At 44.3% G+C, this 57671-nt stretch carries 60 protein-coding genes, 1 other RNA gene, 1 pseudogene and 1 other annotated feature (2 of these 63 running past the window's edge); of the genes and pseudogenes, 11 read left to right on the forward strand and 51 right to left on the reverse strand.

The features are described 5' to 3' along the window. From fatR to MHH79_RS13835, 6 genes are all read right to left on the reverse strand, one after another. Positions 1–93, reverse strand: partial view of a transcriptional regulator FatR gene (fatR, locus tag MHH79_RS13810; protein ID WP_021480200.1) — the 5' portion only. The gene continues 492 nt to the left of window position 1, outside the view; the window shows 93 of its 585 coding nt (coding positions 1–93); its start codon is at positions 91–93; its stop codon lies beyond the left edge, outside the window. Positions 94–315: 222 nt separating this feature from the next. Continuing rightward, entirely contained in the window at positions 316–858 is a 543-nt protein-coding gene (locus MHH79_RS13815; RefSeq protein WP_063335508.1) for a methyltransferase domain-containing protein, read from the reverse strand. A 187-nt stretch (positions 859–1045) separates the two neighbouring features. Next, positions 1046–1204, reverse strand: a complete 159-nt coding sequence (locus tag MHH79_RS13820; RefSeq protein ID WP_003229817.1) for a hypothetical protein — start codon at positions 1202–1204, stop codon at positions 1046–1048. 156 nt (positions 1205–1360) lie between these two features. After that, entirely contained in the window at positions 1361–1510 is a 150-nt protein-coding gene (locus tag MHH79_RS13825) for a YrzI family small protein (RefSeq protein ID WP_004399102.1), read from the reverse strand. Positions 1511–1898: 388 nt separating this feature from the next. Continuing rightward, complete coding sequence (locus MHH79_RS13830; RefSeq protein WP_024572080.1) at positions 1899–2699, reverse strand: formate/nitrite transporter family protein; 801 nt, start codon at positions 2697–2699, stop codon at positions 1899–1901. 262 nt (positions 2700–2961) lie between these two features. Continuing rightward, positions 2962–3330, reverse strand: coding sequence for a DUF2294 domain-containing protein (locus MHH79_RS13835; protein WP_004398508.1), 369 nt, complete (start codon positions 3328–3330; stop codon positions 2962–2964). A gap of 315 nt (positions 3331–3645) precedes the next feature. Here MHH79_RS13835 and fdhF point away from each other — a divergent pair, with 315 nt between their 5' ends. Both fdhF and MHH79_RS13845 read left to right on the forward strand, forming a co-directional pair. Then, the gene (gene fdhF / locus MHH79_RS13840) at positions 3646–6588 is read left to right on the forward strand and encodes a formate dehydrogenase subunit alpha (RefSeq protein WP_100506543.1); all 2943 of its coding nucleotides are present in this window, start codon (positions 3646–3648) and stop codon (positions 6586–6588) included. 18 nt (positions 6589–6606) lie between these two features. Then, positions 6607–7089: a DUF1641 domain-containing protein gene (locus MHH79_RS13845; RefSeq protein WP_003246168.1), complete on the forward strand. Its 483-nt coding sequence runs from the start codon at positions 6607–6609 to the stop codon at positions 7087–7089. A gap of 35 nt (positions 7090–7124) precedes the next feature. Here MHH79_RS13845 and MHH79_RS13850 read toward each other — a convergent pair whose 3' ends face one another. From MHH79_RS13850 to MHH79_RS13870, 5 genes are all read right to left on the reverse strand, one after another. After that, a complete protein-coding gene (locus tag MHH79_RS13850; RefSeq protein WP_003237358.1) occupies positions 7125–7355 on the reverse strand; it encodes a YrhC family protein in 231 nt (76 codons plus the stop codon). A gap of 82 nt (positions 7356–7437) precedes the next feature. After that, on the reverse strand, positions 7438–8577 hold the full coding sequence (locus tag MHH79_RS13855) for a bifunctional cystathionine gamma-lyase/homocysteine desulfhydrase (protein WP_063335511.1): 1140 nt from the start codon (positions 8575–8577) through the stop codon (positions 7438–7440). A 1-nt stretch (position 8578) separates the two neighbouring features. Further along, entirely contained in the window at positions 8579–9502 is a 924-nt protein-coding gene (locus MHH79_RS13860) for an O-acetylserine dependent cystathionine beta-synthase (protein ID WP_063335512.1), read from the reverse strand. Between the two features lie 63 nt (positions 9503–9565). Continuing rightward, positions 9566–10261 (reverse strand): 5'-methylthioadenosine/S-adenosylhomocysteine nucleosidase, encoded by a 696-nt coding sequence (mtnN, locus tag MHH79_RS13865; protein ID WP_009967881.1) that lies wholly within the window; start codon positions 10259–10261, stop codon positions 9566–9568. Between the two features lie 20 nt (positions 10262–10281). Continuing rightward, on the reverse strand, positions 10282–10923 hold the full coding sequence (locus MHH79_RS13870; protein WP_015384223.1) for a class I SAM-dependent methyltransferase: 642 nt from the start codon (positions 10921–10923) through the stop codon (positions 10282–10284). A gap of 192 nt (positions 10924–11115) precedes the next feature. Between MHH79_RS13870 and MHH79_RS13875 the strand changes: the two genes are divergently transcribed. Next, on the forward strand, positions 11116–11319 hold the full coding sequence (locus MHH79_RS13875) for a YrzA family protein (RefSeq protein ID WP_014477495.1): 204 nt from the start codon (positions 11116–11118) through the stop codon (positions 11317–11319). A 36-nt stretch (positions 11320–11355) separates the two neighbouring features. On the opposite strand, the gene MHH79_RS13880 is transcribed toward MHH79_RS13875, so the two are convergent. The 13 genes from MHH79_RS13880 to MHH79_RS13940 form a co-directional block, all read right to left on the reverse strand. After that, entirely contained in the window at positions 11356–12057 is a 702-nt protein-coding gene (locus tag MHH79_RS13880) for a YrrS family protein (RefSeq protein WP_003246156.1), read from the reverse strand. A gap of 64 nt (positions 12058–12121) precedes the next feature. Further along, entirely contained in the window at positions 12122–13876 is a 1755-nt protein-coding gene (locus tag MHH79_RS13885) for a penicillin-binding protein 2 (RefSeq protein WP_100506509.1), read from the reverse strand. A 53-nt stretch (positions 13877–13929) separates the two neighbouring features. Next, positions 13930–14403, reverse strand: coding sequence for a transcription elongation factor GreA (greA, locus tag MHH79_RS13890; protein WP_004399078.1), 474 nt, complete (start codon positions 14401–14403; stop codon positions 13930–13932). A gap of 250 nt (positions 14404–14653) precedes the next feature. Further along, the gene (gene udk / locus MHH79_RS13895) at positions 14654–15289 is read right to left on the reverse strand and encodes a uridine kinase (protein WP_003225916.1); all 636 of its coding nucleotides are present in this window, start codon (positions 15287–15289) and stop codon (positions 14654–14656) included. A gap of 6 nt (positions 15290–15295) precedes the next feature. Further along, positions 15296–16564: a U32 family peptidase gene (locus MHH79_RS13900; protein ID WP_015384226.1), complete on the reverse strand. Its 1269-nt coding sequence runs from the start codon at positions 16562–16564 to the stop codon at positions 15296–15298. Between the two features lie 18 nt (positions 16565–16582). After that, positions 16583–17512 (reverse strand): peptidase U32 family protein, encoded by a 930-nt coding sequence (locus MHH79_RS13905; protein WP_100506508.1) that lies wholly within the window; start codon positions 17510–17512, stop codon positions 16583–16585. Between the two features lie 5 nt (positions 17513–17517). Beyond that, positions 17518–18171, reverse strand: a complete 654-nt coding sequence (locus tag MHH79_RS13910) for an O-methyltransferase (protein ID WP_014480416.1) — start codon at positions 18169–18171, stop codon at positions 17518–17520. A gap of 151 nt (positions 18172–18322) precedes the next feature. After that, positions 18323–19405 carry an endolytic transglycosylase MltG gene (mltG, locus tag MHH79_RS13915; RefSeq protein ID WP_047182954.1) on the reverse strand — a complete coding sequence of 361 codons (1083 nt, stop codon included), beginning with the start codon at positions 19403–19405 and terminating at the stop codon, positions 18323–18325. Between the two features lie 130 nt (positions 19406–19535). After that, complete coding sequence (locus MHH79_RS13920) at positions 19536–19817, reverse strand: DUF1292 domain-containing protein (protein ID WP_003246199.1); 282 nt, start codon at positions 19815–19817, stop codon at positions 19536–19538. 17 nt (positions 19818–19834) lie between these two features. Beyond that, positions 19835–20251, reverse strand: coding sequence for a Holliday junction resolvase RuvX (ruvX, locus tag MHH79_RS13925; protein ID WP_003229795.1), 417 nt, complete (start codon positions 20249–20251; stop codon positions 19835–19837). Positions 20252–20258: 7 nt separating this feature from the next. Beyond that, the gene (locus MHH79_RS13930) at positions 20259–20525 is read right to left on the reverse strand and encodes an IreB family regulatory phosphoprotein (protein WP_003225903.1); all 267 of its coding nucleotides are present in this window, start codon (positions 20523–20525) and stop codon (positions 20259–20261) included. An 84-nt stretch (positions 20526–20609) separates the two neighbouring features. After that, positions 20610–23246 (reverse strand): alanine--tRNA ligase, encoded by a 2637-nt coding sequence (gene alaS / locus MHH79_RS13935; protein WP_100506507.1) that lies wholly within the window; start codon positions 23244–23246, stop codon positions 20610–20612. A 330-nt stretch (positions 23247–23576) separates the two neighbouring features. Next, positions 23577–24638, reverse strand: coding sequence for an AI-2E family transporter (locus MHH79_RS13940; RefSeq protein WP_047182955.1), 1062 nt, complete (start codon positions 24636–24638; stop codon positions 23577–23579). A gap of 158 nt (positions 24639–24796) precedes the next feature. Here MHH79_RS13940 and MHH79_RS13945 point away from each other — a divergent pair, with 158 nt between their 5' ends. From MHH79_RS13945 to MHH79_RS13960, 4 genes are read left to right on the forward strand one after another with little or no spacing between them, the layout of a single operon-like run. After that, on the forward strand, positions 24797–25525 hold the full coding sequence (locus MHH79_RS13945) for an amino acid ABC transporter ATP-binding protein (RefSeq protein ID WP_015384232.1): 729 nt from the start codon (positions 24797–24799) through the stop codon (positions 25523–25525). A gap of 21 nt (positions 25526–25546) precedes the next feature. Then, on the forward strand, positions 25547–26368 hold the full coding sequence (glnH, locus tag MHH79_RS13950; protein ID WP_015384233.1) for a glutamine ABC transporter substrate-binding protein GlnH: 822 nt from the start codon (positions 25547–25549) through the stop codon (positions 26366–26368). A gap of 60 nt (positions 26369–26428) precedes the next feature. Next, the gene (locus MHH79_RS13955; RefSeq protein WP_100506506.1) at positions 26429–27079 is read left to right on the forward strand and encodes an amino acid ABC transporter permease; all 651 of its coding nucleotides are present in this window, start codon (positions 26429–26431) and stop codon (positions 27077–27079) included. A 16-nt stretch (positions 27080–27095) separates the two neighbouring features. Continuing rightward, the gene (locus tag MHH79_RS13960; protein WP_003229784.1) at positions 27096–27752 is read left to right on the forward strand and encodes an amino acid ABC transporter permease; all 657 of its coding nucleotides are present in this window, start codon (positions 27096–27098) and stop codon (positions 27750–27752) included. 34 nt (positions 27753–27786) lie between these two features. On the opposite strand, the gene MHH79_RS13965 is transcribed toward MHH79_RS13960, so the two are convergent. The 8 genes from MHH79_RS13965 to cymR form a co-directional block, all read right to left on the reverse strand. Continuing rightward, positions 27787–27918, reverse strand: coding sequence for a YrzQ family protein (locus MHH79_RS13965; RefSeq protein ID WP_003229780.1), 132 nt, complete (start codon positions 27916–27918; stop codon positions 27787–27789). A gap of 21 nt (positions 27919–27939) precedes the next feature. Next, positions 27940–28131, reverse strand: a complete 192-nt coding sequence (locus MHH79_RS13970; RefSeq protein WP_003225893.1) for a hypothetical protein — start codon at positions 28129–28131, stop codon at positions 27940–27942. 11 nt (positions 28132–28142) lie between these two features. Further along, a complete protein-coding gene (locus tag MHH79_RS13975; protein ID WP_080344218.1) occupies positions 28143–28667 on the reverse strand; it encodes a PRC-barrel domain-containing protein in 525 nt (174 codons plus the stop codon). Between the two features lie 55 nt (positions 28668–28722). Continuing rightward, positions 28723–31119, reverse strand: a complete 2397-nt coding sequence (locus MHH79_RS13980) for an ATP-dependent RecD-like DNA helicase (protein WP_340034659.1) — start codon at positions 31117–31119, stop codon at positions 28723–28725. A 24-nt stretch (positions 31120–31143) separates the two neighbouring features. Next, positions 31144–31764, reverse strand: a complete 621-nt coding sequence (locus tag MHH79_RS13985) for a tetratricopeptide repeat protein (RefSeq protein WP_206697897.1) — start codon at positions 31762–31764, stop codon at positions 31144–31146. Between the two features lie 85 nt (positions 31765–31849). Then, complete coding sequence (gene mnmA / locus MHH79_RS13990; RefSeq protein WP_015483502.1) at positions 31850–32965, reverse strand: tRNA 2-thiouridine(34) synthase MnmA; 1116 nt, start codon at positions 32963–32965, stop codon at positions 31850–31852. A gap of 27 nt (positions 32966–32992) precedes the next feature. Then, a complete protein-coding gene (locus tag MHH79_RS13995; RefSeq protein ID WP_340034661.1) occupies positions 32993–34135 on the reverse strand; it encodes a cysteine desulfurase family protein in 1143 nt (380 codons plus the stop codon). Between the two features lie 18 nt (positions 34136–34153). Further along, the gene (cymR, locus tag MHH79_RS14000; protein ID WP_003225879.1) at positions 34154–34570 is read right to left on the reverse strand and encodes a cysteine metabolism transcriptional regulator CymR; all 417 of its coding nucleotides are present in this window, start codon (positions 34568–34570) and stop codon (positions 34154–34156) included. A 202-nt stretch (positions 34571–34772) separates the two neighbouring features. On the opposite strand from cymR, the gene MHH79_RS14005 reads away from it, so the two are divergent. Further along, entirely contained in the window at positions 34773–36038 is a 1266-nt protein-coding gene (locus MHH79_RS14005; protein ID WP_015483504.1) for a replication-associated recombination protein A, read from the forward strand. 39 nt (positions 36039–36077) lie between these two features. On the opposite strand, the gene MHH79_RS14010 is transcribed toward MHH79_RS14005, so the two are convergent. The 5 genes from MHH79_RS14010 to MHH79_RS14030 form a co-directional block, all read right to left on the reverse strand. Next, positions 36078–36842, reverse strand: a complete 765-nt coding sequence (locus MHH79_RS14010) for a tRNA threonylcarbamoyladenosine dehydratase (protein ID WP_003229763.1) — start codon at positions 36840–36842, stop codon at positions 36078–36080. Between the two features lie 82 nt (positions 36843–36924). After that, positions 36925–37117: non-coding RNA, 6S RNA (gene ssrS / locus MHH79_RS14015), on the reverse strand. 60 nt (positions 37118–37177) lie between these two features. Further along, complete coding sequence (gene aspS / locus MHH79_RS14020; RefSeq protein WP_015384241.1) at positions 37178–38956, reverse strand: aspartate--tRNA ligase; 1779 nt, start codon at positions 38954–38956, stop codon at positions 37178–37180. Positions 38957–38969: 13 nt separating this feature from the next. Then, positions 38970–40244, reverse strand: coding sequence for a histidine--tRNA ligase (gene hisS / locus MHH79_RS14025; RefSeq protein WP_047182959.1), 1275 nt, complete (start codon positions 40242–40244; stop codon positions 38970–38972). Between the two features lie 88 nt (positions 40245–40332). After that, positions 40333–40565 (reverse strand) — a binding site (T-box leader). 59 nt (positions 40566–40624) lie between these two features. Beyond that, the gene (locus tag MHH79_RS14030) at positions 40625–40795 is read right to left on the reverse strand and encodes a YrzK family protein (RefSeq protein WP_004399157.1); all 171 of its coding nucleotides are present in this window, start codon (positions 40793–40795) and stop codon (positions 40625–40627) included. Between the two features lie 132 nt (positions 40796–40927). On the opposite strand from MHH79_RS14030, the gene MHH79_RS14035 reads away from it, so the two are divergent. Continuing rightward, on the forward strand, positions 40928–42484 hold the full coding sequence (locus tag MHH79_RS14035) for an SH3 domain-containing protein (RefSeq protein ID WP_340034662.1): 1557 nt from the start codon (positions 40928–40930) through the stop codon (positions 42482–42484). Between the two features lie 26 nt (positions 42485–42510). Here MHH79_RS14035 and dtd read toward each other — a convergent pair whose 3' ends face one another. The 8 genes from dtd to comN form a co-directional block, all read right to left on the reverse strand. Continuing rightward, the gene (gene dtd, locus MHH79_RS14040) at positions 42511–42951 is read right to left on the reverse strand and encodes a D-aminoacyl-tRNA deacylase (RefSeq protein ID WP_004398689.1); all 441 of its coding nucleotides are present in this window, start codon (positions 42949–42951) and stop codon (positions 42511–42513) included. Between the two features lie 12 nt (positions 42952–42963). Next, on the reverse strand, positions 42964–45168 hold the full coding sequence (relA, locus tag MHH79_RS14045; RefSeq protein WP_015483507.1) for a GTP diphosphokinase: 2205 nt from the start codon (positions 45166–45168) through the stop codon (positions 42964–42966). A 167-nt stretch (positions 45169–45335) separates the two neighbouring features. Next, positions 45336–45848 (reverse strand): adenine phosphoribosyltransferase, encoded by a 513-nt coding sequence (locus tag MHH79_RS14050; RefSeq protein WP_015384246.1) that lies wholly within the window; start codon positions 45846–45848, stop codon positions 45336–45338. A 5-nt stretch (positions 45849–45853) separates the two neighbouring features. Beyond that, entirely contained in the window at positions 45854–48214 is a 2361-nt protein-coding gene (gene recJ / locus MHH79_RS14055; RefSeq protein ID WP_181217296.1) for a single-stranded-DNA-specific exonuclease RecJ, read from the reverse strand. Positions 48215–48280: 66 nt separating this feature from the next. Next, positions 48281–48604 carry a lipopolysaccharide assembly LapA domain-containing protein gene (locus tag MHH79_RS14060; protein WP_015384248.1) on the reverse strand — a complete coding sequence of 108 codons (324 nt, stop codon included), beginning with the start codon at positions 48602–48604 and terminating at the stop codon, positions 48281–48283. 75 nt (positions 48605–48679) lie between these two features. Then, on the reverse strand, positions 48680–49177 hold the full coding sequence (locus tag MHH79_RS14065) for a cation:proton antiporter regulatory subunit (protein ID WP_015384249.1): 498 nt from the start codon (positions 49175–49177) through the stop codon (positions 48680–48682). 157 nt (positions 49178–49334) lie between these two features. Further along, a complete protein-coding gene (secDF, locus tag MHH79_RS14070) occupies positions 49335–51548 on the reverse strand; it encodes a protein translocase subunit SecDF (RefSeq protein ID WP_100506502.1) in 2214 nt (737 codons plus the stop codon). Positions 51549–51586: 38 nt separating this feature from the next. Then, positions 51587–51883: a post-transcriptional regulator ComN gene (comN, locus tag MHH79_RS14075; RefSeq protein ID WP_003229735.1), complete on the reverse strand. Its 297-nt coding sequence runs from the start codon at positions 51881–51883 to the stop codon at positions 51587–51589. Positions 51884–51998: 115 nt separating this feature from the next. On the opposite strand from comN, the gene spoVB reads away from it, so the two are divergent. Continuing rightward, positions 51999–53555, forward strand: coding sequence for a stage V sporulation protein B (gene spoVB / locus MHH79_RS14080; protein ID WP_003229733.1), 1557 nt, complete (start codon positions 51999–52001; stop codon positions 53553–53555). 3 nt (positions 53556–53558) lie between these two features. Here spoVB and MHH79_RS14085 read toward each other — a convergent pair whose 3' ends face one another. Continuing rightward, positions 53559–54215 carry a DUF421 domain-containing protein gene (locus tag MHH79_RS14085; RefSeq protein WP_100506501.1) on the reverse strand — a complete coding sequence of 219 codons (657 nt, stop codon included), beginning with the start codon at positions 54213–54215 and terminating at the stop codon, positions 53559–53561. A gap of 197 nt (positions 54216–54412) precedes the next feature. Between MHH79_RS14085 and MHH79_RS14090 the strand changes: the two genes are divergently transcribed. Next, positions 54413–54802 carry a TIGR04086 family membrane protein gene (locus tag MHH79_RS14090; protein WP_004398667.1) on the forward strand — a complete coding sequence of 130 codons (390 nt, stop codon included), beginning with the start codon at positions 54413–54415 and terminating at the stop codon, positions 54800–54802. Between the two features lie 56 nt (positions 54803–54858). Here MHH79_RS14090 and yajC read toward each other — a convergent pair whose 3' ends face one another. The 5 genes and pseudogenes from yajC to ruvB form a co-directional block, all read right to left on the reverse strand. After that, positions 54859–55125, reverse strand: coding sequence for a preprotein translocase subunit YajC (yajC, locus tag MHH79_RS14095; protein WP_004398708.1), 267 nt, complete (start codon positions 55123–55125; stop codon positions 54859–54861). A 37-nt stretch (positions 55126–55162) separates the two neighbouring features. After that, positions 55163–56308, reverse strand: coding sequence for a tRNA guanosine(34) transglycosylase Tgt (gene tgt, locus MHH79_RS14100; RefSeq protein ID WP_003229725.1), 1146 nt, complete (start codon positions 56306–56308; stop codon positions 55163–55165). A 26-nt stretch (positions 56309–56334) separates the two neighbouring features. Next, positions 56335–57363, reverse strand: a complete 1029-nt coding sequence (queA, locus tag MHH79_RS14105) for a tRNA preQ1(34) S-adenosylmethionine ribosyltransferase-isomerase QueA (protein ID WP_003229723.1) — start codon at positions 57361–57363, stop codon at positions 56335–56337. A gap of 29 nt (positions 57364–57392) precedes the next feature. Continuing rightward, a pseudogene (locus MHH79_RS14110) lies at positions 57393–57594 on the reverse strand (DUF2905 domain-containing protein). Next, on the reverse strand, positions 57587–57671 hold the 3' portion of the coding sequence (gene ruvB / locus MHH79_RS14115; protein ID WP_100506498.1) for a Holliday junction branch migration DNA helicase RuvB. It continues 920 nt past the right edge of the window; the window shows 85 of its 1005 coding nt (coding positions 921–1005); its start codon lies off the right edge, out of view; the stop codon is at positions 57587–57589. The pseudogene MHH79_RS14110 and the gene ruvB overlap by 8 nt, the downstream one beginning before the upstream one ends.

The following is a 57671-nucleotide window of genomic DNA, read 5'->3' on the forward strand; positions in this document are numbered from 1 at the left end:
AGGAATAGTGGTAGCGTCAAAACCCCTTTCCGTAAAAAGTGAGACCGACGCTTTCATAATCATGTCGTATTTACTGCTGGATGCGGATAACATGTAATCTGACAACCTCCGATTCGTTTGCGGAATGAATATTCATTCCTTTTGTTCACAAAGAATGTCTGCCCTGTCTGATATCACCTCTTTGTTCTTTCTTCTGTTATAAGTTTATATGAAAAAAACTTTTTTTAATATAAAGTATATGCAAAAAATAAAAAATTAAGAAAATATACCCAAATCCTAATGCGAGGATCTTGGATATATTTCCCGAGAAATTTTTTATTTAACAGCCACAATACATAGACAGGAATCACGCCTGATAACAGAAAGATCCCTGAAATGCTGGTCTTTCAGCAGTTGAATATACGTTTTCTCTTTTTCACCGGTATTTGTGTCAATACTGATATAAAACCGGCCGTCAATTTGAAGCACCCTGTAAATTTCTCTTAATGCAAGCCTAATATCGGTGCAGCTTTGAACCGTATGTAAAGAAAAGACTTTATTAAAGGTACGGTCATCAAAGGGAATGTCCTCTGGACAGCCATGACAAACCTCCCCGTTCCCCATGTTCTTTCGATTCGCACGTGATATCTGTCTTACCTTTCGTTTTGAAGGATCAATGCTTTTTAGGCTTCCCTTTTCTAGTTTCTTGGTTATGCTTTTAAAGACAGTGCCATTTCCAATTCCAATTTCTAAAATTCTGTCATTTCCTTGTATATCTATAGAGTCAATCATCATATGCTCAATTGTTTTGGTTAGCTTATATTTCCGAGAAAATAATTTCCAAAAATCCGATCGTTTATAGAGTCTATTTTCTAGCATTTTAAACACCTGCTTTTGGTTTCCTATGTTTATTTATTATATTCAAAAAATAAACATCATCTTCATTCTAAAAGTGAAGGAAGGTACCAACTAGACGGCAATGTATTGAAAAATGTTTCAATAGAACTAAACTTTTTCATTTTTTTCCGCAAAAAAAGCAGAAAACAAAATGTTTTCTGCCCTCTTTCTAATGCCAATGATAAGGGAATACATACAGCCTTTGCTGCTGCATTGCCATCAGCCTCTGCTGTCGGAATGGATTTCCATAACCATGTTTGAAGGAATGCGGCATGGACGCATAACCATGGCCAATCGACGGCAGCCTTTTTTGATAATCGTTCATCATGCCATCACCTGCCTCACAGTAACGTTGATTTATTGTATGCAGGCAGGCATTTTCTTGACAGCTGTTTCGCTAAACTTGGTCCTTCTCCATTGTATAATGCATCAATAATTCCATTCTAAGCATATGCCATTCCCCCTTCAGTTTTTTTCGTTGCTTTTAGCGCCAGTTTGTTAAATAAAGATGCTTTAACTGAGACTCTTTCATTTCATCATAAATCTGCTCAATCTGCTGTTCTCGTTCGAATTCTTCCAGGCTTTTAAACCGTTTTTTAATCGTTAACGTTAAAAAGAATAGGTTAATCGTCATATCGCTCACCCCCTTTCAAAGTCCGCACAAGCGAAATAACCCGCGGCACACCCCTTCTGCTGCGGGCAAATAAAAACCGCAGACAAAAGAAGACACCAATGCCTCTACTGCCTGCGGGGAGTTGCGTATGTCCGACTATTCCGAATTTAATGCGTGCGATAAGCATCGGTTAAGGAAGGACACGAACTCTTCCACAGGCTGAATAAACCATGAACTTTTACATGTGTATCACGTACAGGTTGACGTCGTTGTCTCATTGTCATTTTGGTTCAGCCTCCTTTGCTTTTTTCTTACTTTGTAAGTATATCCACCAAATTCCATTTTGTAAACATCTTTTTCTAAAAATGGACGGAAATTGTGCAAATCATCGAATGGATTTGCCCGTTGGTCATGACACCTGCTTCATTTCTTTTCTGGAGCGGTCTTTCTTATGATATGCAATAAAATAAATGAGACCCACAAATACAGCTCCGCCGATGACATTACCGATAAAAGCCGGAATGATGTTTCCGATGAACTGCCCCCACGTGAATGAGCCTGCAAAAATGGCAGCAGGAATCACAAACATGTTGGCGACAACGTGCTGAAATCCGATAGCCACAAAAGCCATGATTGGGAACCAGATGCCAAGGATTTTTCCTGCTGCGTCTTGGGCGCCGAAAGAAAGCCACACTGCAAGACATACAAGCCAGTTACAGCCGATGCCGGAAATGAGAACCTTGCCAAAGCTCATATCGAGCTTTCCTTGGGCAACGGCAATCGTTTTTTCTAAATAGGGACCTGTTTCAGTCAATCCAACCAAATGCCCGAAAAAGTACGCAACAAACAATGCGCCGATTAAGTTCATAATTGTGACGATTCCCCAGTTAATCGCCAACTCTTTTACTGATATTTTTCTCGAGAATAACGCCATCGCAACTGACATCATATTGCCTGTGATCAGTTCAGCGCCAGCGAGAACGACAAGGATCAGACCGACTGGAAATACTGCTGCACCAATCAAACTGGACAGGCTCCCCCATTCTTTCGGAAGATCGCCGATTACCCTGATATCAAGCAAATACCCAAGCGCGATAAATGCACCGCCTAAAAACCCCAGCACAAGCAGTGACGGCAGCGGGAGCTTTATTTTTTTCATCCCTGCTTCAATTGCTGCTTCCGCTATTTCATCCGGTTTTCGAAAAGCCATAATTAAACGCCTCCATTACTTCTTCTTTTCTCACAGTTATGCAAGAAAGGCAATAAAAAAGGCAGCACTCAAATAACCTGTGTCAAACCAGGCGTTTGAATGCTGCCTAACTTGTATGCATACCCATACAACAATATCAAGCAGTATGTAAGATATTGAAAGAGAATATATACAGTTCGTGCATACATTCCATTGCTTTAGCCTTCTATAACTGTAGCAACATCATATCAAATGTGACAAATTTGTGTCAATGACAAATATACTAGCTTTGCAGAGCTTCTTTTTGCTCATCTATTTTTCGGTCAAAAACAAATACAGATACAGCGATGTTTTCCTCAATTTTAATATCAGAAAACAAATGGACTAGCTTAGCTCCCATGAGTTCCTCCATTCCTTCCGGTGTTTGTTTGGAATAAAGGTCTTGAATTAGGCTTGTCCGGGCCGCATGTACCATTTCTCTTCCTTCAGGCGTACGGGCGATAAACTGCTCGCTTGCACTCAGATTTCCGTATAGTGTTGAAACTGCCATGTTTTCTACAAATACAGTATGAATTCTCTCAGGCCCTTTTCCGAACAATTCTTTGCGAAGTTTTCGAATGATATCATTGAATTCATGAATTTTTTTAGACATGCTGATTACCCCTTCCGATATTGCCTTATAAAGGCTTTTCCCGGTTCCCCTCAGGACATTTCACTTGGTTAAAATTTTCCTGCCATATTGTATTATAATAAATATCACATTATAATAAAAGCAGTGTTGATGGATTTGTAATAGGATCTTGTTATGAGTCTATCGTTTTATAAAAATCAAGGATTGGTCTGTTAGTAAGACTTGCTAGTGAACTATTCCGCCATGTGTGTTTACACCTTCTTAGAATTAAGGGCAGGTGTATCTATACATGGCTTTTTTTGACTTCTTGAAAGAAAGATGGAGGGGAATATGAATATGATGGACGTTAAGTCGATCAGTGTCCGTGTAGACGGAACAGAAATTCAAGCACGAGCAGGGGCCACAATTTTAGATATTTTAAATGAAAACGGAATTGAGTACCCGCAGATTTGCCACGTACCAGAGGTTGACCCGATTCAAACTTGTGATACTTGCATAGTAGAGGCAAACGGCAAGCTGGTTCGTTCATGCGCGACGGTTGCAGAAAACGGGATGTCTATTGATCTTTCAGGAAATCGAGTGAAAGAAGCGCAAACCGAAGCGATGGACCGCCTTCTTGAAAATCATTTGCTGTATTGTACAGTTTGCGATAACAACAATGGAAACTGTACGCTGCATAATACAGCGGAAATGATGGGGATCGAGCATCAAAAATACCCATATACGCCAAAAGAAGATCCTTCTTGCGCGGTTGATATGTCTCATCCTTTTTACCGCTATGATCCAAACCAATGTATTGCCTGCGGCCAGTGTGTTGAGGTCTGTCAAAACCTTCAGGTAAATGAAACACTCTCAATCGACTGGGAACGCGAACGCCCTCGCGTCATTTGGGATGAGGGAGTTTCGATCAATGAATCTTCCTGTGTCAGCTGCGGTCAGTGTGTAACAGTATGTCCATGTAATGCACTGATGGAAAAATCAATGCTAGGGCAGGCTGGTTTTATGACAGGCATTAAAGAGGACGTCATGGAACCGATGATTGATCTCGTGAAAAATGTTGAACCGGGGTATGGCAGCATTTTTGCCATTTCTGAAGTCGAAGCGGCAATGCGTGAAACAAGAACGAAAAAAACGAAAACTGTATGTACGTTCTGCGGTGTCGGGTGTTCATTTGAAGTATGGACAAAAGGACGGGATATTTTAAAGATCCAGCCTGTTTCTGATGCTCCGGTTAACGCGATTTCCACATGTGTCAAAGGGAAATTCGGCTGGGATTTCGTCAATTCTGAGGAGCGGATCACAAAGCCTTTAATCCGTAAAAACGGAGCCTTTGTGGAATCTTCTTGGGAAGAGGCCCTCGATCTTGTCGCAAGCAGATTAGGATCAATTAAAGAACAGTACGGTAAAGGCTCTGTCGGGTTTATTTCTTCTTCTAAAATTACAAATGAAGAAAACTACGTCATTCAAAAACTAGCGCGTCAGGTATTTGAAACAAACAACGTCGATAATTGCTCACGCTACTGCCAGTCTCCTGCTACAGACGGATTGTTCCGCACTGTCGGCATGGGCGGTGACGCCGGCACGATTAAAGATATCGCCAAAGCAGGCCTCGTCATCATTGTCGGTGCCAATCCGGCGGAAGGACACCCGGTGCTCGCAACACGCGTCAAACGGGCACACAAGCTCCACGGTCAAAAACTGATTGTGGCCGACCTGCGTAAAAATGAGATGGCTGAGCGATCTGATCTGTTCATCAGCCCTAAACAAGGCACAGACCAAGTTTGGCTGATGGCTGTTACGAAATATATGATCGACCAAGGCTGGCACGATCAGGCGTTTATTGAGGAGAACGTCAATTACTTTGAAGATTATAAAGAAACCCTTAAAACGTATACGCTTGATTATGCAGAACGCATCACAGGCCTTTCAAAAGAAAACATCATTCAAATTGCTGAAATGATTCGTGATGCTGACGGCACTTGTGTCCTTTGGGGAATGGGTGTCACACAAAATACAGGCGGATCTGATACATCAGCAGCCATTTCAAACCTGCTTCTCGCTACGGGCAACTATCGCCGTCCAGGTGCCGGCGCTTATCCTCTGCGCGGACACAATAACGTGCAAGGAGCATGTGATATGGGAACATTGCCTGGCTGGCTGCCGGGATATCAGCATATTACAGATGACAAAGCCCGCGCTAAATTTGAAGAGGCATATGGTGTCGAGATTGATGGAAAGCCTGGTTTAGATAATATTCAAATGCTTCATGCCATTGAAGAAGGAAAAATGAAAGCTATGTATCTTGTCGGTGAGGATATGGCACTGGTCGATTCAAACGCGAACCATGTGCATGATATTTTATCAAGCCTTGATTTCTTCGTGGTACAGGACATCTTCCTGTCAAGAACAGCTCAATATGCTGATGTCGTCTTGCCGGCCACTCCTTCACTTGAAAAAGACGGAACATTTACCAACACAGAACGCCGTGTCCAGCGATTGTATCAGGCGCTTCCGACGCTTGGTGACGCAAAACCGGACTGGTGGATTATTCAAGAGGTGGCAAACCGTTTAGGAGCGAATTGGACTTACAGCCATCCAAGTGACATTTTCTCTGAAATGGCAAGTCTTTCTCCTCTGTTTGCCAAAGCAAGCTATGAGGTGCTAGAAGGCTGGAACAGCTTCCTATGGGGCAGCTTCACAGGTGAAAGCACACCGCTTCTGTATGAAGACGGATTTAATTTCCCTGACAAAAAAGCCCGCTTTGCCCTTTCTGATTGGACCGAGCCAGCGGCATTTCCGGAGGAATACGACCTTCATATCAATAACGGCCGGATGCTGGAGCATTTCCACGAAGGAAACATGACAAATAAATCGAAAGGCATCCAAGCGAAAGTGCCGAATGTATTCGTTGAGATCTCACCTGAGCTTGCACAAGAGCGAGGTGTTTGTGACGGTTCGCTTGTACGGCTCGTTTCTCCGTTCGGAGCAGTCAAATTGAACGCGCTGATCACAGACCGGGTACGGAAAAATGAACTCTATCTGCCAATGAACTCGACAGACAAGGAGTCAGCGATTAACTTCTTGACGGGCCCTGCAGCTGATAAACGGACGAACACGCCTGCTTATAAACAGACAAAGGTCCGCATGGAAGTGCTTGGCGGCTGTGAAACAGCGCCGCTTCCAAAAACAAATCCGCGCAACAAAAAACGGCATCCGCAAAACGGAGTCGAAGCAGAAAGAAAATGGAACCGTCCTGGCTATGTCCATCTGACTGATTAAACGATAGGAGGAAAACGAATGGCCACTCCGATTACGACGATCAAAAAAGAAACAAAAACAGCTGAGCAAATTAAGCTTGAAAAAATAGAAGAACTGAAAGAGCTGCTGGCGGAAAATGAGGACGCCGTCTCTAAAACGATGACGTTAATGAATGAACTCAATGATCTTGGAATTTTTGATGCGGCAACAAGCATGCTCAGAGCGAAGGAAGACATTGCCAAGATTGCACTTGGCCAAGTTTCCCGGGAGCCTGTCACCAACCTCATCAACACGATGATGGCCGCCGGAGGCGCATTGACAAAAGCCGATCCTGAGTTTACAGCAAAGCTTTTAGAAAGTGTAATGGCTGGGACTGAACAGGCACAAAGCTTTTTAAAAGAAGACAAGAAAGTCGGGATTCTCGACCTGTTAAAAGCAATGAACGATCCTGACATCAACAGAGCCGTCGGCTTCGGCCTTCAGTTTTTAAAAGGCATGGGAAAAGAACTTCGAGAACAATAACAGAAAAACAGCCATCGCTGATGATGGCTGTTTTTTTATTCGTCGGCTTCTTCCAAACGCTTCTTGTAAATAAGTGAACGGTCAGCGCAAAAGAAGGCACCGGCTAAAAATACGCAATCCGCTAAAAACATCGTCGATTTCTGGCCTAATGTTAAGCCTTGATCAGGGAGAACTGCGCCTATATATAAAAAAGTGCTGACTGCAAGCAATGTAAAAGCAAAATGCTTGTAGTCTTCTTTTAAAGATTTCATTCTATTTTTGTTCAAAAGAATCACCTGCCAGATTCATAGTATACGACTATTATAATATAATCCGGCGGCTTACAGAGAAAGTAATTCTATCCATTTGTTATATATTTTCAAGCGCTTGGCCGATATCTTCCAACAAGTCTTCCGCATCTTCAATTCCTACAGAAATTCTGATCAAGCCGTCCGTAATGCCGAGCTCAAGCCGGCGTTCTCTCGGAATAGAGGCATGTGTCATTCTTGCAGGAACAGAAATTAAGCTTTCAACCGCCCCCAGGCTTTCAGCAATGGTAAACAGTTTCAGTTTTCCTAAAAACGCATCAACCCGTTCTTCACTGCCAATATCAAAGGAGATCATGCCGCCGAAGCCAGATCCTTGCCTTTTTGCAAGCTCATGTTCGGGATGATTTGAAGAACCAGGATAATATAACGTTTGGACAGCAGGGTGATTCTCAAGAAAGCTTGCGATTTTCCGCGCATTTTGATCGATCGCTTCCATTCTGAGTCCCAACGTTTTGATTCCTCTCATTAACAGCCAGGAATCTTGAGGGCCAAGCACGCCGCCTGTGGAGTTTTGCACAAAATGCAGCTCTTCTCCAAGCTCTTTCGAAGCTGTCACAACTAAACCTCCGACGACATCACTGTGTCCGCCAAGATATTTTGTCGCACTGTGAAGTACGATATCAGCGCCTAAAGTAAGCGGCTGCTGAAAATAAGGAGTGTTAAAGGTATTGTCTACGATAAGCAGAACACCCGCTTTTTTTGCAATATCAGCCATGAGCGTCAAGTCGGTGATTTTGAGCAACGGGTTTGTCGGTGTTTCAATATAAATGGCTTTTGTATTAGGGCGAATCGCTTTTTCAACTTCTTCTCTGCTGCTCGTATCGACAAATGTTGATTCAATGCCAAGACGGTTAAGCACCTTTGTCATCACGCGGTATGTTCCGCCGTACACATCATCAGTCAACACGACATGATCTCCGCTGTTAAACAGCATCATAACCGCTGTAATGGCAGCCATTCCTGAGCTGAACGCATAGCCTGCTTCCCCGCTTTCCAGTTCTGTCACAAGTGCTTCGAGAGCGGTTCGAGTCGGATTGGCCGTTCTTGAATACTCGTAGCCTGTATGCTGCCCTGCTTTCGGCTGCTTGTACGTGCTTACTTGATAAATCGGCACGGAAACTGCGCCTGTTTTCTCATCACCTGTGATTCCGCCATGTATCATCAATGTTTTTTTCTTCATATCAGATGCCTCCTTCGTATATTTGTTTGCTGATATATCGATCGCTGCTGTCAGGAAATACTGTGACAATGTTAGTTCCAGCAGATGCTTTTTTCGCTTCCTCCAATGCCGCATAAAGCGCTGCACCTGAAGAGCTTCCGATCAGCAGTCCTTCTTTTTCTGCCGCTTCTTTCACAAGTCTAAACGCATTCTCATCCGTTACGGTGTAGATCTCGTCAAAGTGGCTCTTATTCATATAATCAGGGATAAACTCCATGCCGATGCCCTCTGTTTTATGAGCGTGGGGTTCCCCTCCGTTTAAAATCGAGCCCTCCGGTTCAACAATCACCGTTTTGACTGCTGGATTTTTTTCTTTTAAGAAGGAAGCTGTTCCTGCGAACGTGCCCCCTGATCCTGCCCCTGCGACAAACGTATGAATATTCCCGTCAAGCGCTTCCCACATTTCAGGTCCAAGCGTCTTATAGTAAGTCGATGGATTTACTTGGTTTTTAAATTGCAAAACGCAATAAGAATTTTCAATTTCAGTCTCCAGCTGAATGGCTTTTTGAATGGCGCCCTGCATTCCGTCTTGACGCGGTGTATGAATGATTGATGCGCCAAGCGCTTGCATAATTTGCTGTTTCTCTCTGCTGAAATGTTCAGGGACACAGAAAATCGCTTTCAACCCATATTTTCTGGCACTTAGCGCAAGGCCGATCCCTGTATTGCCTGCTGTAGCTTCTATAATCACTCCGCCAGGTTTCACCTTGCCTGAATCGAGCGCGTCACGAAGCAGCATATCTCCCAGTCTGTCTTTGATGCTACCCCCGGGATTCATCATTTCAAGCTTGGCATACACCGCGACTCCTTCTGGAACATCAAAGTTCTTCAAGCGGAGAAGCGGTGTATTCCCAATCAGCTCAGTAATGTCCGTAATCACTGTCATATATGTCCTCCTCCTTAATAGAGGTTGTTTTTAGGAAAAACGGAGGAGAACGTTCTCCCCGTTTTAATGAATTCGTTTGATCACCTTTAACACAAGCTCTGTTGAATGGACAGCCGCCTGCTCTAAAAATTGGTCAAATGAAACATGTGATTCTTTTCCTGCGATATCAGATAACGCTCTGATGACGACAAACGGCGTTTTAAATTGATGGCACACTTGAGCCACTGCCGCAGCCTCCATTTCAACCGCGTACAGATCAGAAAATCTCGCACGCACCTCTTCAACCCGCTTCGGATCGTTCATGAAAGAATCGCCTGTTGCAATCGTTCCTTTTGCAACCTGAATACCGTCGAGTTCAGATACCGCTTCTTCCGTGATGCTGATCAGCTTTTCATCCGCCGCATAAGCAGCCGGAAGGCCCGGCACTTGGCCGTATTCATAGTCAAAAGCCGTTACGTCTACATCATGGTGGCGAACGTCAGTGGAAATAACGACATCCCCTACATTCAATGTATGATGAAATCCGCCGGCTGAGCCTGTGTTAATGACATAATCAGGCTTGTAACGGTCAAGCAGAAGCGTTGTGCTGATAGCAGCATTTACTTTTCCAATTCCTGATTTTAAAAGAATCACTTCAGTTCCTTCATATTCGCCTGTTGTAAATTCACAGTGTGCGATCGTTTCTGTTTTTGCATTTTCAAGTTTGTTTCTTAGGATGGTAACTTCCTCTTCCATTGCTCCGATGACTGCTAGTCTCATCTATTCACATTCCCTTCACTTTACCGTTTGATCGCCTCCATTATCCACACGAAGTCGTTTTGCTGAGTGAATCGGACTGCAAAACCTTCAGCTGTAAACATTTCTTTCAACGCATCCAATGTAGGATAATGCTCTGTCTCTAAATCATTTGCAAGCTGATAGAAGCCTTGAGAACGGGCTTTATCGATAGCCTGTTGATACGCTTGCGCATCTTCAAAGACGGTATCGGCAAACACTATTTTATCATGCAAGTGAAGGTATTTGCCATATTGCTTTATGGCAGCCCGCTTTTCTTCGTCAGTCAAATGATGAAAAGCATATGAACTGACAATTGTATCAGCCTGAAATGGCGGCTCAGGGAATGTCAGGAAGTCTCCATCAACGATTTCCGTCCTGCCTGAAAGCTTGTCAGAAGCCAGTTTACGCATTGCTGGAGAAGGTTCGATTCCAAATACAGTTTTGCCTGCATCGAGCAGCTTAGCTGTCAAATTCCCGGTCCCCGGGCCAAATTCTAACACATGCGTTCCAGATTTGCTGACGATGGCATCAAGGATATGATCGTAGCCTCTGAACGCTTCTTTATACTGAATATCTAAACCTTGTACTGTTTGATCATAAGTTGCTGCCCAATCTTCAAAGAGAGGGATAAATTCACGTCCCATATTTGTCACACTCCATATTTAATCATTCCTATAAGCATACTATGAATTAATGATGGAACAGTTCCTATAATACCACATCTTCTGAAAAGCAGGTACTAAAACACTTTGTGTATTTAATGCCATCTCATATTGCGCATTGACCGCAAAAAAGCTTATACTTCATATGACTTGTGAAAGCTGGAGGGTCAAGACATGAATTTTCAATTAGATCTGATTAAAGACAAAGTGGAATTTTTTGAAGCGGCTTCATTGCAGGAGCTTGAAAAGAAAATCAATACACAAATTGAAAACAATAAAGCCATCATGCTCCGGGTGAAATCTGTTTCACACCAAACTGCTGTGGCAGAAGGACGAATATTGTACAGCGCGGTGGTTCATTTCGCAGCTGAAGCCTAAAACAAAAGCAGCCGGTTGTAACCCGGCTGCTTTTGTTTATTTTAGCTTTTCTACTTTTGTCGGCTTCCAGCCTTTTTCATCGACCCATGTAATCGTGACTTGATATTTATTCCCAGTCGCCTTGTCCAAAATTTTGCCTTTGGCATCCTGAGGGCTGCCGTTATTTCCGAGCCAGAGCACCGTCATGTTATCTGTTGAGACACCAGTTGCGTACGAAATGGCTTTCAGCATCTCAGCCCAGTCTTGTGAGCTTGAATCATAAGTAGCGGCATGCTCGCCAGTCTGCTCAGTTCCGACTGCTTTCCAGTCAGGATTTTCATACGTTTTTTCCACATCGCTCGATGAGCCGCCTTCTGTTACTTTTGCATCTTTAAGCCCGTCACCGGCTGAATCTGAGCTTGAATCTGAATCAGAGTCATCTTTTTTAGAAGAAGAATCATCTTTTTTGGAATCAGAGTCAGAAGACTTCTCAGAATCCTTTTCGCTGTCAGATGTATCTTTCTTGCTGTCTTTTATATCCTCATCCGATTTCTTTTCCGTCTTTCCTGAAGCCGGAGATTCCTGTTTTTGCGCCGTTTCAGAATCCTTGCTGACATCTTTGCTAGAAGGACTGTTAATGAAGAGATTCGCTGCTACTACGACAATTAGTATGGATACGATTGCGATTAAAATGTTAAGCACTAAATTGGCTTTTCTGCGTTTATCACGATTTTCATAACGAGATTGATTATTGCTCAATAATTCTGCACTCCTTTATCCCTCTTGGCTCAGCATATATTTTAACATGTGCTGAGAAGTTGTTCTATTTCTGATTGATTTCAATTTCGTGTACTTTTTTAACAATATCATAAAACACCGAATTTGTCAGAGCCTTATCTCCCGGTGTATCCATGTGTAAAACAACCAGAGCGTATTTCGGCTTATCCGCGGGAAAATATCCGGCAAACCATTTTTCATAGAGTGTTTCCTTCTCTTTTGAAAGCTTGCCTGTCTGAGCTGTGCCCGACTTCCCTGCTACAGTATACGGAAGATCTTGAAACCTTCTGCCCGTTCCGGAAGGAGATTCTACCACCCGCCGCAGTATTTTTTGAAGCTGCTGTGACGTATATTTGTCTATCGTTTCCCCTTTGAGCTTCTGATCTTTAAACGTAACGAGCGTTGTGCCGTTCTTATACTCAATTTGTTCGGCAATTTTCACCTGCCGTTTTTCTCCGCCGCGGGCGATTGTCGCCATCATATTGGCTACCTCCAGCGGCGTTACCTTTACATTTTTCTGCCCGATTGCTGTTTGCGCAATGGCTTTTTTGACTGATTTGTCTTTTTCATCCCCCCAAATCACGCCGCTTTTTTCGTTATACAGCTGGCGGAAATCGGTTTCGTGGTACAGTTTTCCCTCCCAGCCTGCCCGATCAGTGAGAGCCAGCTTCTCGGACATATCTTCAATAACCGAGCTGTCTTTTTTCATTAATTGTTCTGCCAGGCTCGTAAATGTGTAATTACAGCTTTGGGCAAAACTTTCATCAAAAGACAAGGTTCCTTTGTCGTCCCCCGGTTCCCCGTACAGGTTTAAATTGCAATTAAAGGTTTGACTAGGCTTCACCATATTATTTTCGATTGCAGCTGCGGCAATGACTGTTTTAAAAACTGATCCGGGATAGATTGGCGTCAGCATATAATTTTGAAGTGTGTTTTGCCGGGACACATCCGCAGCTGGTTTGCTTACAATTCCCAGAACACTGCTATTTTCGATGTCCAGCAGCACAGCTCCTCCCTTTTTCAGCCCCTGTTCATCCAATACCTCCTCCATCGCTTTTTGAATGCTTTGATCGATCGTTGTTTTGACCTGGAGCGGATAAAATGTATTGGCTTCAGCTGTATATTTGACGTCCATGCCAAACAAAGGGTTTCCTTTTCCGTCCACATGATATAAAAGCTTTGTGTCTTGTTCCGGAAGCAAAAACTCGTCAAATGTCCGTTCTAAACCGGTTGTTCCGATTTCTGTTGTAATCGGAAGGCTCTCCTTGTCAGGATATTTCTTGCGAAGCAGCGCCGGATCTTGGTTCGTGCTCCCTATGGTATGTGAAGCAAGGCTGGGCTCGTCTTCATTCTCCATATATACGCCGTAAATGCCGGGATATTTCAAAGAATTGATTTTTGTGATAGATTGTTTTGAAAGTGTTTTGATTTTCTTTTGCTGCAAAATGACCGGTTTTTTTGCCTTACCTAGTGTCTGGCGCAAATCATCTTCAGACATGCCGAGGATGTCCGCAACTTTTTTGATCGGCCAATCCTGCGTCAGCAGAAAAGGGAACAAAACAACCGCAGGCTCGCTTTGTCCTGTCAGCGCCCGCCCGTTTCGATCTAAAAAAGAGCCTCTTCCATCTGAAATGAGCACTTCCTCCGTCCGCTGTTTCACACTTTCTTGAATCAAATTAATTTTCTTTTTAGAAAATGATTCTGTGAAAAACAGCTGGATTTCTGCAAGCCTCAGCAGAAGCAGAAAAAATACAATCAAAAAAGCGATGACTGCCAGCTTCATTCGTTTCGATATCTTCATAAAAAAACACCTCACCCACATTGTGGACGAGGTGTTTCGCTGCTAAACAGATATTATGAAATTTTCACAATTTTCACGAGCATTTCTCCGCCCGGTGTTTGTACTGTGACTTCTTCATCTACTTTTTTGCCCAAGAGGCTTTTTGCGATCGGTGAATCGTTTGAGATTTTCCCTTCAAACGGGTCAGCTTCCGCGCTTCCGACGATCGTATATGATTCTTCGTCACCGTCAGGCAGTTCGACGAAAGTGACGGTTTTACCCAAACCGACAACGTTAGAGCCGCCGTCATCTTCAATGATTTTCGCATTGCGAATCATATTTTCAAGAGTCGTCACGCGGCCCTCTACAAATGCCTGCTCTTCTTTCGCTGAATCGTATTCAGAGTTCTCGGAAAGGTCTCCGAAGCTTCTCGCAATTTTGATGCGCTCTACTACTTCTTTTCGTTTAACCGTTTTCAAATATTCTAATTCTTGTTCAAGTTTTTGTTTTCCTTCTGCAGTCATAGGAAAAACTTTCTCTTGTGCCATGTCCCTTCACTCCTTCTGGTTGTCCCTCAACATCTTCGATTATGTATGAGAGCATAAACTAAAAAATACAAGAATGAGAACACAGGGCAGTCCTCGTTCTTCTCTCCCATATAGGTACTGTTTATCTTAAACTGAATCTTGTCGTTCTGCAAATATTTCGCGTTTATAAACAGGGAAAGAAGGGAATTCGCACATTCCCTTCCTGCCTATACATAATATGGTCAGAGTTATTTATGTCTATGCTATGGTATTACAAAATCGCGTTTTGTTCAAGAATGGTTTGAATTTTTGTGACCATCAGATCAATTGCGACGTGATTCTGACCGCCTTCCGGGATAATAATATCAGCGTATCGTTTCGTCGGCTCGACGAATTGGTTATGCATCGGACGGACCACTGACACATATTGTTCAATGACAGAATCAATAGAGCGTCCGCGCTCATTAATATCTCTCATAATCCGTCTGATGATACGCAAGTCAGCGTCCGTATCAACATAAAGCTTGATATCCATCAGATCACGAAGCCTTTTGTCTTCAAGAACAAGAATTCCTTCAAGGATAATAACATCCTTTGGCTCTACGTGAACCGTTTCTTCTGAACGTGTGTGAAGCTTATAGTCATAAATCGGCTTTTCAATCGGGCGGTAATTCAATAGATCCTGAATATGCTCGATTAAATAGTCATTATCAAACGCAAGCGGATGATCATAGTTTGTGTTCAGCCTTTCTTCAAACGGAAGATGGCTTTGGTCTTTATAATAAAGGTCCTGCTGGATCATTAAAATTGAGTGTCCTTTAAACTGTTCATAAATGGACCGTGTGACACTCGTTTTTCCTGAACCGGAACCTCCTGCGATTCCAATGACTACTGGATTCTTACCCATGGGCTGTTACTTCCCCTTTCTCATCATGTTGCTCGGATAAATCTTTTTGTCTAGTTTGAATTTGACAATTTGCAGGGGATGGCGGGCAGCATCTAGCTCATTTCCGTCTTCGTCCCAAATGGTTTCAATCGTATGTGTAAAGTTTTCGATTTCTGGACCGAAAAATTCCACTTCGTCGCCTTTTTTGAAGAAATTGCGCTGCTGAAGCGTGACCATTTGTGTATCTTCATCATAATTCAGCACTAAGCCGACAAAATCATATGTCGTTTTCTTGGCGTGTTCGCCGAACATTTGCTCTTCATAGCCTGGCGTTCCTTCAAAGAAAGCTGTCGCAGTGTCCCTGTTGGCGCACTTATCAAGCTCTTCAAGCCATTCTTTTTGAATCACAAAGTTCTCTGGATCAGCGCAATAAGCATCGATTACTTTGCGGTATACGCTGACAACAGTTGCTACATAGTGAATGGATTTCATGCGGCCTTCAATCTTTAAGCTGTCGATCCCCATTTCAATCATTTTCGGAATGGATTCAATCAGCTTCAAATCTTTCGGGCTCATCGCAAATGGTGCATCTTCTTCACCATACAAAGCAACGGCGTTGGCACCGTCTGTTTGATAGAGATCATAATCCCAGCGGCATGACTGGCAGCAGCCTCCGCGGTTGGAATCCCGAGCTGTCATGTGATTGCTCAGCACGCAGCGGCCGGAATATGCAATACACATTGCGCCATGAATGAAGGATTCGATTTCGATATCTACCTTTTCTTTCATTTCTCTGATTTCAAGAGCGCTTGTTTCACGTGCCAGCACGACGCGGTCGAGACCTTCTTCCTTCCAGAACTGGACAGCCTTCCAGTTTGAAAGAGACTGCTGTGTGCTCAAGTGAACCTCAACATTCGGCGCCACTCTGCGGCATGTTTCAATAATAAGCGGATCTGCCACAATAATACCGGCAACGTTGGCGTCTCCAAGCGCTTTTAAATAGTCTTCAAGCCCGTCCATGTTTTCATTATGAGCGAAAATATTCGTTGTTACGTAGATCTTCGCGCCATATTTCTTTGCGAATTCAACGCCTTCTGCAATTTCTTCGATCGTAAAGTTATCGGCATTCGAGCGCAGCCCGTATTCCTGTCCCCCGATAAAGACCGCGTCCGCTCCGTAATGAACAGCGATTTTCAGCTTTTCAAGATTACCCGCAGGTGCAAGAAGCTCCGGCTTTTTCGTAATCACACGCTTTCCATTAACGATTGTGGATATATTATCATTTACGGCAGTCATAGCTTAACCTCCTTTTGATTAATAAACCGTTTCCTTGAAGAAGAATCCGGTATCAATTTTTCTGTTTACTGGCTGGATGCTTTCAATGCGTTCGATCCAGTCTTCTTTTTTCGCTTCGTATTCGTCACGGTTTTCCACGCACAAATCAATTGCTTCTCTGTACATTTTGGTGACTTCTATTAGGTATTCAGACGTTTTCAAAACACCGTCGATCTTGAAAGAATCAATTCCGGCATCTATCAATTCCTCGAGCTCATCAATGATGCACACATCGTTCGGGCTCATGATGTGAGTGCCGTTTTCATCTTCGAAAATCGGATATTTATTATCACGTTCTTTATCGTGTAAAAACATGCCTGATTCTTTTTTCTTTCTTTCAATGTCCATGACTTTGCCCTGATATTCAAAATAGTTTCCAATCAAAGAACGCTTCGATTGGAACATGCACGTCATTCCATGCACCTGGATTTCAATTTCGACTTCAGCATTTTCTTTAATCTCAACAATGCTGTCCATGTTTAATTCTCTGGCAAGCACAGAACGTGCCGCACCCTTGCGTCCCCAGTAGTTGCATGTATAATAGTTGGTGCCTGTCGTTTCTGTGCTCCAATGAAGCTTCAGATCAGGCGCAGATTCACGGGCAGCCATCAGCACGGCAGGATCGCCGAATACCGCTGCATCGACACCGGCTTGTGCTAAGAAAGCCAGATATTCGCCAAGCTCACCCACTTTATCGTTATGGAAAATTGCATTTACAGCAACGTATACTTTTGCCCCTTCTTTGTGGGCAATCTCTACGGCTTTTGTTATATCTTCACGAGAAAATTCTCCGGCTAATCTCAAGCCATATCTCTGTTCCCCAACTAAAAACGCAGTTGCCCCAGCCTGTATGAGCGGCAAAATGTCCGCTGTACTCGTCGGCGTCACTAAGAGCTCTGGTTTTTTCATGACGTTCACCTCTTCTTTTTACTAATCGCAAGTCCGTCCCCGACAGGAATAATCGCAGTTTGATAATCCGGATGATTCATCAGCCAATGATTATATTCATCAATTTTTGCTACAAGCCTGCGCCTTCTCTTCGGTTCTATTTTGCTGTAATCCTCTGCCACCAGACCTTTAAACAGCACGTTGTCTGTTATAATCACCCCGTCCGGTGAAAGCATCGGTTCATATAAATGAAAAAAGTTTTGATACTGACCTTTTGCAGCGTCAATAAAAATGACATCGTAAGGCGCAGTTACATGAACGGCGTCGGCTAATTCAAGCGCATCTCCGTAAAAAACATGAATCCGGTCATCAAGCTGAAATTCCTTGATATTGTTTACCGCTTCTTCATGCCGTTTCTCATTGCGTTCAATTGTATATATTTCAGCAGACGGCAGCTCCAGCGCCATTCGAATGGCTGAATAACCAATGGCCGTTCCGATTTCTAGTATTTTTTTCGGCTGTTTCACAGACAAAATTTGAAGCAGCACCTCCATGCCCGCTTTTTCCATGATCGGGACATGATGTTCTTCTGCATATGCTTCAAGCTTCTTCACGTTATCCGGCCGAGGCTTTAATAATGCTTCTATATAGTCATTTATTTGTTCATACCGGTCAGTCACTACAAACAGCCTCCCGTTCTAAAAAGGAGTGCCCCAGTCTTATGCGCAGGACACTCTCTGAATACATCATGATACATCGGTAAACAACCCGATATATTTTATCATAAAACCTTGCGGAAAGCGAACAAAAGGAGAGCTTTTTGCTCTCCTTTTATTTCTCGTTTTTTGAGGAAATGTATTTTTCTTTTGCTTTATTATGCTCTTTTAGCGTTTTTGTAAATACGACCTCACCATTTGATTTGGCCAAGAAATACAGATAGTCCGTTTTATCCGGATGCAGCGCCGCTTCCCATGACGACATACCGGCATTGGCAATCGGACCTGGCGTCAGCCCTGTGTTTTTATACGTATTGTATGGTGAATCGATTTCCAGATCCTTATAAAGAACCCGATCTTTATGCTTGCCTGCCGCGTACAGCACGGTCGGATCTGTTTGGAGCGGCATTTTCTTTTTCAGGCGGTTATAAAAGACGCTCGCAATTTTATGGCGGTCGGCTTTTTCAGTCGCTTCTTCTTCTATCAAAGAAGCCATCGTCAGCAGCTTATGCACAGAAAGTTTGTTTTTCTTCATTTCTGATTTATATGTTTCCACATAAGAATTTGTCTGCTTTATCATTGCCTTGATAATGTCTTCAAGTGATGTGTCCGGATCGTTAAAAGGGTATGTAGCCGGGAATAGGTACCCTTCAAGCGGGTGCTTAATGTTTTTATTGAAAACATCATTTGTCACAGTGTCCGGGAATTCTTTCTTCAGCTGATTGATAAATGTTTCATCGTCCAGCTTCGCTATGACTTGTTTTTTAGAGTAATTTGTTTCATCAGCAATAGCAGCCGCGATTTGGGTCAGCTGTGCTCCCTCAGTCACTGTGATTTGAAAAGCGTAGCCTGTAGCCCCGCTTGTCAGCTTCTGAATAATGGCATCTAAATCCATACCTTTATTCAGATGGTAGAATCCGGCCTGAAACCCGGAAGCACCTTTATATTTCACATAGTACTGAAACGCCTTCTCGCTTTTTATGACATCATTTTTCTTTAATATCGATGCGATGGCTGAAACAGAAGAACCGCTCGGAATGTTAATATTAACTGTCGTTTTACTGTCTTTTTCAACAGGTTCAAGCAATGATTTCCCATATAAAAATGCCCCGCCAATGATGAGAAACAGCACAACAATGGAAGACAGTATGATTCTTTTTTTATTAAAAAACGATTTTTTTTGCTGATTGATATACATTAGGTCTCCTCCCATCAGCTCTTATACTACATGATTCATTGTATTTCGGCAATTTATTACAAAAAGAGGCCTGCATAAAGCAGAAAAAAACCGGAGCAGTATAGCTCCGGCTTTGGTTTGGCGCGATGTTTTATTCTTCGTCTTCGTCCGCTAAGAATGTGTTTAGTGTTTCTTCGATCATATCCCATTCTTCGTCAGTTTCAATCGGGAATAGCTCACCGTTTTCACCGTCTTCGTTTGGCGTGAAGCTGGAAGCAAGAATTTCTACTTCTTCGTCATCTTTTGATTCGATTGGATAGTACAAGACATAAGACTTGCCAAACTCTTCGTTTTCAAATGTAAACAGCACTTCACAAAGCTGTTCATTTCCTTGATCGTCAACAATTGTAATATTTTTTTCGCCGTGTTCCATTTTCTTCACCTCTGGCTTTAATTTAAGCTGTCAAGATATCCTTGTAAAATCATAACAGCCGCCATTTTATCAATGACTTTTTTTCGTTTCTGCCTGCTGACGTCAGCTGCAATCAGCATTTTTTCAGCCGCCATTGTGGTAAGACGCTCGTCCCACAGCACAACAGGAACATTGTACGTTGTTTCAAGCACTTTCGCAAATGTTTGGCTGGCTTCGCCTCTCGGGCCGACTGTTCCGTTCATGTTCTTAGGAAAGCCGAGCACGATTTTATCTATAGTATAGTCCTTTATCAGTTCAGATAAACGGGATAAACCATAATCGCCTTCTGCTTCATTTATCTTTATGGTCTCAATGCCTTGAGCAGTCCAGCCCATTTCATCGCTTAGAGCTACACCGAGTGTTTTGGTTCCTAAATCGAGTCCTAATATTCTCATTCTTTATTTACGCCTCTTTATGCTGTTCTAAATAAGACTTCACCAATTCCTCGATTAATTCGTCTCTTTCAAGTTTGCGAATTAAATTGCGAGCGTCACGATGCCTAGGAATATAAGCGGGATCACCTGACAGCAAGTATCCGACAATCTGGTTGATTGGATTGTAGCCCTTTTCCTGAAGCGCGTCATACACTGTAATCAGCACCTCATTTACGTTAGTCTCAGCAGAATCATCGGAGAAATTAAATTTCATCGTTTTATCAAACGAGCTCACCGTTTTGCACCTCTTTCCCAAATTCGCAGGCAAAGTTCAGCCTGGGGTCCTAATCTTACCATCATTCTACACTACATGGGCGAATTATAAAACGGATTTCACCCAATCTTCTACAGAAGCCAAAGCTTCTTCTAATTTTTCCGGCTGTTTGCCGCCTGCCTGCGCCATGTCCGGACGGCCTCCGCCGCCTCCGCCGCAAACTTCCGCAGCTTGTTTAACCAGCTTGCCAGCGTGAAGGCCTTTGTCGATGAGGTCCTTTGTGACTCCGGCAGAGATATTAACTTTATCGTTTTGTACCGCACCAAGCACGATCACCGCAGAGCCAAGCTTTGCTTTGAGTTCATCGACCATTGTGCGGAGATGATTCATGTCTTTTGCATTTACTTTTCCCGCAAGCACGTTTACGCCGTCAACTTCTTTTACTTTCGACAGGATTGCTCCTGCTTCCACGTTGCCTAGTTTTGCAAGAAGAGATTCATTTTCTCTTTGTGCTTCCTTCAGTTCAGCCTGCAGAGCCGCGACCCGTTTCGGCACTTCTTTGATATTTGTTTTCAGCTCGTCAGCAGCCTCTTTCAATACAGAAATCTGGCTGTTCATTTCGACGTAAGCGCCTTGTCCCGTTACAGCTTCAATCCGTCTTGTGCCTGCTCCGATTCCAGATTCAGAAACGATTTTAAACAAGCCGATTTCTGCTGTATTTCTGACATGGCAGCCGCCGCACAGCTCTAAGCTGTAATCTCCAACTTGAACGACACGGACAATATCGCCATATTTTTCGCCGAACAGTGCCATCGCACCCATTTCTTTTGCTTCAGCGATCGGTTTCAAATCAATGCTGACCGGGATGCTCGCCCAGATCTTTTCGTTTACGATTCTTTCAATTTGTTCGAGCTCTTCTTTTGTCACTTGGCCAAAGTGCGAGAAATCAAAACGAAGACGGTTTTCCGTTACAAGAGAGCCCGCCTGATTGACATGAGTTCCAAGAACATCTTTTAGAGCCTGATGCAATAAATGCGTTGCCGTGTGGTTTTTAATGACGCCGCTTCTCATATGGTCTTCAACTTCAGCCGTAACATGCAGGCCTTTTTGAACAGTACCGCTCTCCACAACACCTTCATGCACATGCTGGCCGTTCGGCGCTTTTTGAACATCTTTAATTCTTACAACTGCCTGCTCGCTTCGGAGATAGCCTTTATCGCCGATTTGGCCGCCGCTTTCTGCATAGAACGGTGTTTCATCAAGAATGATTTGAACGCTTTCTCCTTCATGAGCCTCTTCGATTAATTGGCCGTCCTGAAGAAGCACAATGATATTGGCATCAGCTTTGGTTTGAGAGTAGCCGACAAATGTGCTTTCATCTGTTACGTCGCGCAGTGCGCCGCCCTGCACCTGCATGCTGCCGACATCCTGGCGGGCGTTTCTTGCCCGTTCACGCTGCTGGTTCATTTCCTCCTCAAAGCCCTCATGGTCAACCGTCATGTTCTCGTCTTCTGCGTATTCTTCAGTCAATTCAACCGGGAATCCATACGTATCATACAGTTTAAACACATCAGCACCTGAGATAACGCTGCTGCCCTTGTCTTTTTCTTTTTTGATCATTTCTGACAGGATCGCAAGCCCTTCATTAAGAGTCTCATGGAAGCGTTCTTCCTCGGTTTTAATGACTTTTGCGATGAAATCCGCTTTCTCTTTCACTTCAGGATAGAAATCAGCCATGATTTCTGCGACAACCGGCACTAAATCAAACATGAACGGACGATGGATGTTGATCGTTTTGGCATAACGCACAGCACGGCGTAATAAGCGTCTTAATACATAGCCGCGGCCTTCATTTGACGGCAGCGCACCGTCACTGACAGCAAAGGCAACCGTTCTGATATGGTCAGCAATCACTTTAAACGCAGTGTCTTTCACATTGTCTTTGCCATATGTTTCACCAGAAATCGATTCTGTTGCTTTAATGATCGGAATAAACAAATCGGTGTCAAAGTTTGTCGGAACATTCTGGATGACAGATACCATTCTTTCAAGACCCATGCCTGTATCAATGTTTTTCTTAGGAAGCGGTGTGTATGTGCCGTCAGGGTTATGGTTGAACTCTGAGAACACAAGGTTCCATACTTCCAGGTAACGGTCGTTTTCCCCGCCTGGGTAAAGCTCCGGATCTTCTGGATCATTACCGTATGCTTCACCGCGGTCGTAAAAGATTTCCGTATTCGGTCCGCTCGGCCCTTCACCGATATCCCAGAAGTTCCCTTCCAGACGGATAATTCTTTCTTCAGGAATACCGATTTTTTTTGCCCAAAACTCATATGCCTCTTCATCTTCAGGATGAACCGTAACAGAGAGAAGCTCTTTGTCGAAGCCAATCCACTTGTCGCTCGTTAAAAACTCCCAAGCCCATGTAATGGCTTCTTCTTTGAAATAATCGCCGATGGAAAAGTTTCCGAGCATTTCAAAGAAAGTGTGATGGCGCGCAGTTTTACCTACATTTTCTATATCGTTTGTTCTGATCGCTTTTTGAGCGTTTACGATTCTTGGATTTTCCGGCACGACACGGCCGTCAAAGTATTTTTTCAGCGTCGCAACACCGCTGTTGATCCAAAGCAGTGAAGGATCCTCATGAGGCACTAATGACGCGCTTGGCTCTACCGCATGTCCTTTTTCTTTAAAGAAATCCAAAAACATTTGACGCACTTCCGCAGAAGTTAAGTGTTTCATTGTATTTCCTCCTCTATAAAAATCGAAATTCTCTTCAGTGACAGCAAAAAAGCCCTCCCCCTATGCAAACCAACGTTTACACAGGGACGAGAGCTGTCTCGCGGTACCACCCTGATTACGGGCATTCATGCGCCCGTCACCTTTAACCCTGTAACGCAGGATAAGCGGCAGTGATTAACTGCACTCAGGATTAGCTTCCTCCGATCTTCTGATAAAGCTCCTTTCAGCTTATGGAGCTTCTCTCTTTAACAGGGCTTCGGCGTACTCAGATCCGTCACTCGAGATTCGTATGTATTCTACGAGAAATTATAGACAAGCGGCACGCCGATGTCAATGCTCCGTCCTCATCCGCAAAAAATGGATCATCATTACTTTTAAAACAGCCGTCGCAGGAACAGCCAAAATCATCCCGACGATTCCCGCAAGCTCCCCTCCGGCAAGGAGCGCAAGCATGATAACGACCGGATGCATTTTAAGGCTTCTGCCGACAATGAACGGACTGAGGATATTTCCTTCCATAAACTGCAGAATAAACACCGTAATCACCACAACAAGAACAGCCTTGACTGAGATCGTCATCGCAATTAACAACGCAGGAACAGCTCCGATGAAAGGGCCAAAATACGGGATGACATTCGTTACTCCAGAGATAAGGCCGAGTATCAGCGGATATGGAAGCCCAAATACCCAGAACGAAATGCCTGCAATCACGCCAAGAATCAAGCAGACCAAAAGCTGGCCGCGGATATAATCGCCAAGCGAATCATCCACATCCCGCAAAAAGGCGCTGCCCCGCTTTCTCCACGACTTCGGAGTCAAGTACCATACTGTCTTTTTCATTAACTCAATGTCCTTCACCATATAAAACACGAGAAAAGGGATTGTTGCAGCAATTAAGAAGTAATCAAGCACATTGCGGATCCCGCTGATCGCACCCTCGATCGTTCCCGCAAAAAACGCCTCCGTCTGGCGGATCATTTTATCTATACGGTGATGCATACCATCAGGCCAGTCATCCGTATGGTTATGCACATGAAGAAGAAGCCCGTTATACGTTTCGGCAAACATGGGTATATTTTCTGACAAATCCGTCAGCTGCACGATTAAAACAGGCACCCCTTTATACAACGCCCAGCCAATCCCGCCAAAAAAAAGAACATAAATGACCAAGATGCTCAAAGTCCTAGGCAATCCTTTGCTATGCAGCCATTCCGTGACCGGAAGCAATAAATAAGATATAAAAATAGAAATGATCAAGGGAATAAAGATCGTTTTTATGACGAGCCAAAAGGGTGACCATAACATATCAAGCATAAAAAAGACATAGACTGTTAACAGAACCAGCAAACAAATAGCCACCCACAACAAAAGCTGCACCGGTTTTTGGAGCATCTGCTTTCACCTCACCTATATCTTTTGAGGTTTACACGGAATTATTCTTTATGTTTCTTTAGTCAGCCAGAAGTCATGGACATTTTTCCGCATTTAATTTTCAGAAAAGTTTGATTTCATGTATACTTTTTAGTCAAATTTCTGATAGGAGGATTGCGATGATCACATTTCAAAATGTAAACAAGCATTACGGAGATTTTCACGCGTTAAAACAAATTAATCTTCAAATCGAAAAAGGGGAAGTCGTTGTTATCATCGGCCCATCCGGTTCCGGTAAAAGCACATTGCTCAGATGCATCAACAAACTTGAGACGATCAATGAGGGAGTGCTCACAGTAAATGGCACCGCCATTAACGACAGAAAAACTGATATCAATCAAGTGCGGCGGAATATCGGGATGGTGTTTCAGCACTTTCATTTATATCCGCATAAAACAGTGCTGCAGAACATCATGCTGGCTCCGGTAAAAGTGCTTAGACAATCACCTGAACAAGCAAAGGAAACGGCGCGGTACTATCTTGAAAAAGTCGGCATCCCAGACAAGGCTGACGCCTATCCTTCCCAGCTTTCCGGCGGGCAGCAGCAGCGTGTTGCCATCGCAAGAGGACTGGCGATGAAGCCGGAGGTCATGCTGTTTGACGAGCCGACATCAGCACTTGATCCTGAAATGATCGGTGAGGTGCTAGATGTCATGAAAACTCTCGCCAAAGAAGGCATGACAATGGTTGTCGTGACACACGAAATGGGGTTTGCCAAAGAAGTTGCCGACCGGATTGTCTTCATTGACGAAGGAAAAATTTTAGAAGAAGCAGTGCCGGCTGAGTTTTACGCGAACCCGAAGGAAGAACGGGCCCGCTTATTCTTAAGCCGTATTTTAAATCATTAAAACAGAAATGGGGGAGCTTGTATGAAAAAGATTTTTTCTTTAGCATTGATTTCTTTATTCGCTGTCATCTTGCTTGCCGCTTGCGGCAGCAAGGGATCAAATGGAGAAGCCTCAAAGGAGAGCAAAAAAGATACGCTAGCAGCCATTAAAGACAATGACAAAATTGTCTTCGGCGTAAAAACGGACACTCGACTGTTCGGTCTTAAAAATCCAAGCTCAGGTGAGATTGAGGGTTTTGATATTGATATTGCCAAACAAATCGCTAAAGACATTTTAGGTGATGAGAAAAAAGCTGAATTTAAAGAGGTCACCTCAAAAACAAGGATTCCTATGCTGCAAAACGGGGATATCGACGCCATTGTCGCCACAATGACGATCACTGATGAACGAAAAAAGGAAGTTGACTTTTCTGATGTCTATTTCGAGGCCGGGCAATCGCTTCTCGTGAAAAAAGGCAGCAAAATCAAGAGTGTCGAGAATCTTGGCAAAGGCTCAAAAGTTCTTGCAGTAAAAGGCTCCACCTCCTCTCAAAACATTCGTGAAAAGGCGCCTGAAGCATCGGTTTTAGAATTTGAAAACTACGCAGAAGCCTTTACAGCCCTTAAATCGGGGCAAGGCGATGCCCTCACCACAGATAATGCGATTTTATATGGAATGGCTGATGAAAATAAAAATTATCAATTAACAGGAAAGCCTTTTACAGATGAGCCTTACGGGATCGCCGTGAAAAAAGGGCAATCGGCTCTCGCGAAAGAAATCAACGCTTCACTTAAAAAGATGAAGTCGGATGGCAGATACGATGAAATTTATAAAAAATGGATTAAAGAAGACCCAGCTGAATAACAACCATCCCGGGATGAGCAGGCGATGCTCATCCCAATTTGATAAGGAGTGAATAGGCAGATGAATGTGTCAATTCTTTTCGATAACTTTGGCATGTATATGGACGGTTTTTACCATACCTTGCTCGCAAGTGTTATCGCGCTGGCCGGCAGTTTTGTCCTCGGCGTTGCTGTAGCGGTTATGAGAATAACAGTCTTTAAGCCGCTGCAATGGCTCGGGACCGCATATATAGAGTTCATCCGCAACATCCCTCTTCTTTTAATTACCTTTGTTTTCTATTTCGGACTTCCAAACGCAGGCCTGAGGCTTGACGGTTTTCAAGCGGGAACGGTTGCTCTCACCATTTATACCTCTGCGTTTATCGCTGAAGCCATCAGAGCAGGCATCCAGTCTGTTTCAAAAGGGCAGATGGAAGCGGCACGCTCGTCAGGCTTTACCTACAGCCAAGCCATGCTCCATATCATTTTGCCGCAGGCAATCAAAATCGTCATTCCGCCTTTAGGCAATCAATTTTTAAACTTAGTCAAAAACTCTTCGATTCTTGGGGTTGTGGCCGGATTGGATCTTATGTACCAAGCCGATTTAGTTTCGTCGAGCACACTCGTTGTATTTGATGTTTATATTTTTGTGGCGCTTTTTTACTTAGTGCTGACGATTCCGCTTAGCATCGGTGTTAACTATCTGGAAAAACGGCTGGAAAAAAGCTATTGATAAGGAGTGAGTTACATTGGATTTCATCGGTGCTTATTCACAGGAGCATTTAGCGTTTTTATGGGATGGCTTTCTCGTCACCTTGTACGTTGCTTTCATCTCCATCATTCTGAGCTTTTTCTTCGGTTTAATCGCAGGCACCCTGCGTTATGCGAAAGTTCCCGTTCTTTCTCAATTGATTGCGGTTCTCGTTGAAACGATCAGAAACCTCCCCTTGCTGTTAATTATTTTCTTTACGTTTTTTGCCCTTCCGGAAATTGGGATTAAGCTTGAAATTACAGCTGCTGCAATTACAGCACTAACGATTTTTGAATCCGCTATGCTATCTGAAATTATCCGAAGCGGACTGAAATCAATTGACAAAGGACAAATTGAAGCGGCGCGCTCCTCCGGGCTGAGCTATACACAGACCCTGTTCTTTATCGTCATGCCGCAAGCGCTTCGCCGCATGGTTCCGCCCATCGTAAGCCAGTTTATTTCTTTATTAAAAGATACATCGCTCGCTGTTGTGATCGCCCTGCCTGAACTGATTCACAACGCGCAAATTATTAACGGCCAAAGCGCAGACGGCAGTTATTTTTTCCCGATCTTTTTACTTGCGGCCCTTATGTATTTCGCAGTCAACTACAGCCTTTCACTCGCAGCAAGACGCCTCGAGGTCCGGCAAACATAGAAAAGGATACTCTTTGGAGAGTATCCTTTTTGCATTAAAACATTTTCGTAATTCTTCTTCTCATCCGCTTCATGCTTCGATTATTCAGCATGTCAGATTGAGTCGCCATTCGGTACACGAGAGCTCCGGCTCCCATTGCCAAAAGAGAAGTCATCGTCCGATTCATCCTGCGCATCTCCTTTCATGATTAAAAATTGATGCTGCGTTCATCCTCAGAAAACAAATCATCCAAGCTGCTTAACGTTCCGTCTTCTTCCACCTGATGAGTTGCAATCTTCCCTTTCGCCACTGTCAGTTCAATAAAACAGCCCCAGCAATAATATTGGTTCACGCCGATTTTGCCGATATCCTTACTTTTGCAATTCGGGCATATAAGCATACCTCACACCTCTATCCGTTCAGAACGATCTCGTCTTTCCGCACCTCGACAAGCGAATCCGCTCTTTGGATCTGGCGCTTGCTTCCCGCCAGGTCAGAAAAGAAACCGTCCGAGAGTTCATATGCTACGATTATGCCCCTGTCCAAACAAAAGTATACATCTTCCAGCATCCCCAATATATCCCCCTCTTGCGATTTCACAAGCTTCATCTTCATCTGCTCGTATGTGAAGCATGTTTTCGGAAGAGGCAGAAGCTGTTCTGAACTGACCGAAGCCAATATGCGGTCATCAAGAATGGAAGAGATATCACACGCCCGTAATAGCGCATGATGATGATGCAAAAAGCGTTTTTGTGCAAGAATAAACCCGAGACAATCTCCCTTCGTAGAAAAACAAATATCAGAAATTGCCCCGAGATAACAAGAAGTTCGTTCTGAGTATACTGGGAATCCTTCTACTTCATGGCATGTTCTCAAAGTGTGATCAACCACCTTTTGTTGAACAGGCTTAGGTTTTGCTTTGCGCCTTAGACTCATACGATGAAATCAATTCCACTGCAAATGAAAAAACTCCCGCTTGCACGGGAGCATTTTATTGCTGTTCTTCTTTCATAAAATCGAATGGTGTAATGCCTTCCATGCCAATGTTGGCGTCGTGTACGCTGAACGGGAGCTCTTTTTGCAAAGCTTCAAGCTCGGCATCCATTTCCTCAACCTGTACGGACAGCCTGTTTTTCAAGGAGGTCTGTCTGACAGTTGCATCATTATTTTTCACGCCCCACTCCAGCGCCTCCTCTTCCCCGCATAAAATGAGAAATTTCTTCGCTCTTGTAATCGCGGTATAAAGAAGGTTTCTTCTGAGCATTCTATAATAGCCTTTCACAACAGGCAAAACCACAATCGGAAATTCACTTCCCTGCGATTTATGAATAGAACAGCAATACGCATGGGTAAATTGATTAAAATCTTTTTTCGTAAATGTCATTTCATTGCCGTCAAAAGAAACGACGGCCATGTCTTCTTTTTCTGTATTTTCCTTTGCATAAAATATCGACGTGATTTCGCCAATATCTCCGTTGAACACATTGTTTTCCGGCTGATTGACAAGCTGCAAAATTTTATCTCCGGTTCTGTAGACAACATCCCCGAACTTCAATTCTCTCCGTTTTTCTTTAGGAGGATTTAAAATGTCCTGCAGCATCACATTCAATTCATTAATGCCGGCTTTTCCTCTGTACATCGGAGCGAGGACCTGAATGTCCTTTGCCGTATAGCCTTTTTTCAATGCATTAGCGACAACCTTCTCAACAACTTCTTTAATTTGCGAGCCTCCGCAGCGAATAAAGGAACGGTCCTTTGTCGGGGCAGTCAAATTGTTCGGCAGCAATCCATTTTTCATCTGGTGGGCAAGCTCGACGATTGATGACCCCTCCGCCTGACGATAGATGTCTGTCAGTCTCACAGTCGGAATCACCTGGGATGCCAGCAGGTCTCTGAGCACTTGTCCCGGACCGACGGAAGGCAGCTGGTCTTCGTCTCCGACAATGATGATTTGTATATGATCAGGGATCGCCTTGAACAAATGATTCGCCAGCCATATATCAAGCATACTGGCTTCATCGATAATTAACAGCTTCCCTTCGATCGGCTGATCCTCTGTATGAGTAAAGCCTTCAGCGCCGTTCCAGCCAAGCAGCCTGTGTATCGTGACTGCAGGGAGTCCCGTTGATTCACTCATCCGTTTTGCTGCTCTCCCTGTCGGAGCGGCCAAAACAATCGGAAAAGCTTCATCCTTTTTATAAGCTGACGGGTCTAGTGACACACCGTGAAGCTCTCCATAGAGCTCGACAATCCCTCTGATTACCGTCGTTTTCCCTGTTCCCGGACCGCCTGTTAAAAGAAGCATCGGCGAGGAAAGGGCTTTTTGAATCGCTTCCTTCTGGCTGGGGGCATACTGAACGTTCATCCGTTCTTCCAGTTCTCCCAACGCGAGCAAAAACTCTGATTCGGGAAACTGGTTCTCATATTCGGTTTGGCTAGCGATATGTTTCACACGCTTTGCAACGTTTTGTTCTGCGTAAAACAGCGATGGAAAATAACAGCGGCCATCTTCTATGACAATGTCTTTATTTTCTCCAAGGGCAATAATCGCGTTAGCGGCATCCATTTCTGTGATGCGCTGCCCTTCCCTTGCTGACTGGTTTAACAGATATTGGGTGTCAATGATCAGCTGTTCCGTTTCTATGTACGTGTGCCCCTCTGACAGACAAGTCGTTTCAAGCGTGTACAAAATAGCAGCTTTTACCCGCTCAGGATGGTTACCCGAAAGACCCATTCTGCTGCCCAGCTCATCCGCTTTTCCAAATCCGATGCCTTCTACATCCTTCACAAGCTGATAAGGATTTTCCTGAATCTTTTCAAGCGTCTCGGATTCATAGGCTTGATAGATTTTCATAGACAGCTGCGGGCCAAAGCCAAACTGATTCAAGGAAATCATGATTTGCTCCAGTCCCTGATGCCGCTGCAATGCGCCAGCCAGCGTGTCGGCTTTCTTTTTTGAGAGTCTGGGAACATCATAAAGCACTGAAGCGTCAGCCAATATTTTATTAATGGCGCTGTCGCCCAGCTTTTTCACAATTTCTTCAGCAGTTTTTTTGCCGATGCCCTCGAATAAATCACTCGATAAATATTGAATGATGCCTTCCTTAGTCGTCGGTATCTCTTTTTTGAAATGCTCCGCCTGAAATTGGAGCCCGAATTTTGGATGGGTTACGATCTTTCCGTAAAACGTGTAGGTCTCTTCTTCTTGAAGCGCAGGGAAGTAGCCCGTCACGGATACGGCTTTATCTTCAATGGCTTCGGAGGTCTCTGTGACTTTCACTTTCAGAACCGTATATAAATTGGTGTCATTATGATAGATGACTGTGTTGACTGTCCCTTTTAAATAGGGCTCTTCCTCCAGTTTAAGCTGATCCGGATGCTGCTGCACGAGCTGTTCCTCCTCCTGTGCCTGTTATGATGGATCAATCAGTTTTTTAGCATGAAGCGCAAGCATATGATCTGGCTGGATATCGATTGCCTTGTCCAGCATTTCCAGCGCTTTTTCTCGGTTTTCTTTATAAGCATAAGCGACACCGGCATTATAAAATGCATCTGCATGCCCCGGGTCTTGCTCTGTCACAGCTGCGAATTGGCTGAGCGCTTCGTCCAGCATGCCCTCGTTGGCTAAGCACATCCCGAATTGAAAACGCGCTTCCGTATCGTTTTCATTCAGTTCGACCGCTCTTTGTAAATATGGCAGTGCAAGCTTAGGCTGTTCGAGCTTGACAAGTACCGTTCCGAGCATGTAAAACAGGTCACCGTTTTCCATCCCCGCACGTAGCGCTTTTTCAAACATGTCTTTGGCTTCTTTGTACATTTCTTTTACAACATAGACATTTCCTGCTCCATAATAAGCAGTGGCTGCGCTACTGTCTAATTCAAGCGCTTTATCATAAAACGCAAGCGCTCGTTCCAGCTCGTTTACGGATGAAAGCAGGTTGGCAAAATTGATATACGGAATCGCGTCTTCTTTATTTTCTTCAATCGCTTTTGTAAATGCCTCTGCCGCTTTCTCGTAATCGCCTTCCTGCATCGCCTCTATACCGAGTTGATTATAATCCACCGATCATCTTCCTTTCATTAAAAAACCCCAACTCAGTGTTGAGGTTTTTCATCTTTTATACGTACCACAATTTTGTTCCGTCTTTGTACACATCATCAATTGTCCCGCCGCCAAGACATTCTTCGCCGTCATAGAAGACAACGGCTTGTCCCGGCGTTACAGCGCGGACTTGTTCATCAAAGATGACTTCCGCTTCACCCTCGCCAGTCATGCGCACCGTTACTTTATGATCTTCTTGGCGGTAACGGAATTTAGCCGTGCAGGAAATCTCTTTGCCCTTCATGATATCCGAACGCACCCAGCTGATATTTGTTGCAGTGATTTTGTCAGAATATAAAAGCGGGTTATGGAACCCTTGATCCACGTAGAGGATGTTCTTTTCAAGATCTTTGCCTACCGCAAACCACGGCTCGCCGCTTCCGCCGATGCCAAGGCCGTGACGCTGTCCGATCGTGTAATACATCAACCCGTCGTGGCGGCCTTTTACTTCGCCGTCCATCGTCATCATATCGCCCGGCTGTGCAGGGAGATATTGGCTGAGAAACGTTTTGAAGTTGCGTTCGCCGATAAAGCAGATGCCTGTACTGTCTTTTTTCGTCGCCGTTGCAAGTTCTGCTTCTTTGGCGATTTCACGCACACGGCTTTTTTGAAGTTCGCCGATCGGAAACATGACTTTGCTCAGCGTATCTTCTGTCAGCTGATTCAAGAAGTACGTTTGATCCTTGTTTTCATCAATGCCGCGCAGCATTCTGACTTTTCCGCCGCTTCTGTCTACTCTTGCATAGTGGCCAGTCGCTAAATAGTCGGCGCCAAGTGACAATGCATGCTCCAAAAAGGCCTTGAATTTAATTTCTTTGTTGCACAGTACATCCGGGTTTGGTGTTCTGCCTGCTTTATATTCATCAAGGAAGTATTGAAATACCTTCTCATAATATTGCTTTTCAAAGTTTACGGCATAATACGGAATTCCGATTTGGTTGCAGACGCGGATCACATCTTCATAATCCTCTGTCGCCGTGCAAAAACCGTTTTCGTCCGTATCATCCCAGTTTTTCATAAAGATTCCGATTACATCATAGCCCTGTTCTTTTAACAGCAGGGCCGCCACAGATGAGTCTACTCCGCCGGACATGCCGACGACGACTCTTGTATCCTCCGGCCGTTTTTCCATTTCATTCACTCCAATTACTAAGCCGCCTTATTGTGTCAGCCGTTTGACAACGTCGGCCACATGTTTGGCAGCAGTTTTCACTTGCTCAGCCGTATTGCCGAGGCCGAAGCTGATTCGAATAGAGGACGTCAGCCGGTCACTCTCTTCTCCGAACATAGCAGTCAGAACATGTGACGGCAGGACTGAACCGGCCGTGCACGCTGAACCGCTGGAGACAGCGACACCCGCCATATCAAGATTAACCAGCAGGGCTTCCACTGACACACCGGGGAAATAAAGATTCAGAACATGCGGCAGACTATGCTCTTTGCCCCCGTTGATCTCGAATGCCACACCTGCATCTCTAAGCGTGTCGGCAAAGATTGCTTTAAACGATTGATACTTCTCGTTTTTTTCGTCCCGTTCTTCACTTGACAGCTTAATCGCTTCTTTCAGCCCGACAATGCCTGGAACATTTTCCGTTCCGGCACGGCGTTTTCTTTCTTGCTCTCCTCCGAATAAAAGCGGTGAAAGCTTCACATCTTTACTAGCATATAAAAAGCCTGTCCCTTTTGGCCCGTTGAGCTTGTGCCCGGAAACAGGCAGAAGGTCAATATGGCTGTTTTTCACATCAATTGGCAGCAACCCGAATGCCTGAACAGCATCGGTATGAAAATAAGCTTTGTGTTCCTTTAACAGCTCACCGATTTCTTCGATCGGCTGCACTGTTCCAACTTCATTATTTCCATACATCACTGTCACAAGGATTGTATCATCACGCAGTGCTTCTTTCACCTGTTTTGCACTGACTCTTCCATTTTGGTCAACGTCCAGATACGTTATGTCAAATCCGTCTTCCTCAAGTTTTTCACATGTGTGAAGCACGGCGTGATGCTCAATTTTTGTTGTGATGATATGTCTGCCAAGATCTTTTCTTGCAAGTGCGGTTCCCATGATCGCCAAGTTATCAGCTTCCGTTCCCCCGCTTGTAAAAATGATCTCCTGCTCTGCCGCTCCGATTTCTGCTGCGATCTGCGCTCTTGCTTCATCCACCCATTTTCGAGATTCTCTGCCAAATGAATGAATACTGGATGGATTACCGAAACTGCCGGAGAAGTGCGGTATCATTTTTTCCAGCACGCGCTCATCCATCGGAGACGTTGCGGCATGATCTAAATAAATCCGTTCCATTATGTTTACACCTCTGATCTAAATATAGAACATATAAGCTTCTTGCTCTCCGTCTGTATAGCTGGCAAGATCCTCTAATGTCGTACTGTCTAAAACCTCTTTTACAGCATCCCGGATGCGAATCCAGAGCTCACGCTTGGCAGGCTCCTCATCTTCCAGCACTTCAACAGGGCTGATCGGCCCCTCAAGCACACGGATAATATCTCCCGCGGTAATGGCATCCGGCTCACTGCCTAATACATATCCGCCATATGCGCCTCTGATGCTTTTCACTAAACCGGCATTTCTGAGCGGCGATACCAGCTGCTCCAAATAATGCTCGGACAAATTATTCGTCTGTGCGATGCTTTTTAATGAAGTCGGGCCTTCACCGTGCTTTTTTGCAAGCTCGATCATAATGGTGAGCCCGTATCTTCCCTTAGTTGATATTTTCAACATGAACACCTCTGTTATTTCATGATTTTCCACATTTATAATGGTAATTTCTATATGTTTCGTCCGTTTATTATCTTATAGACCAACTGTTATTATAACATACCTTCAGCGAATTTTCATTGAGGCAGAAGGAAAGGGGCCTTTCCCCTTTTCTAATGTACGGTTTTCCGTTACCCTGTAATTAAGTAAGGAGAGATGATAGATGAAGCCATTGGCATATCGGATGCGTCCGACAAAAATAGAGGATATTATCGGCCAGCAGCATCTGGTGGCTGAAGATAAAATTATTGGCAGAATGGTCCAGGCAAAACATTTGTCATCCATGATTTTGTACGGGCCGCCCGGAATTGGAAAAACATCAATCGCAACAGCAATCGCCGGTTCAACAAGTATTGCTTTTCGAAAGCTGAATGCTGTCATTAACAATAAAAAAGATATGGAAATTGTAGCCCAGGAAGCCAAGATGTCCGGCCAAGTGATTTTGATTCTGGATGAAGTCCACAGGCTGGATAAAGGAAAACAGGATTTTCTATTACCCTATTTAGAAAACGGGATGATCATTTTGATCGGAGCAACCACAGCTAACCCGTATCATGCCATTAATCCGGCGATCAGAAGCCGGACCCAGATTTTTGAGCTTGAGCCGTTAACACCTGATCTGATTAAACAGGCACTGGAACGTGCGCTCCATGATGAGCATCGGGGCCTTGGCACCTATTCTGTATCCATTGATGATCAGGCGATGGAGCATTTTGCCCACGGATGCGGAGGAGATGTCCGCTCCGCTTTAAATGCGCTTGAGCTTGCCGTGTTGTCAACGAAGGAGTCAGCAGACGGTGAAATTCACATTACATTAGAAACCGCGGAAGAATGCTTGCAGAAAAAAAGCTTTTCTCACGATAAAGATGGTGACGCGCATTATGATGTACTGTCCGCTTTTCAAAAATCGATCCGCGGCTCTGATGCCAACGCTGCTCTTCACTATTTGGCTAGATTAATTGAAGCCGGTGATCTGGAGAGCATCGCAAGACGATTGCTTGTTATCGCCTATGAAGATATCGGTTTAGCAAGCCCGCAAGCCGGCCCTAGAGTGCTGAACGCTATTCAGACCGCTGAGCGAGTCGGGTTTCCTGAAGCGCGAATCCCGCTGGCCAACGCAGTTATTGAGCTTTGCCTCTCACCGAAATCAAACTCTGCCATTCTGGCAATCGATGAGGCCCTGGCAGATATCAGAGCCGGAAAAATTGGTGATGTCCCGAAGCATTTAAAAGACGCGCATTATAAAGGAGCTCAGGAATTAGGAAGAGGAATCGACTATAAATACCCGCACAATTACGACAACGGTTGGGTCGAACAACAATACCTCCCTGATCCTCTGAAAAATAAGCAATACTATAAGCCGAAACAGACAGGAAAATTCGAATCCGCCTTAAAGCAGGTGTACGATAATTTAATGAAAAGAAAATAAAACAAAAACAGCCTTGATCATCAAGGCTGTTTTTATGCATTATTTATCCTTCACACGTTTGATTTCAATGTCTTTCAAAAGATCCATGACAACATGTCCGCCCATAATCAAACCTGCAACTGACGGCACAAAAGCATTAGAGGAAGGCGGCATTTTTGCTTTACGGATTTTCGCTTCGTCATTTCCCACTTCTTTTCTGACATCTTCCCGAATGACAATCGGGCTTTCATCAGAGAAAATCACTTGAACGCCTTTTTTGATCCCCTCTTTGCGTAATTTCGTACGAACGACCTTCGCAATTGGATCAGTATGCGTTTTTGAGATATCAGCGATTTGGAAGCGTGTCGGATCCGTTTTATTTGCTGCACCCATGCTGGAGATGAGCGGAATATCCCGTTTCAGACATTCCTTCATTAAATGAATTTTATAACAAATGGTGTCTGACGCATCAATGACATAGTCAAGATCATAATCAAAAAACTGCTCATACGTTTCCTCCGTATAGAACATTTTTAACGCGATCACTTCACACTCCGGGTTAATGTCTGCGATCCGCGCCTTCATTAAATCAACTTTCGGCTGTCCGACAGTTGAAAGCAGCGCGTGAAGCTGACGGTTTACATTTGTAATGTCGACATCATCTTTGTCGACAAGCAGAATGCGGCCGACGCCTGACCGCGCGAGAGCTTCCGCCGCGAACGACCCAACTCCCCCGACTCCAAGCACAGCAACTGTGCTGTTTTTCAGCGTTTCAAGGCCTTCTTTTCCGATAGCTAATTCATTGCGTGAAAACTGGTGTAACAAGAACCTCACTCCACATTCGTATTCTGGTTTCATCTATAAAATGGCTGATCCATGAGCAGCCGTTTTTTCTGCGCACAAAAAATAAAGTCCCAATAGTGCCGTTGCAGCTTTCCTTTGTTTTGAACCCGCTCTCAGCAGGTGGGTGCCCTCTTTTAAATCTTGTAAGTCCTCTTTACCGAATGAAAAGAGGCATGTACGCCATTTAAAAATGCGGGCTCCCAAGTCAAAAAAATGTTCGGTCAAAACTAGGTGTACAACTAACACATCAGGACTTTATTTAACTTGTCAAAATCATATCACAGACGATTTTGATTTTCAAGAATCGAACTGCCCAATCAGTTCTTAACTTTTTTCTTGATAGAAAGATGAAGCTCGTCAAGCTGGGCGTCACTTACTTCTCCCGGCGCTTCTGTCATCAGGCAGCTTGCACTTGCCGTTTTCGGGAATGCAATCGTATCTCTCAGGTTCGTACGTCCAGCGAGAAGCATAACGAGACGGTCTAAGCCGAGTGCGATTCCGCCGTGCGGAGGAGCGCCGTATTCAAATGCTTCCAGCAGGAATCCGAACTGTTCAGCCGCTTCTTCTGGTGAGAAGCCGAGAAGCGCAAACATTTTTTCCTGAATATCCTTTTCAAAAATACGGATTGAACCGCCGCCAAGCTCATAGCCGTTTAAGACGAGGTCATAAGCTTGTGCTTTCATGTCTTCAGGCGCTGTTTCAATCAGCTCAAGGTCTTCCCGGACAGGCATTGTGAACGGATGGTGCGCTGCGTAAAAACGGCCTTCTTCCGGATCATGCTCTAATAGCGGCCAGTCGATGACCCATAAGAAATTGAACAATTTTTCGTCAATCAGCCCGCGTTCTTTCCCAAGCTTTAAGCGCAGGGCGCCGAGTGATGCGGCCACAACTTCGAATTGATCCGCTCCGAACAGCAGCAAATCACCTTCAGCAGCATCAAGTGCTTCAATCAGCTTAGACTGCTTTTCTTCATCAAAGAATTTAGCGATCGGGCCTTTCACTCCGTCTGCCTCAACCTTCACCCAGGCAAGCCCTTTTGCCCCGTAGTTTGCAGCAAAAGCGCCAAGAGCGTCGATGTCTTTTCTGGAGTAATCGCCGGCACCGCCTTTTACGTTGATGGCTTTAACCACGCCGCCGTTTGCTACAGCTGATGAGAACACTTTAAATTCCGTATCCTTTACAATGTCAGACACATCCGTCAAAAGCATGTCAAAACGCGTATCCGGTTTATCAGAACCGTACTTGTTCATTGCTTCGTCATACGTCATTCGAGGAAGAGGAAGCTTAAGTTCCTCACCTTTTGTTTCACGCATAACCTTTGCCATCATCTCCTCAGCCAATGACATAATGTCTTCTTGGCTCATAAAGGACATTTCAATATCAATTTGCGTAAACTCAGGCTGACGGTCCGCACGCAAGTCTTCATCGCGGAAACAGCGGGCAATTTGATAATATCGTTCAATGCCTGATACCATCAGAAGCTGTTTAAATAGCTGCGGGGACTGCGGCAGCGCGTAGAACTCACCTTCGTGCACACGGCTCGGCACCAAGTAGTCACGTGCGCCTTCAGGCGTGCTTCCTGTTAAAATCGGCGTTTCAATATCAAGAAACCCATTTTCATCTAAAAAGCTGCGAACAGCTTTCGTCACGTTATGGCGCAGCTGCATCGTCTGGAACATAGCCGGTCTGCGCAAATCTAAGTAACGGTGTTTTAAACGAACGTCCTCTGACACTTCTTCTGCTTGATCAGAAATCGCAAATGGAGGTGTCTTTGCAGCATTTAATACGTTCACTCCATCAGCATGTATTTCGATCGCGCCTGTTTTCAAATTCGGATTAACTGTTCCCTCTTCACGCGCCACCACTTTTCCTTGAATATCAAGCACGTATTCATTTCTGATGCCTTCCGCAATAGCAAGCGCTTCTTTTGACACATCAGGGTTAAAAACGACTTGAACAATGCCCGTACGGTCACGCAAGTCAATAAAAATCAATCCGCCGAGGTCTCGTCTTTTTTGGACCCAGCCTTTCAGCGTTACAGATTCGCCAATTGCTTTTTCAGTTATATCACCGCAATAATATGTTCTTCCAAACAATGCGTTTCACTCCTTATCCCTTTTGGTTTGCCTTCATCACATGTATAAATTCATCAAGTGCCACTTCAATCTGTTCGCCCGTCTGTGCATCCTTTACATTGATTTTATTTTGGGCAAGCTCATCTTCACCCAAAATCGCAATAAATCTGGCATTTAAGCGATCAGCTGTTTTAAACTGGCCTTTCATTTTCTTATTTTCATAATCGATTTCACTGGAAATGCCTGCTTCTCTCAGTTTGTACACCAATGAAACAGAATAATCCTTTGCTTTTTCGCCGAGTGTGACGATATAGCAGTCGATTCCCTTATCAACAGGCAGCTCTCGTTTTTCAGCATCAATTGCGGCAAGCAAGCGTTCGATGCTCATCGCAAATCCGATGCCCGGTGCTTCAGGTCCGCCGATCTGTTCGACAAGCCCGTCGTAGCGTCCGCCGCCGGCAAGTGTCGTAATCGCGCCGAAGCCCTCCGCATTGCTCATAATTTCAAATGCGGTGTGGTTGTAATAATCCAGCCCTCTCACAAGGTTCGGATCGATTTCATACGAAATGCCCAGATCATTTAAGTATTGTTTCACTTTTTCAAAATAAGCGGCCGATTCATCGTTTAAATACGTCAAAATTGAAGGCGCTGATTTCATCAGCTCATGATCTCGGTCTTTTTTGCAGTCCAAGATTCTAAGCGGGTTCGTGTGCAGCCGTGACTGGCAGTCTGAACAAAATTCTTCGATGCGAGGCTCGAAGTGTTTCACGAGCGCTTCTCTGTAGCTTTTGCGGCTATCTTGATCGCCGAGACTGTTTATGACAAGCTTAACGTTTTGCAGACCCGCTTTTTGATAAATACTCATCGCAAGCGCCATTACTTCAGCGTCGATTGCAGGGTCTTTCGAACCAATCGCTTCAATTCCAAACTGATAAAACTGGCGGTAACGGCCCGTCTGAGGACGTTCATAACGGAACATCGGCCCGACATAATAAAGCTTTGTCGGCTGTACAGGATTTGCGAACAGCTTGTTTTCATTAAAAGCGCGAACCGCAGCAGCTGTTCCCTCCGGACGAAGCGTCAGGCTTCTGCCTTTGCGGTCCTCGAAGGTATACATTTCTTTTTGTACGATATCTGTTGATTCTCCGACGCCTCTGGCAAACAGTTCTGTATGCTCAAAAATCGGTGTGCGGATTTCTTTATATTGATAAGTGCGGCAAGTGTCTCTCATAATTTGTTCAACATACTGCCAGCGATCTGATTCTCCAGGCAGAATATCCTGTGTTCCTCTCGGAATGTTATATCCCATAGGTAGACCTCCTTATGTATTCCTTTTAAAATATCCAATGATCGTTAATGATGAAAATGAAAAAACTCCCGCCCCTACTATACATGATAGTAGGGACGAGAGTTATACCCGTGGTGCCACCCTAGTTGGAATACGTTCATATTCCCGCTCGATCCTTTAACGCAGGTTCACGTTCACTGCCTAATGGCGTTATTCACGCGTTCAGCAGGAAACCTCCGGAGTGTTGTTTCGAGAAAGACGCAATGGGATCCGCTTTCAGCCTGGGGCGGGTTCCTCTCTAATCATGCAATCTGACCTACTCTTCTCCATTATTGGTTCAAATCTTTCATCATTTGCTATGTACTCAATTTCTATTATAATAATGGGATTGGGGTTCTCTGTCAAGCTTTATTCCGGTTGTTTTTCCTCAGCGCTGCTTCTTTGGACATAAGACCAAATTCAGATGCTGTTTCCGTAAGATAACCAGTCGTATCGGGATCTGCGTGATCGCTGTAATGCAGATTCGCTTCACCGTCGTGAAATGCACGTCCCATTTTTGGATGATATTTCATGATTTGCACACCTTTTTGATTGTATTTACGCTTAGTATAAACAAATCATTTTATTTTTATTTAAAAATCAGAAAGGACTTTACGATATTAAACAAGAATGCTTTTTTAATGATCATCAGAAAGGAGGACACAATGAACAAGAAATACTTTGTCCTTATTGTATGTATTATTTTCACCGCAGCGCTATTCCCGACCTTTTCATCCGTTACAGCTGCTCAAGGAGAAGCGGTCATCGCAACAGATGAAATGAACGTCAGAAGCGGCCCTGGGCTTAGCTACGGCATTACAGCGGAAGTAAAAAAGGGAGAACGCTATCCGATTTTAAAGGAAGATGGAGACTGGGTGCAGATACAGCTTGGTTCCGGAGAAAAGGGCTGGGTAGTCTCCTGGCTTATTACAAAGGAAGACCAGGCCAGCACAAGCTCCTCAGGAAGCAGTGACACTGTGACATCTACAGACCCCGATCTGAGGATGAGAAGCGGTCCGGGCACTTCCTACGAAGTCATCGGCAAATTCCCGCAAGGCAGCCAAGCATCTGTCATTGATAAAGATTCGGGCTGGATCAAGATATCCTATCACAGTGCCACCGGATGGGTATCATCTGAATATGTCACGTCAGGAGGCAGCAGTTCAGCGTCTGATGAGAGTGACCAAACCGAGGATTCCGGTGCGTCAACGACGGGCACAGTCGGTGTTTCTTCGCTAAATGTAAGAGCCTCCGCCTCACATGACGCGGCAATTATAACAAAACTTGATCGCGGAACGAAACTGACGGTTCTCAACGAGAAAAATGGCTGGGCTCACATTGAGGTGAACGGGCTAAAAGGCTGGGTTGCAAGCCATTACCTTTTGACTAGTTCTGTTCCAGCTGATGATTCAGCAACTGCCGGCAGCTCATCCTCCGCTAAAAAAGCCTATATCATGTACGGAGGAACGAATCTAAGAAGTGATGCGTCAACATCAGCTTCGATCGTTGAGCGTGCTGCCAAAGGAGATTCATACACCATTACCGGTTCAAAGGGAAGCTGGTATGAAATAAAGCTTGATAACGGGCAGACTGCTTATGTAGCCAATTGGGTGGTCCAAACGTCTAAAAGCGCAGAAGAATCAGGTGAACCGCCAGTCTCTGATCCCCCGTCTGGAAACGGCTCTCTAAACAATAAAACGATTATTGTTGACCCGGGACATGGAGGAAAAGACAGCGGAACGATCGGGTATTCGGGGAAATTCGAGAAAAACCTGACGATCAAAACGGCAAAACTGCTCGCCAGCAAACTTAGATCGGCTGGAGCGGATGTATATGTGACACGCCAGGATGATACCTTTGTCAGCCTGCAGTCACGGGTCTCTACGTCTCACTACCGCAACGCTGACGCCTTTATCAGCATTCATTATGACAGCTATGCGGATACCTCTACAAGAGGCAGTACTGCATATTACTACAGTCCTGCCAAAGATCAGGAACTCGCATCAGATGTCCACTCAGAAGTAGTGAAGCGTTCTTCCATTCCAGACCGCGGCGTATTATTCGGAGATTATTATGTGCTCCGGGAAAACAGACAGCCCGCTATGCTGTACGAGCTGGGATATGTAAGCCATCCGCAGGAAGAAGCCATTGTACATAGCAATTCATACCAAGAAAAAGTAACAGATGGGATCGAAAGCGGATTAGAGAAATACTTACAATAAAAAAAGCTGCCTTTTGGCAGCTTTTTTTATTTTGAATCCATAATGAGCGTGACCGGTCCGGAGTTTGTAAGCTGTACATCCATCATTGCTCCAAACGTTCCGGTCTCCACTTTGATTCCTTTTTCACGAAGCAGGTCATTCCATTTTTCATAAAGACCTAAAGCTTTATCAGGTTTGGCCGCGTTCATGTAGTTCGGCCGGCGCCCTTTTTTCGTATCTCCATAAAGCGTAAACTGTGAGACGGATAAAATCTCTCCTCCTATATCTACAAGAGACAGATTCATTTTTCCTTCACTGTCATCGAAAATACGGAGATTGACAACTTTATCGGCTAAATAAGCTGCATCATCTTCTGTATCATCATGAGTGATGCCGACCAGCACCATGAGGCCTTGTCCAATTTGGCCGACGACCTCTTCGTCCACTGTAACGCTTGCTTCTGTTACTCGCTGAACAACTAATCTCATTTTCTAACCCCTTTAGTTCATGACGCGGCGCACAGAGTAGATATCTCTAATCTGTTTAATACGCTCGACGACTTTGTGCAAGTGATTGATATTCTGGATAAAAATCGCCATATGGATGGTTGCCACTTTATTGCGATCCGATTTGCCAGAGACAGATGAAATATTGGTTTTCGTTTCATTCACTGCCTGTAGTACCTCGTTCAGCAATCCGCGGCGGTCATACCCAAGAATCTCTATCTCAACATTGTATTCCTTGCGCTTTTGAACCTGTGACTCATGCTCCCACTCTACCGGGATCAGCCGCTCTTGGGCTTCATTCGTTTTGACATTCGGACAGTCTTCGCGATGGACCGAAACCCCTCTGCCTTTTGTGATAAAGCCGACAATATCATCACCTGGCACAGGATTGCAGCATTTTGATAAACGGACAAGGAGGTTGTCGATGCCCTTGACACGAACGCCAGCTTCCCGTTTTCTTCCTTGCGGGTATGGCTTAGGTTCCCCAGTGACTTCCTGAACGATCTTTTCCTGTTCTTCCTGATCGCGCTGCTTTCTCTCTTTTTCTGTTAGGCGGTTCGCCACCTGCAGAGCTGTGATGCCGTTGTAACCGACCGCCGCGTACATATCCTCTTCATTTGAGAAATTAAATTTGTCAGCAACCTTTTGAATATTCTCCGGCGTTAAAACATCCTTCAATTCAAAATCCAGGTTTTTAATTTCTTTTTCGACCAGTTCACGGCCTTTTTCGACATTTTCTTCACGCCGCTGTTTCTTAAAGAATTGACGGATCTTATGCTTCGCTTGGGATGTTTGGGCAAGCTTCACCCAATCCTGGCTCGGGCCGTAGGAATGCTTAGAGGTGAGAATTTCAACGATATCACCTGTCCGAAGCTTATGGTCAAGCGTAACCATTTTTCCGTTTACTTTGGCACCGATTGTTTTATTGCCGATTTCAGAGTGAATCCGGTAAGAAAAATCAATCGGAACAGAACCGGACGGAAGCTCGATCACATCTCCTTTTGGCGTAAAGACATACACCATATCAGAGAACAAATCAATTTTGAGCGATTCCATAAATTCTTCTGCATCTGTCGATTCATTTTGAAATTCTAAAATTTCACGGAACCAAGAAAGCTTTTTCTCAAAGGTTGCACCTTCAGTGGCTGCTTTCCCTTCTTTATAAGCCCAGTGAGCCGCAACCCCGTATTCCGCTATTTCATGCATTTCAAAGGTGCGGATCTGCACTTCAAGCGGATCGCCTTTAGGCCCAATAACCGTTGTATGAAGCGATTGATACATATTCGGCTTCGGCATTGCGATATAATCTTTGAATCTGCCGGGCATCGGTTTCCAGCATGTGTGAATGATGCCAAGCACCGCGTAGCAGTCCTTTATGCTATTCACAAGAATACGGACAGCCAGCAAATCGTAAATTTCATTGAATTGCTTATTTTGCAGCACCATTTTTCGATAAATGCTGTAAATATGTTTCGGGCGTCCCGAGAAGTCAGCCTTGATATTTACTTCTTCGACACGTTTCTTCACTTCATTGACAACCTCATCGACATAAAGCTCACGTTCCGCACGTTTCTTCTTCATGAGGTTGACAATTCTGTAATATTGCTGAGGGTTCAAATAACGGAGCGCCGTATCTTCCAATTCCCACTTAATTTTTGAAATCCCGAGACGATGCGCCAAAGGAGCAAAAATTTCCAGCGTTTCATTGGAGATTCTCCGCTGTTTTTCCTGAGGCAGATGTTTCAGTGTCCGCATATTGTGAAGACGATCCGCCAGCTTGATCAATATGACCCTGATATCTTGAGCCATAGCGACAAACATTTTGCGATGATTTTCCGCCTGCTGTTCCTCTTGAGATTTATATTTAATTTTGCCGAGTTTCGTTACGCCGTCTACAAGCATTGCCACTTCTTCGGAAAATGCTTCTTTCAGGTCATCGAGCGTCACATCTGTATCTTCCACGACATCGTGCAAAAATCCGCCCGCGATTGTGGAAGGGTCCATTTCAAGATCAACGAGAATCCCCGCAACCTGAATCGGATGAATAATATATGGCTCGCCCGATTTGCGGTATTGCTCGCGATGAGCATCTTCAGCGTACAGATATGCTTTTTCGACAAATGCGATATGCTCATCAGATAGATAGCTGCGCGCTTTATCTATAACTTGCTCGGCAGTCAATACTTGTTCGTTCGCCATGGAATCACCTTTTTTAAAATGTAAACTGTATTGTAGTTTATTATCAAGAAAAAAACGAAAGATGTAAAGAGCAGAAGTTCAAATAGCCAAATATTATATAAAATAAATGCAAAACAATAGGAAAAAAGCACCCTGACATGGAGTGCTTTTTCGTTATGCGGTTATCCTTAGTATTTCATCAATGTTAAGATGTCGTAATTTTCCAGCTTATTTCTGCCGTCAAGGTAAGAAAGCTCGATTAAGAAAGCGATACCAGCAACAACGCCGCCAAGTTCTTCAACAAGTTTGATTGTCGCTTCAATTGTGCCGCCTGTCGCAAGCAGGTCATCTGTAATAAGCACACGCTGACCAGGCTTAATCGCATCTTTGTGGATCGTTAATACGTCTTTTCCATATTCCAAGCCATAATCCACTTTGATTACTTCACGAGGCAGCTTGCCTTCTTTGCGGACCGGCGCAAAACCTACGCCAAGCGCGTAAGCAACGGGACAGCCGATAATAAAGCCGCGCGCTTCAGGGCCAACGACCAAATCAATTTGCTTTTCTTTCGCATATTCAACAATTTGATCTGTGGCATAGCGGTATACATCGCCTTTATCCATCAGTGTCGTAATATCTTTAAATTGCACGCCCTCTTTCGGGTAATCCGGTACAATTGTTACGTATTGTTTTAAATCCATCTGTTTTATGTCCTCCTCGTACTTTCATAAGCCTCTGAATCTTGTTTCATCAGCTTATTCAGCCATTCCTTCAGCTCTTCAGCAGAAGAATAATTCAGCTTTTGATCCAGTTCCATCAGCTGCTGTTTCGCCTGATATGTTTGTGAGTCTGTTAAGTCGCGTTTCTTTGCTCCGCTCACAACAGACAGCACACCATTCTCTATTTTAACAAAACCGAGATCAAAAAACACCTTTGTCATGAAATTGATTGTTTCAACGGACCATCCTTTATGTTTTGCAAGCTCTGAACCGTGTTTTTTCACGTCAAAAGCGCCTCTTTTCAGCAAGAACGCATAATACCATTTAAAGTGGTCTCTTGCGGGAAAAGTTGATAAGAAGTGGTCCTCATGATTAAGAAAAATAAAATATATCCGCTCAGGCGCTTTGCCCTCCAGCAAACGTGCGAGCATGTCCAGCGAAGGCGGCGGATCCAGTAATACAATATATGCACCATCGAGGTCAAACGCCTTTGCTTGATCTTTAGAACTGATGACGTGCACTTCTCGGCGAAGGTCTTCAGTTTGAAGTAATGTTGTTGAGTCTTCTTTGAAAGAGACAATGGCCCGTTTAGCAGATGGAAGGGCGGAAACTGTGTCTTCCCACGTCCGTTTTCCCCTTAAATCAAACAGCTGCCATTCAGAAACAGCGGCATCCTTTATCATAAGCTGCGGCTTTTTTCGATTGTTCCATTCGTTGATTGACATCTCACCGACAATGGAAATTCTTGAACCCGGTACGATGCCTTCTTCAAGTTCGCCTTTATTAAAACCGACGCAATCAAGCTGGGACGACTCGTTTCTGATCGTCATTTTGACATGAGTTTTATTTGCCCCTATCTTGCGGACATCTTCCAGTACTGCGTTTTCTACGAGAACGTGCGGTTTCGGGTTCAGCATGCCAAAAGGAGACAGCATGTTCATTTCTGCGATGCTTTCAACTGTAATGTCTTCGACGCCGCAGACAAGGTCGACTTCCTGTACGGGAATAAAATCCTCTTCCGTAAGCGTATTGTCCGCTATTTCATTCAGCCTGCTTCGCAAATCCGGCACATCTTCGGCTTTCAGCGTCATCCCCGCAGCCATTGGATGGCCGCCGAAATGAGGAAGAATATCTCTGCATTCAGAAAGGCTCTCAAATAAATTAAATCCTCTGATGCTTCGGGCCGAACCTTTAGCGATTCCCTTTTCTTCATCAATGCCAAGAACAATGGCCGGTCGGTAGAAACGGTCCACAAGCTTTGAAGCCACAATCCCGACGACTCCCGGGTTCCATCCGGCTTTGGCCACGACAATTGCAGTTTGATCGAGCCCTTGCTGTTCAACCATTTCAATCGCTTCATCCGTCATTTTGCTGACCATTTTTTGGCGCTCTTTGTTCAGCTGGTCAATTTCTGCGGCAAGCTCTTCCGCTTCAAACGAATCCTCTGACATAAGCAAATGAACAGCGGGATCCGCCTGTTCGATTCTTCCGACGGCATTCAGCCTTGGTGCGAGCTGAAATCCGACAGTTTCTTCGTTCGCTTCTCCGATGTCTCCGCCTGACAGCTTAATCAGCTCTTTTAAGCCGAGCCGATTTGTCCGTCGAAGCCTTTCAAGTCCTAGTGTTGCAATTAATCTGTTTTCGTCATGCAGCGGGACTAGATCGGCAATGGTGCCGATAGCCGCCAGGTCAAGCAGTTCATCAGGAAGTTCACCCAATAAAGCGTGGGCAAGCTTAAACGCGACTCCAACCCCGGCAAGCTCCTTAAACGGGTAAGTGCAGCCAGGCTGCTTCGGGTGGACGATCGCATGGACATCTGGAAGCTCCGGTCCCGGTTCATGATGATCGGTAATGATGACATCCAGTCCGAGTTCCTTTGCCACCTTCGCTTCATGCACAGCGGCAATTCCTGTATCAACCGTAATGATCAAAGAGAAGCCCCGTTCTTTAATCGAACGAAACGCCTGTTCATTAGGTCCATATCCTTCTTTAAAACGGTCAGGTATATAAAAATCAACTTGAGCCGACAGTTTTTGCAGCGTGTGAAGCATCACTGACGTACTTGTAACCCCATCGGCGTCATAATCGCCATATATCATAATCTTTTCTTGTTGTGAAATCGCCTGTTTTATTCGATCTGCCGCTTCTTTCATGCCTTTCATTTCAAAAGGATCATAAAAATCGGCATCCTTTGTATGTAAAAACAGCCTAGCGCTTTCTGCCGTATCAAAGCCTCTTTTTACAAGCAGGGACGCAACAAGAGGTGTTATATGCAATTGTTCTGTGAGTGATTTGACCTTATCCTGATCTGGTCGCTGGATTTCCCATCGCATTTTTGACGCTAACATAAATTCACCCCTCAACCACCCTATTATACTAGAGCAGGCTGAGGGGTTTCAAATAATATTCGAAAACTAGTCTTTTTTCTCAATCATGGCTGATGCATCCTGTGTGTCAGTCTGATCAGCAAGATGAGTATCCTCTTGTTTATGTATTGCCGTTCTATTTTCTTTCCGCAAGATTTTTATTTCCCGCTTCAATTTCATTACCTGAAAAATGCCGACAGAAAATACGATCAGCGCTCCCATTAAAACTGAGCCCAAAATAACAAGAATGAGCGGCCATTCTGATCTTCCAAACAGGTAATCAACTTCTACGGATCGAACATTAATGACTGCGAAAATAGCGACAATTAAGGTGAAAATAAGTGCGAAAATAATGGTCCATTGTTTATTCATTCTCTTTTCCCCCAAACTTCTTATTGAGGTAACTTTCCCCATCAAGACTGGTTTTAAACATGGCTTAACACTAGGTTAAGCCCCCTTTGCTGTTAATTTTTCCCGGATCAGCCTCTTCAGTCCGGTTCCCTCACCGGAAATCACAAGTGTATCGCCTTCGTCAATGACTGTTTCAGAGCTCGGATTCAGTTGTTTATCCTGATTCTTCTTAATAATTGCAATGACCGTCACATGATATTCCTGACCCACATTCAACTCACCAATCGTCTGATGAATAGCAGGCGCTCCCGCCTCTGCTTTACACCACTCTATAATCAAATCATCAAGGGCTGACTCGACCTGTTCTAATGCTTTCGGTTTATAGGCCATTCCGCCAAGAATTGCAGACATTTGCCTTGCTTCAGCGTCATCAAACTGCACGGAGGCAACACATTCCTCATGGTCGTTTTCGTCAAAATAGTAAAGCTCTCTCCGTCCGTCATGATGAATGATAATTGAAATTTTATCACGGTTTCTAGTAATCATTTCAACTTTTTGTCCTATGCCCGGCAGCTCTGATTCGCGAACCCTCATATATAAACCCTCCTACATATCTGAAAACCAGTCATAAACACTTTTAACACCATATATATGTTTAAATGTAAGCGTATGTCATTATAGCAAATGTCTATTTTAAGTTCAATGAAACTTCAAAAAACAGGCTGCCCTGCAGAGGACAGCCTGATATTTTTTATTGCGCCGAATCTTTTTTCAGTTCTCTTCCTTTCCATGCAAGCCAAATTTGTGCGGCAATGTATAGAGAAGAATAAACGCCTGTTAACAGCCCGACCAATAAAGCAATTGAGAAGTTAGTAATAGAAGATGCTCCAAAGATCAGCAATGTCACAACAACAATCACAACAGTTAATACAGTGTTAATTGAACGTGTAAAGGTTTGCTGCAGGCTCAGGTTTACTATATGGTTCAGATCGGCAAATGTTTTCGGCTTACGCTTTTTCATATGCTCGCGGACCCTGTCAAATGTAACGATTGTATCGTTAATGGAATACCCGATTATCGTCAAGATGGCCGCGATGAACGTAACATCTACCTCAAGCCTTGTAATACTGAAGAACGTGACGATAAAGAATGCGTCATATAGCAATGAAGCGATGGCAGCAATCGCCATTTTGTATTCGAATCGGATTGAAACGTAAATAATGATGCCAATAGAAGCTATAGCAACTGCGTACAGCGCATTTCTTGCCAGCTCCTTACCGACTGTCGGTGAAACTGTGCTGACATTTGGATCAGATCCGTATTTGTCTTTAAAATACGTTTTTACTTTTGCAATGGTTTCTTTATCTGGCACCCCGACAAAACGGGCAACACCCATATTGCTCTTTTCGCCTGACAGAACTACAGTATCAGGGTCCATACCCAGAGATTCAAAATCCTTTTCGACTTGCTCTGTCGTCAGCTTATGGTCGCTTTGTACTTCAATCCGTGCACCGCTTGCAAAGTCAATGCCAAGATTCAGCCTGAACACAAGCAGGATAATAATCCCGGCAACCGTGACCGCACTGGAGAAAATAAAGAAGTATTTGCGTTTGCTCGTGAAATCCCATTTTTGGAATGGCGTATGCGGCTCTGTATTTTCATCCGTATCCTGAATATCCATGATATGTTTCTTATTGACACCAAACCAGCCTTTTTTCCGATCAAGCCATCTGCTTTCCACAAGGAGAGCGAGGAGAAATCTCGATAAGAAAACGGCAGTGATAAAGCTTGTCAAAATCGATAGGATCAGCATTGTCGCAAACCCTTTAACAGAGCTTGTCCCAAAGATAAAGAGCACAACCGCTGCAATAATGGTTGTAATATTCGCGTCAAAAATCGTCGCAAATGACCGTCTGTTTCCTGAACGGAAGGCAGAGCGGACTGACTTTCCTAGCTTGAGCTCTTCTTTAATCCGCTCATAGGTGATAATGTTGGCGTCAACAGCCATCCCGACACCTAAAATGAGAGCGGCAATTCCCGGAAGTGTAAGTACAGCATTCATCCAGTCAAAAATCTGGAGCGTAATGTATACATAAACCGATAGTGTTATCACCGCGATTAATCCCGGCAGACGGTAATAGAAAAGCATAAATAAGAAAATAATTGCGATACCGACAATACCGGCAAACACCGTATCATGGAGAGCCTGCTGGCCGAATTGTGCGCCTACTGATGTTGAATATTTTTCAGTCAGTTTTACAGGAAGTGCGCCTGCGTTTAAAATGCTGGCTAAATCTTTCGCTTCTTGAACCGTAAATTGCCCTTCAATTGTAACGTCAGTTGTGTTTAATTCCTGACTTACATTTGGGGCAGATACATATTTAGGGTGCTCTTTTTGAACCTCTTTTTTAAAGGAGTCCCCTTTTTCGTAATCCATCCAAATAACTAGCTGGTTGTTTGGCGCCATTTTCATGACCTTTTTGGTCACTTCGCCGAATTTATCAGCATCTTTCAGTTTAATGCTGACAATCGGTTCATTTGTTTTGGCGTCATACGTTTGTTTAGCTCCGTTTTCGACGAGGTCAGAGCCATTCAGCAATTCTTTGTCATTCGTATCTCTGAAAGAAAGCTGCGCTTCAGTCGCCAGAATTTCACGCGCTCTGTTTTGGTTTGTCACACCAGCGAGCTGAACGCGAATCCGGTTATTCCCTTCAATTTGGATGTTCGGTTCGCTGACACCGAGAACATTGGCCCGGCGGTTCAATGCCTCTACAGTGCTGACCAGAACGTCTTTTGTGATTTTGTCACCTTTTTTTACAGGCTGTACATCATACAGCACCTCAAATCCGCCTTGCAAATCCAATCCTAACGTAATATTGTTAGCGGCAGGCTTCGTAAAGTAGCCCAAGCCCGTGCCGATCAATAGAACGAAAAGGAAAAACGCAATCAAGCGTCCTTTTTTCATTATGTATATCCTCCCTTAAACCTGTGCGAATCAACCTGCTATCTCAGCAGTTCTTCCAATGCTTCCTGGCCCTCTTCACTGCCCAGCCAATTAGACGTTTTAAATGACTCAACGGTTGCATAGTTCATAAATTCGCCAATTTTCACTGATAAAATATCACTCGCCAGTTCATAAATGTTCAGTTCCGTTTTCTTTTTCCACTTCTTATCTGTTAAGTATGACCACAAACTTTCGAGTTCAACATCATCATACCCGAGAATCTTAAACTCTTCCAGTTTGCTGTAAAGAAACGGCCTGACGTGGTCTTTATATAGATCGGCTGGATGCTTCTCCACGAATTCCACGCTCCTTTTTTATTGTTTTTCAAGAAGACTTGTCATGCTTGGACGACATATACGCATATCTTTATTGTATATGATTCCAGGTAGTTTGAGAAGGCAGGGGGTAAAAATGGCGAAACAGACGTTTTTAAAGGGCACACTTATCCTTATCGCAGCAGGAATGGTTACAAGAATGCTCGGGTTTGTCAACCGGGTGGTTATCGCCCGTTTTATCGGTGAAGAAGGAGTCGGGCTTTACATGATGGCAGCGCCCACCTTCTTCTTGGCCACTACATTAACTCAATTCGGTCTGCCGGTCGCGATCAGCAAGCTAGTCGCTGAAGCCAGTGCGCGCGGAGATCATCAAAAAACGAAAAATATTTTAGTCATGTCTCTGACCATTACGGGAGTGCTCAGCCTCATCTTTACACCGCTGTTTCTGTTTTTCGCCCCGGTTATGGCTGAAACGATGCTGACAGATAAGCGAACACTGTATCCGCTCTTGGCCATTACGCCGGTTGTGCCGATTATTGCTATATCGAGTGTGCTGAGGGGATACTTTCAAGGAAAACAGAATATGAACCCGCTTGCTATGTCACAAGTCCTTGAACAGGTCGTCCGCATTTCACTCGTGGCTGTCTGCACAACGATTTTTCTCCCTTACGGAATTGAATATGCTGCAGCGGGGGCAATGCTATCCTCAGTGGCAGGGGAGCTGGCATCACTTCTTTATTTATTCGTTTGCTTTAAGTATAAAAAGACAATTAAAATCAGAAAGCATTTTTTCCAGTCAATTAAAAACGGAAAACAAACCTTTACCCAATTAATGAGCGTGTCCCTTCCAACAACCGGGAGCCGCTTTATCGGAAACCTCTCTTGGTTTTTCGAGCCAATCGTCGTCGCTCAAAGCCTTGCCATCGCCGGTGTGGCAACAGTTGCCGCAACAAAGCAATACGGGGAACTGACCGGCTTTGCCATGACGCTGCTGACTCTGCCCAGCTTTATTACATATTCTTTGTCGACCGCGCTTGTTCCTGCGATCAGTGAAGGAATGGAGCAGAAAAAATTGCAGGTGGTGGAATACCGCTTGGAACAGGCGATGCGTCTCTGTCTGCTCAGCGGAGGCATTTCAGTTGTTATTTTATTTGTATTTGCGGATGAGCTGATGAGAGTGATGTACGGTTCCTCAGGCGCAGCTGTATTTATAAAAGTAATGGCCCCGTTTTTTCTGCTTTATTATTTCCAAGGCCCGCTTCAAGCTGTGCTGCAGGCGCTTAATTTGGCAGGAGCTGCGATGATGAACAGCTTAATCGGAGCGCTTGTCAAAACAGGCCTTATTTTTGTCCTTGCCACAAGGCCTTCTCTTGGCATTATGGGCGCGGCATTAGCCATTGTGACAGGCATGGTGCTCGTCACGCTATTGCACGCAGCAACCGTAAGCAAAGTGCTGCCGATCAGTATCAAAATCAAGGAGTACGCGCTCAGCTTCGCTGTTATTGTAATTTGCGGATTCATCAGCTCCGCCATCAAACAATATATAAGCTTTGGAGCATCTGAGGCTGTCAATCTAGCCGGATGGATTGCGGCGAGCGCCGCCATTTATATGATCCTCCTGCTCGTTTTCCGTTTAATTAAAAAAGATGAGCTTCGCCGCATTCCCATTATCGGACGTCTGATCGTCCGATAATGGTCACGTGCGGTGCCCATCTTTTTCGTCAATAAATAATTCTCCGTCTGTAAACGAGCAAAATGAAATATCTGAAGGGTTTGTGTATCCGTGTTTTTGCAAACTTTCAAGCAGCCATTTTCTATCTTTACTGATTCTGGACAGGTTTTCTGTTTGAATGAAGCCGTCTATAATGAGCGGCATTTCGAGCTGCCGATGCTCTCCGCTATTTTCTTTCTTTACAATAGTCAGTTTGCCCGACGGCTCTAAAATGGCAAATGATACGTCAGCTACTCTGTCGACGCTATTTTCTCTGAGCTGAACCATTAAATCATCAAAATTATAACGCTGTGATTTCATGGCGTCTTCGTCAATTTTTCCATATTTGATAATTATGGTCGGCTTACCGTCAAGAAGCTGGCGGACTTTTCGGTTTTTTAAAGAAAAGTATGCCAAAGTCACTTGAATGATCATTAATACAAGCATTGGCAAAATGGTATGAAATAGATGATCGTCTACGTTTTCTATGGCTAAAACGGCAATTTCAGCCATCATGATAAAGACAACGAGATCTAAAATACTAAGCTCTCCGATCTCCCGTTTGCCCATGAAACGAAAAATGACCAATATCACAAAATACAATACGACTGTGCGAAACGCAATAGTGAGAAGCTCTTCCATTATGCACCTCCAACTCATTATAGGATGCAACAAAATGATCAATTTATGTAAGAAAAACCGTTTGCATTTCACAAAGCTTTTACGTCTAATTCATGGGATAAGGGAATACATTTTTACAAAGACGAGCCATCAGCATGTCTGACGGTTTTGAACAAAAAGAACAGAAGCCTTTTAATACAGGCAGAGAGGAGACAATCATGGAGGAAACGAAACAAGTTGGAAAAGGCATTCTTTACGGCTTAATCGCCATATTTTCAGCCATGCTCCTGACAAGTTTGGCGGTTTCACTTTTATTGACCGCAACCTCGCTGGAAGAATCATCATTTAACTGGCTGATCACAGCTATCTCATTTCTCTCTTTATTTATCGGCGGATTCATTTCAGGCGGGAAAGGCAAGGAAAGAGGCTGGATGATTGGCGCATTGACCGCCTTAAGTTTTTCTCTGATTATCTTATTGTTTCAGTATTTAGGATTCGGAAAGACATTTACAGCAGAACAACTGATCTTCCATCTGGGATTTTTAGGGGTGTGCATGCTGGGCGGGATTTTCGGCGTGAACATGAGGGGAAACAGGTCTTCCACATAAAAAAGAGCGGGCTCACTCGCCCGCTCTTTTTTGTTTGCTATGTATAGCTCCTGCTGTTATTCAGCAGCAGAAACTTCTCTGATCGCGCGGCGGTCGAACGTAAGACGTGTGTTATCACCAGTCTTAATTACGACTTTGCTTTCGTCGATAGAGTCAACAGTACCGTGCAATCCCCCGATTGTCACTACTGAATCGCCTTTTTTCAGTTCCTCCTGCATTTGGCGTACAGCCTTTTGCTGCTTTTGCTGAGGACGAATCAGCAAGAAGTAAAGGACCGCAAACATTAAAATAATAGGAACCAATGTACCTAAAGTGCCAGTCATCATTTTCACCCCTTTCTGTAAGCCTGTTATGTTTTATTTAGAAGCTTTTCGCATTTGGCTTGTTATAGCCGTAACGCTCAAAGAACTCTTCTCTGAAATCACCCAGACGATCCTCGCGAATAGCCTGTCTTACCTGCTCCATTAAGTGTAACAGAAAATGAAGGTTATGGTAAGTTGTTAATCGAAGGCCGAATGTTTCATTGCAGCGAATCAAGTGCCTAATGTACGCGCGAGTGTAGTTTTTACATGTATAGCAATCACACTCTTCATCAATCGGACGGAAGTCTCTTTCAAATTTCGCATTTTTCATATTGAGTCGTCCTTCAGCAGTAAACACTGTGCCGTTTCTTGCAATCCGAGTAGGCAGCACACAGTCAAACATATCGACCCCGCGGATCGCTCCGTCGATCAGTGCGTCCGGAGAACCTACTCCCATCAGATATCTCGGTTTATCCTTCGGCAAGAGCGGTGTTGTAAATTCGAGTACACGGTTCATGACATCCTTCGGTTCACCTACAGACAATCCGCCTATAGCATATCCCGGAAAATCAAGGGAAATCAAGTCCTTCGCACTTTGTGTCCGCAGATCTTCATATTCTCCGCCTTGTACAATACCAAACAGCCCTTGTTCATCCTGACGATTGTGGGCATTCAGGCAGCGTTCCGCCCAACGGCTTGTCCGTTCAACTGACCGCTTCATGTAGTCGTACTCCGCCGGGTATGGCGGGCATTCGTCAAACGCCATCATAATATCAGAGCCGAGTGCGTTTTGGATCTCCATCGCTTTTTCCGGAGATAAAAACAGCTTGTCTCCATTTAGATGATTGCGGAAATGGACACCCTCTTCCTCTATATTACGAAACTTGCTTAAAGAAAAGACCTGAAAACCGCCTGAATCTGTTAAAATTGCGCGGTCCCAGTTCATAAATTTATGGAGCCCGCCCGCTTCTTTGACAATGTCTTGGCCCGGACGAAGCCATAGATGATAAGTGTTGCTCAAAATGATGCCTGCATCCATTGCTTTCAGCTCTTCAGGCGACATTGTTTTGACTGTCGCCAGTGTGCCGACCGGCATAAAAACCGGCGTTTCAAAGGAGCCGTGAGGCGTATGCACTTTGCCCAGCCGCGCTCCTGTTTGTTTGCATTCTTTTATAAATTCATAGCGTATTGGTTGTTCAGCCACTTTTGATGAGGCCTCCTGTTCTCAAATTATATAATCAGCATCGCGTCTCCGAAGCTGAAGAAACGGTATTCCTCTTCCACTGCATGGTTATAGGCACGCAGAATGTTTTCTCTTCCAGCAAGCGCGCTTACCAGCATAATCAATGACGATTTCGGCAAATGGAAGTTTGTAATCATTCCGTCAATGGCTTTAAATTCATAGCCCGGATAAATAAAAATAGATGTCCAGCCGCTTGATGCTTTAAATTGCCCGTCATGTTCCCCGGCAATCGTCTCAAGCGTGCGTGTCGAGGTCGTGCCGACAGAAATGATTCTGCCGCCATTTTCTCTTACTTTGTTTAAGGCTGCAGCCGTTTCTTCTGACATTTGATAAAACTCTGCATGCATATTATGCTCTTCCACTTCATCGGCACTCACAGGGCGAAACGTTCCAAGGCCTACGTGCAGTGTGATGAACTCAATTTGCACGCCTTTGTCTTTCAGCTGCTGTAAGATTTCTTCCGTGAAGTGAAGGCCAGCTGTAGGCGCAGCAGCAGAGCCGATTTCTTTTGAATACACTGTCTGGTAGCGCTCTTTGTCATCAAGCTGTTCTTTGATATATGGAGGGAGCGGCATCTCTCCAAGGGATTCGAGCACCTCGTAGAAAATACCGTCATATTGAAATTCCATCTTTCTGCCGCCGTGCTCAAGCTCTTCCGTGCAGATTGCCTTCAATCTTCCGTCTCCAAATGTGACAACAGTTCCTTTTTTCACCCGTTTCGCCGGTTTGGCAAGTGTTTCCCATTTATCACCGGTTTCCTGTTTCAACAAAAGAAGTTCCACTTTCGCGCCGGTATCCTCTTTTGTGCCGAATAACCGCGCAGGCAGCACCCGGGTATTGTTCAGGACAAGACAATCGCCTTCGTTAAAGAAGCTGATAATGTGTTTAAACGAGCTGTCAGTAAGCTCTCCTGTATGTTTATCGAGCACCATCAGCCTTGAAGCATCACGCTGCTCCAACGGCACTTGTGCAATTAAACGTTCTGGTAGTTCAAAATCAAATAAATCGACTTTCATGATGATTTCACCTTTATTCTAGTCTTTTGTTATTTCATTCTGCCAAAAAGATTGAGCAAAATTGATAATACCACACTTATAATAATACAAGTGACAACCGGGAAGAAAAACGTGACATTTCCTTTTTTTTACAAAAATATCTCCCGGCATCTTGCCGACAAAATGCAAAACTGCTCCGATAATAAGCAAAACAGCACCAAGAATCATAATGATCTTAGGAAATTCAGTCATATCGGGGAGCCTCCATTTGGAAATGATGATAAACGGCCGGTGTCACGATCCTTCCACGCGGCGTTCTTTGTATAAAT

Source organism: Bacillus sp. FSL K6-0993 (assembly GCF_037977205.1).
GTDB lineage: Bacteria > Bacillota > Bacilli > Bacillales > Bacillaceae > Bacillus > Bacillus subtilis.

Excerpts from the sequence above, each read along its gene's own strand:
- MHH79_RS13815 (WP_063335508.1), bottom strand. The coding sequence starts at position 858 with ATGCTAGAAAATAGACTCTATAAACGATCGGATTTTTGGAAATTATTT.
- MHH79_RS13820 (WP_003229817.1), bottom strand. The coding sequence starts at position 1,204 with ATGATGAACGATTATCAAAAAAGGCTGCCGTCGATTGGCCATGGTTAT.
- MHH79_RS13825 (WP_004399102.1), bottom strand. The coding sequence starts at position 1,510 with ATGACGATTAACCTATTCTTTTTAACGTTAACGATTAAAAAACGGTTT.
- MHH79_RS13830 (WP_024572080.1), bottom strand. The coding sequence starts at position 2,699 with ATGGCTTTTCGAAAACCGGATGAAATAGCGGAAGCAGCAATTGAAGCA.
- MHH79_RS13835 (WP_004398508.1), bottom strand. The coding sequence starts at position 3,330 with ATGTCTAAAAAAATTCATGAATTCAATGATATCATTCGAAAACTTCGC.
- fdhF (WP_100506543.1), top strand. The coding sequence starts at position 3,646 with ATGATGGACGTTAAGTCGATCAGTGTCCGTGTAGACGGAACAGAAATT.
- MHH79_RS13845 (WP_003246168.1), top strand. The coding sequence starts at position 6,607 with ATGGCCACTCCGATTACGACGATCAAAAAAGAAACAAAAACAGCTGAG.
- MHH79_RS13855 (WP_063335511.1), bottom strand. The coding sequence starts at position 8,577 with ATGAAGAAAAAAACATTGATGATACATGGCGGAATCACAGGTGATGAG.
- MHH79_RS13860 (WP_063335512.1), bottom strand. The coding sequence starts at position 9,502 with ATGACAGTGATTACGGACATTACTGAGCTGATTGGGAATACACCGCTT.
- mtnN (WP_009967881.1), bottom strand. The coding sequence starts at position 10,261 with ATGAGACTAGCAGTCATCGGAGCAATGGAAGAGGAAGTTACCATCCTA.
- MHH79_RS13870 (WP_015384223.1), bottom strand. The coding sequence starts at position 10,923 with ATGGGACGTGAATTTATCCCTCTCTTTGAAGATTGGGCAGCAACTTAT.
- MHH79_RS13875 (WP_014477495.1), top strand. The coding sequence starts at position 11,116 with ATGAATTTTCAATTAGATCTGATTAAAGACAAAGTGGAATTTTTTGAA.
- MHH79_RS13885 (WP_100506509.1), bottom strand. The coding sequence starts at position 13,876 with ATGAAGATATCGAAACGAATGAAGCTGGCAGTCATCGCTTTTTTGATT.
- greA (WP_004399078.1), bottom strand. The coding sequence starts at position 14,403 with ATGGCACAAGAGAAAGTTTTTCCTATGACTGCAGAAGGAAAACAAAAA.
- udk (WP_003225916.1), bottom strand. The coding sequence starts at position 15,289 with ATGGGTAAGAATCCAGTAGTCATTGGAATCGCAGGAGGTTCCGGTTCA.
- MHH79_RS13900 (WP_015384226.1), bottom strand. The coding sequence starts at position 16,564 with ATGACTGCCGTAAATGATAATATATCCACAATCGTTAATGGAAAGCGT.
- MHH79_RS13905 (WP_100506508.1), bottom strand. The coding sequence starts at position 17,512 with ATGAAAAAACCAGAGCTCTTAGTGACGCCGACGAGTACAGCGGACATT.
- mltG (WP_047182954.1), bottom strand. The coding sequence starts at position 19,405 with ATGTATATCAATCAGCAAAAAAAATCGTTTTTTAATAAAAAAAGAATC.
- MHH79_RS13920 (WP_003246199.1), bottom strand. The coding sequence starts at position 19,817 with ATGGAACACGGCGAAAAAAATATTACAATTGTTGACGATCAAGGAAAT.
- ruvX (WP_003229795.1), bottom strand. The coding sequence starts at position 20,251 with ATGAGAATATTAGGACTCGATTTAGGAACCAAAACACTCGGTGTAGCT.
- alaS (WP_100506507.1), bottom strand. The coding sequence starts at position 23,246 with ATGAAACACTTAACTTCTGCGGAAGTGCGTCAAATGTTTTTGGATTTC.
- MHH79_RS13940 (WP_047182955.1), bottom strand. The coding sequence starts at position 24,638 with ATGCTCCAAAAACCGGTGCAGCTTTTGTTGTGGGTGGCTATTTGTTTG.
- MHH79_RS13945 (WP_015384232.1), top strand. The coding sequence starts at position 24,797 with ATGATCACATTTCAAAATGTAAACAAGCATTACGGAGATTTTCACGCG.
- glnH (WP_015384233.1), top strand. The coding sequence starts at position 25,547 with ATGAAAAAGATTTTTTCTTTAGCATTGATTTCTTTATTCGCTGTCATC.
- MHH79_RS13955 (WP_100506506.1), top strand. The coding sequence starts at position 26,429 with ATGAATGTGTCAATTCTTTTCGATAACTTTGGCATGTATATGGACGGT.
- MHH79_RS13965 (WP_003229780.1), bottom strand. The coding sequence starts at position 27,918 with ATGAATCGGACGATGACTTCTCTTTTGGCAATGGGAGCCGGAGCTCTC.
- MHH79_RS13970 (WP_003225893.1), bottom strand. The coding sequence starts at position 28,131 with ATGCTTATATGCCCGAATTGCAAAAGTAAGGATATCGGCAAAATCGGC.
- MHH79_RS13975 (WP_080344218.1), bottom strand. The coding sequence starts at position 28,667 with ATGAGTCTAAGGCGCAAAGCAAAACCTAAGCCTGTTCAACAAAAGGTG.
- MHH79_RS13985 (WP_206697897.1), bottom strand. The coding sequence starts at position 31,764 with ATGCAGGAAGGCGATTACGAGAAAGCGGCAGAGGCATTTACAAAAGCG.
- mnmA (WP_015483502.1), bottom strand. The coding sequence starts at position 32,965 with ATGGAAAAACGGCCGGAGGATACAAGAGTCGTCGTCGGCATGTCCGGC.
- MHH79_RS13995 (WP_340034661.1), bottom strand. The coding sequence starts at position 34,135 with ATGGAACGGATTTATTTAGATCATGCCGCAACGTCTCCGATGGATGAG.
- MHH79_RS14005 (WP_015483504.1), top strand. The coding sequence starts at position 34,773 with ATGAAGCCATTGGCATATCGGATGCGTCCGACAAAAATAGAGGATATT.
- hisS (WP_047182959.1), bottom strand. The coding sequence starts at position 40,244 with ATGGGATATAACATTCCGAGAGGAACACAGGATATTCTGCCTGGAGAA.
- MHH79_RS14030 (WP_004399157.1), bottom strand. The coding sequence starts at position 40,795 with ATGAAATATCATCCAAAAATGGGACGTGCATTTCACGACGGTGAAGCG.
- MHH79_RS14035 (WP_340034662.1), top strand. The coding sequence starts at position 40,928 with ATGAACAAGAAATACTTTGTCCTTATTGTATGTATTATTTTCACCGCA.
- dtd (WP_004398689.1), bottom strand. The coding sequence starts at position 42,951 with ATGAGATTAGTTGTTCAGCGAGTAACAGAAGCAAGCGTTACAGTGGAC.
- relA (WP_015483507.1), bottom strand. The coding sequence starts at position 45,168 with ATGGCGAACGAACAAGTATTGACTGCCGAGCAAGTTATAGATAAAGCG.
- MHH79_RS14050 (WP_015384246.1), bottom strand. The coding sequence starts at position 45,848 with ATGGATTTAAAACAATACGTAACAATTGTACCGGATTACCCGAAAGAG.
- recJ (WP_181217296.1), bottom strand. The coding sequence starts at position 48,214 with ATGTTAGCGTCAAAAATGCGATGGGAAATCCAGCGACCAGATCAGGAT.
- MHH79_RS14060 (WP_015384248.1), bottom strand. The coding sequence starts at position 48,604 with ATGAATAAACAATGGACCATTATTTTCGCACTTATTTTCACCTTAATT.
- MHH79_RS14065 (WP_015384249.1), bottom strand. The coding sequence starts at position 49,177 with ATGAGGGTTCGCGAATCAGAGCTGCCGGGCATAGGACAAAAAGTTGAA.
- secDF (WP_100506502.1), bottom strand. The coding sequence starts at position 51,548 with ATGAAAAAAGGACGCTTGATTGCGTTTTTCCTTTTCGTTCTATTGATC.
- spoVB (WP_003229733.1), top strand. The coding sequence starts at position 51,999 with ATGGCGAAACAGACGTTTTTAAAGGGCACACTTATCCTTATCGCAGCA.
- MHH79_RS14085 (WP_100506501.1), bottom strand. The coding sequence starts at position 54,215 with ATGGAAGAGCTTCTCACTATTGCGTTTCGCACAGTCGTATTGTATTTT.
- MHH79_RS14090 (WP_004398667.1), top strand. The coding sequence starts at position 54,413 with ATGGAGGAAACGAAACAAGTTGGAAAAGGCATTCTTTACGGCTTAATC.
- yajC (WP_004398708.1), bottom strand. The coding sequence starts at position 55,125 with ATGACTGGCACTTTAGGTACATTGGTTCCTATTATTTTAATGTTTGCG.
- queA (WP_003229723.1), bottom strand. The coding sequence starts at position 57,363 with ATGAAAGTCGATTTATTTGATTTTGAACTACCAGAACGTTTAATTGCA.